Genomic DNA, 57,671 nt, shown 5'->3' on the forward strand with positions numbered 1-57,671 from the left:
CGCAATGCCGTAGGGCAGCTGGGCGATGCCATAGCCGGCGATGGCGGCGGCGACGACGGCCTGCATCTCGTTGGCGGCGAAGCGCCCGGAGACCGTGACCGTCTCCTGGCCTTGCGGTCCGTCCAGCACCCAGTGGGCGCCGGCCGCCGAGGCGCCGGCAATGACGCATTGATGGTGTGCCAAGTCCGCCGGCGCTTCCGGCGCTCCATGGCGCGCGAGATAGTCAGGGCTGGCGCAGAGCTGCCTGTGCGTCGAGCCGAGCTTGCGGGCGATCAGCGTTGAATCCTGAAGCACTCCGGTGCGGAAGGCTAGATCGATCCCGTCCTCGATCAGGTTGAGCTTGTCGTCGGTCAGGCGGAGCTCGACCTTGGTCTTCGGATAGATCTCGAGAAAGTCGACCACAGCACGATTGAGAAAATAGGCGCCGAAACCGACGGGCGCCGATATGCGGATCGTGCCCGATGGCTCCGCGCTCGCCTCGGCAAGGCGCTGATTGGCCTGCTCGATCGCCCGCAGCGCCTGGCTGCTCTGCTCGTAATAGAGGCGCCCGGCATCCGTCATGTTGAGGCTGCGCGTCGTGCGCTGCAGCAGGCGGACGCCGACCTCGCGCTCCAACGCGGCAATGCGGCGGCTGACCGTGGTCTTGGGCATGGCGAGCAGGCGCGCAGCGGCGGTGAAACTGCCGGCTTCCACAACGCGGGCAAAGACCACGATGTCGTTGAGGTCGATCATTGTATCCGAAAGTGGGACAAAGTTTTCCAATTATAGGCGATTATGCATCAATGGTGCAAACCCTAACTTTGTTCCATGGAAACAAGGAGCAAACAGATGACCACCAAAAGAGACATTCTGGTGACCGGCGCCACCGGCCAGCAAGGCGGCGCGGTCGCGCGCGCCCTTCTTGCCAAGGGCCATGGCGTCAAGGCGTTGACGCGCTCGCCGGACGGCAAGGCCGCGCGGCAGCTGGCGGCGGCCGGCGCCGAAATCGTGGCCGGCGATCTCTCCGATGCTGCGTCCATCATCAAGGCGGCGAGCGGCGTCGACACCATGTTCCTGATGGGCAACAGCTACGAGGCCGGAATGGAGGAGGAAACCCGCCAGGGCATCCTTGCCGCCGATGCGGCGAAGGCTGCCGGCGTCGGGCATCTGATCTATTCGTCCGTCGCCGACGCCGACAAGAAAACCGGCATCCCGCATTTCGAAAGCAAATATCTGGTCGAGCAGCACGTTGTCCGGCTCGGCATCCCCTACACGATCAGCGCCCCGGTCGCCTTCATGGAGAATGTCGTCGCACCGTGGTCGGTCGGCGCGCTCAGCCAGGGCACGTATGCCTTCGCCATGCCTCCCAGGCGACCCCTGCAGTTGGTCGCCCTGTCCGACATCGGCGGCTTCGTCGCCGCGCTCGCCGAGCGGCGCGAGCGCGTGTTCGGTAAGCGCTTCGATTTCGCTGGTGACGAACTGTCCGGCGAGGAGCAGGCGAAAGTGCTGTCGCAGGTGATCGGCCGCACGATCGGCTACCAGGAAATCCCGATCGCCGTCGCCCGCCAGCAGAGTGAGGATGCGGCCCTCATGTTCGAGTGGTTCGACCGCGTCGGCTACGATGTCGACATCCCTGCCCTGCACAAGGAGTTCCGGGAGGTCCGCTGGCACAGCTTCGCCGACTGGGCGCGTGCTTTCGACTGGAGCGAGCTCGATCGGTCGGCGGCCTGAATACACCGGGCTTCGCCAAGCGGATCAGCCAATCCCTGGCGCTGGTCCGCTTGCCCAATTGGTGTTGTGGACTGCCGAGCCAGCCTGAAGATTTCAACAGCCTGCGGCGAATGTGACGAAATGCGACAGAGGCGCTGCCATTGGCGCTTGCAGTATCGAAAAGCGGCGGCTATAAGCCCGCGGTCTGGTCACGGAGTGTAGCGCAGTCTGGTAGCGCACATCGTTCGGGACGATGGGGTCGCAGGTTCAAATCCTGCCACTCCGACCAGAAAAACAAGCACTTAGATGTTTGTTGCCTCCCGCTCCCGAAATCACCCATCCACGCCGCACATCGAGCTGGCCTTCCATTGTGCTCGACAACAGGCTCTCGCTTTGACCTAAATGGCGTCCTACCCTAGTTCGACAGGCGTGCGGGACTGAGGAACGGCGAGGCAGGTGAGAGTATGAAGTTCACGCCGACGGCAGCACTCCCGCTCACTTTGATCACTGTGCTGCTCGTTGCAGTTGGCTGCTCCTCCACCGTTGCATCGATCGATCCAGGTAAATACGACAGAATGACCTGCCCGGAACTCAACGTCGCGCTCGGCGACACCGCCACTGAGATCTCGCAAACCGCCATCGCACGCGGCAAGGTCGCCAACACCAGCGTGCCGAACTGGCTGCTGGGCGGCGAGCGTGTGAAAACGGTAGTGGCCAATCGCGAAACGGCCAAAATCGAACGGCTGCAGCAACAGCAGCAGGCGATGATCGCGACGCGAAAGCGTCAGTGCGCGTCCACGCAGTGATTTGCCGCTGACAGGTGGCCTTTCAGCTCACGCGCTCAGCCTGAACCGCGCCGTGTCGATCGCCGCGTTCATCAGCGTCTGCGTGTAGGCGGCTTGCGGATCGCTGAAGATCGCCTCCGTCGGCCCTTCCTCGACGATTTTGCCCTGCTTCATGACGATGATGTAGTCGGCCATGGCGCGCACCACGGCAAGGTCGTGGCTGATGAAGAGGTAGGACAGTTCGTGGTCGGCCTGCAGCTTGCGCAGCAATTCCACGATCTGCTTCTGCACCGAGCGGTCGAGCGCGGAGGTCGGCTCGTCCAGCACCACCAGCTTCGGCTTCAGGATCATGGCGCGGGCAATGGCGATGCGCTGGCGCTGGCCGCCGGAGAATTCGTGCGGATAGCGGTTGCGCGAATTGGGATCGAGCCCGACCTCACGCAGCGCCTCGATGGCGCGCTGGTCGCGCTGCTTGCCGGAAAGGTTCGGCTCATGCACCAGCAATCCTTCGGTGATGACCTGGCCGACGGTCATGCGCGGCGACAGCGAGCCGAACGGGTCCTGGAAGACGAGTTGCATCTCGCGCCTGAGTGGCCGCATGGCCTGGCGGTCGGCCGTGGAGATGTCGCGATCGCCGAAGCGGATAAGGCCATCGCTGGGCAGCAGCCTGAGCAGCGCGCGGCCGAGCGTCGATTTGCCGGAGCCGGATTCACCGACGATGCCGATCGTCTGGTTGCGCTTCAACCGGACCGAGATGCGATCGACGGCGCGCAGCATCAACGGCTCGCCGGCGAGGAAGCCGCCGCCGATCTTGAACACCACTTCGACGTTGCGCCCCTCCAGAAGCACCGGGGCACTGGCCGGCGGCGGCGCCTTGGAACCGGTCGGCTCGGCGGCCAGCAGCATCTTGGTGTAAGCGTGCTGCGGGTTGGCGAACAGCGTCTCCGCCTCGCCCTCCTCCACCACCTCGCCCTGGCGCATGACATAGACGCGGTCGGCGAAGCGCCGCACGATGCCTAGGTCGTGGGTGATGAAGACGATGGCCATGCCGAGCTTGCGCTGCAGCTCGGCGAGCAGCATCAGGATCTGCGCCTGGATGGTGACGTCGAGCGCCGTCGTCGGCTCGTCGGCGATCAATATGTCGGGATCGTTGGCGAGCGCCATGGCGATCATGACGCGCTGGCGCTGGCCGCCCGACATTTCGTGCGGATAGGATTTCATGCGCCGCTCGGGATCGGGAATGTGCACCAGCCGCAGGAGCTTCAGCGCCTCTTCGCGGGCCTCCGCAACACCCAGCCCGCGATGCCTGCGGATCGGCTCGATCAGCTGGTTGCCGATCGAATAGAGCGGATCGAGCGAGGTCATCGGCTCCTGGAAGATCATGCTGATCTTGCGGCCGCGCACCTTGTTGAGCTCGCTCTTCGTCATGGTGAGCAGATTGCGGCCGCGATAGTCGACGGCGCCGGTCGCTTCGCCATTGGAGGCGAGCAGGCTCATCGCCGCCATCATCGTCTGGCTCTTGCCCGAACCGGATTCGCCGACCACGGCGACGGTCTCGCCAGCCCTGACGTTGATGTTGATGCCCTTAACCGCTTCGACCGCACCGTCGAGGGTGCGGAAGCGGACGCGAAGGTCCTTGACGTCGAGGATCGTTTCGGCAGCGGCCATCTCAGCGGTCCTTGGGGTCGAGCGCATCGCGCAGGCCGTCGCCGACGAAGTTCAGCGCGAACAATGTCGAGACGAGGAAGAAAGCGGGGAACAGAAGCAGCCAGTTGGCGCTGCCGATGTTCTTAGCGCCGACCGAGATCAGCACGCCCCAGCTCGTCATCGGTTCCTGCACGCCGAGGCCGAGGAAGGACAGGAAGCTCTCCAGGATGATGACCTGCGGCACCAGCAGCGTCATGTAGATCACCACCGGGCCGAGCAGGTTGGGAATGACGTGGCGCATCAGGATGCCGCGCTGGCCGACGCCCATGGCTTCGGCCGCCTGGACATATTCCTGGCGGCGGATCGACAGCGCCTGGCCGCGCACGATGCGGGCCATGTCGAGCCACAGCACGGCGCCCACGGCCAGGAACATCAGCACGAAGTTCCGGCCGAAGAACACCACCAGCATGATGACGAAGAAGATGAAGGGCAGCGAATAGAGCACGTCGACGATGCGCATCATCACCTCGTCGACCCTGCCGCCGGCGAAGCCGGCCGCGGCGCCATAGAGCACGCCGATCACCACCGCCACGACGCCGGCAAGCAGGCCGATGGCGAGCGAAATGCGCCCGGCCATCAGCGTGCGCGACAGCAGATCGCGGCCGGTGTTGTCGGTGCCGAACAGGAAATACTGCTGCTTGATCGACGCGCTCATCGTCGCTTCGAGACCGTCGGGCGACTTGCTCTCGATCTTGGTGTCGTCGAAAGCGTCTGAACGGTCGAGATAGCGGACGTTGCGGTCGTCGATCGGCTTGGTCGAGGTTACGGTGACGATGACGCGGTTGCCCTCCTGATGCCACTCCTTAACGTCGACGCGCATCCGCTTGATGGCATCGGTAAGCGCGGTCTGGATCATGTCAGGCTTGGGATAGGCGGAAAGGCTCGGCGGCGTGCGCACATAGTCGCCATAGATCGTGGTGTATTCGTGCGGCACCAGGGATGGGCCAAACACGCTGATGAGCGCGATGAGGGCAAGATAGTAGAGGCTGAACATGGCGGCGCGGTTGGCCTTGAGGCGCGACCAGGCGTCGCCCCAGAGCGAGCGGCCAACGACGGCGGGGGCTGCGGCTGCGATATCAGTCATAGCGAACCCTCGGGTCGACGACCGCGTACATGACATCGACGATCAGGTTGAAGACGATGGTGAAGATGGCGATCACCACCACCGTTCCCATCACCAGCGTGTAGTCGCGGTTCAAGGCGGCATCGACGAAGTAGCGGCCGACGCCCGGAATGGAAAAGATGGTCTCGACAATGACCGAGCCGGTCAGCAGCGCCGCCGCCGCCGGGCCGGTGAAGGAGACGATCGGCAGGATCGCGCCGCGCAGCGCATGCTTGACCACCACCGACCAGTCGGACAGGCCGAGCGCGCGGGCGGTGCGGATGTGATGGGACCGCAAGCTCTCGATCATCGAGCCGCGCATCAGCCGGGCGACGATCGCAATCTGCGGCAGCGCCAGCGTCAGCACCGGGCCGACCTTGTTGATCAGGGCGCCGTCGCCCCAGCCGCCGATCGGCAAGAGCTTCCAGGTCAGGCCGAACAGGAGCTGAATCACCGGCGCGATGACGAAAGTGGGAATTGTGCTGCCGGCCGTCGCCAGCGCGATCACCGCAAAGTCACCTAGCTTGTTCTGGTTGAGCGCAGCGACGGTGCCGAGCACGCTGCCGAGCAGCAGGGCCAGCAGCAGCGCCGAGGCGCCGAGCTGCACCGAGATGGGCAGCCCCTTGGCAAACAATTCGGTGACGGTGAAATCCGGCATGTTGTAGCTCGGGCCGAAATTGCCGCGCAGCAGATTGCCGAGATAGTGGGCATATTGCAGCCAGAGCGGATCGCCCAGACCGAATTGCGCCTCCAGATTTGCCCTGATCTCGGGGCTCAGCCCTCGCTCCTGATTGAACGGTCCGCCCGGCGCGACACGTATCAGGAAAAACGCCATGGTCACGATGACGAATAGCGTCGGGATGGCGGTCAGAAGCCGCCGGAAGACATAACGCAGCATCGGCGCCCCGCTTCAGCCAGGGTGACAGCTCTCCAAACGAAGACCCGTAACGCTGGCATCTCTGATCTTCGCACCGGCATCCCCGAAAATCCAACCCGACTTTCGGCCCGGTACGACGACAGACCGCGGCCGCCGCTGCCCAAAATGGGAGCGGCGGCACGGCCAAGGTTTCTTGTCAGTCCTTGGAGATGAAGCGGGACGGATGGACATCCATCACATTGTCGTCGAAGCCATGCAGCTTCGAGGAAACGATGTCGTGGTAGCTGTAATAGAGGAGCGGGATCTGGCCGACGTCGTCGACGAGGATGCGCTCGGCCTCGGCGAGGTCCTTCATGCGCTCCTCAGGCTTGCCGCCGGCGGCGGCCGCCTTGTCCATAGCCGCTTCGTATGCCGGGCTGTTGTAGTCCGAATAGTTGTTGCCGCTCGCCTTGCGCGAGATGCCGAGGAAGGTCTCCGGATCCTTGTAGTCGGCGATCCAGGCGGCGCGGGCGACGTCGTAGTCGCCCTTCTGCTCCAGGAAGGAGTAGTGGGTCTTGGTGTCGGTGTTGAGCAGCGTGACCTCTACGCCGAGCGGCTTCAGCTGCTCCTGGATGGCGACCGCCGTGTTCTTGTGGTTCTCCGAGGTGTTGTAGCGGATCTCCATCTTCAACGGATGCTCGGGTGTATAACCGAGTTTCTCGAGGATCTTCTTGGCAGCGTCCTCGCGGTCGATCTGCGGCATATCGGCGTATTTGGCCAGTGCCGGCGTGTAGCCCTCGACGCCCGGAGGCACCATCGAATAGCCGGGCAGCATCGAGTTCTGCCAGACCTTCTCGGCGAGGAAGTCACGATCGATCGCCATCGAGATGGCGTTGCGCAGCTCGACATTGTCCCACGGCGCCTTGTCGGTCTTGATCGCATAATAATAGGTGCCGAGATATGGCCCGACACGGACCTGGTCACCGAATTTGGTCTTGAGATCGGCGAGCTGTTCGGTCGGCAGGTCACCATAACTGTCGAGTTCGCCGGCCTCGAAGCGCTTCATCGCCGACGAGCGATCCTCGGTCGGGATGTAGTTGACGACGTCGAGTTTGACGCTCGCGGCGTCCCAGAATTTCGGATTCTTGGCCAGCTTCATATGGTCGTTCGGAACCCACTCGGCCAGCGTATAGGCGCCGTTGGAAACCAGCTTGCCCGGCTTGATCCAGTCGGCGCCGAGCTTGTCGATGGAGGCCTTGTTGACCGGATAGGTCGCCTGGTGGGTCAGCATCTCCAGGAAATAAGGCGTCGGCGCCTTCAGCGTCACTTCCAGCGTGTTGGCGTCCACCGCCTTCACGCCCATGTCCTCGGCCTTGCCCTTCTTGGTGTTGAAGTCCTCAGCGCCCTTCACCGGATAGAGCATCGAGGCGTATTCGGCAGCGGTGGCCGGATCTTCCAGCCGATGGAACGAATAGACGAAGTCGTCCGCCGTCACCGGGCTGCCATCCGACCAGAGGCCGTCCTTGCGCAGCTTGAAGGTATAGACAGTGCCGTCGTCGGACACCGTCCAGCTTTCGGCGGCGCCCGGAATGAGGTTCGTCTTCTGGTCATGCATGACGAGGCCTTGGAACAGGTCGCGTATGATATCGGCTTCGTAGACAGTCGACGTCTTGTGCGGATCGACCGTCTCCGCCTCGGCGGCGGCTCCGCGGTTGTAAACGGTCTCGGCGAAAGCCGGCGTGTAGAAGGTGCCCGCGGCCAATGCCATGGTCGTGGCGAACACCGTCGCCTTCAGCACATTTTTCAGCATGAAGTTCTCCCTGTCGGCGCGGCCCCTCAGCCACACCTTTTACGTGTTGACGCCCCTGAACCAATTCTGGTCGCTTTTGGGCGTGCCACCGATCCCTTCCGGCGGCTGGTGGCAGGACACTAGACAGACAGATATCCGATTTCAACCGAGTCTTGCTTCGCGCACGCTTGACGCTAAGTGAGCACGCAATCGCTAAAACAGCGGCAACTTAAGCAAAAACACGACTTTCAACTTGCTGCACCTAGCGGTTGCTCGAACCGTTTTCGGTTTTTGTAGTGCGGGTTTGGCATGCTCCGCCCCATGCAGCAGAACCCCAAAAACCGTGTTTCGTGGTCTCGTTTCCGGGCTGACGCCGGGGGAACGACGGCGGTCGAATTCGCGATGCTGGCGCCGCTTTTCATCCTGCTTCTGCTCGGCATGGTTGCATATGGGATCTATTTCGGCGCCAGCCATTCCGTCCAGCAGATCGCGGCCGACGCGGCGCGAACGGCGATAGCCGGGCTGAACCAGACCGAGCGGCAGGCCCTGGTCACCGATTTCATCAATCACGACGTCGCCGGCTACCCGTTCGTCGACCCGCACAAGCTGACGGTCGACGCCAAGGACAGCACCATCGACGGCAGCCAGTTCGTGGTTTCGGTGAGCTACGACGCACGCGACCTGCCGATCTGGAACCTGCTGGACAACCTGCCGATGCCATCGATGACGATCAAGCGCCAATCGACGATTCGGGTCGGGGGCATATGATGCGCACCGCTGCTGCCGCGATGCTGCGGTCAAGCCGCAGGCTGATCGCTGATCGTCGCGCCAATTTCGCCGTCATGGCAGCGCTGAGCGCGCCGGTCGCGCTGGCGCTGACTGCCTTCGCGGTCGATGAAGGCGCGCTGTTCAACGAACGGCGCGCTGCGCAGTCGATCGTCGATCTCGCGGCGATCACCGCGGCGGCCAACATCAACAATGCCGAGAAGGCTGTGCTGACGACGCTGAAGGACAACGGGTTCAACTCGGTCGCCGTCCAGAAGCAGGGGACGGCCATCGAGCCGACGGAGAGCAAGGCGGTCGTCGAGGTCGTGCCCGGCCGCTATTCCGGCGTCAGCTCGATTGCGACCGGCAGCCGCTTCGAGGCGGGCAAGCTGCCTTACAACGCCGTCCAAGTGTCGCTGAAGAAGAAAGGCACGCTCTATTTCGGCGCGATGATGATGAAGCCGCCGGTGATCGGCACGACGGCCACCGCCAGCGCCCAGGCCGAGGCCGCGTTTTCGGTCGGATCGAGGCTCGCCAGCCTCAATGGCGGCGTCCTCAACGCGCTGCTCGGCGCGCTGCTCGGCACCAACATCTCGCTCAGCGTGATGGATTACAACGCCCTGGTATCGGCCGATATCGACGTGCTTTCCTTCACCGACGCGCTGGCGACGCAACTGCGGCTGACGGGCGTGAGCTATTCGGACGTGCTGGCCTCGAAGGCCACCGTCGGCCAGATCGCCACCGCCATGGCCAACGTTCCAGGGCTCGACCGCACCTCCAAGCTGGCACTGCAGACAATGGCCACTGGTGCCACCAACACAGTCAAGATCCCGCTCAGCCAGCTGATCGATCTCGGCTCGGTCGGCAGCCTCGGCGTCGGACAGAAACCGGCAGGGCTGACCGTCGCGGCGAGCGCCATGAGCATGGTGACGGCGGCGGCGGCACTTGCCAACGGCACCAACCAGGTCCAGGTCAATCTCGGCGCCACCATACCGGGCTTGACGTCCACCACGCTCAGCATCGCCATCGGTGAGCCGCCGCAATCCTCGCCGTGGCTGAGGATCGGCGAGGCCGGCACCGTGGTGCGCACCGCGCAGACCCGCATCAAGCTCAATGCCAGCGTCGGCCTCGGCAACGGGAACAACGGCAACGGCTTTGGCAATGGCAATGGCAGCGGCAACGCCGGCCAGAATTTGGGTGGCGGCATCAAGCTGCTCGCCGTCAACCTGCCGCTCAATGTCGAAGTGGCGTATGCCGAGGCGAAGCTCACCGACGTGAGCTGCCCGACCGGGCGTCCCGACAGCCTGAAGGTCACGATCGCGGCACAGCCCGGCGTCGTCGCCGCGCATCTCGCCAACAGCAGTGCCAGCGGCTTTGCCGACTTCACCAAGCCGCAATCGTTCAGCGACGCCGAGATCGCCGATGTCAGCGTCAAGCTTTTGCTGGTCAACCTCAGCCTGCTGCAGATCAATGGGTCCTCGGCATTCTCGATCACCAACATGGCGCCGACGAACCTGACCTTCAACGCCACCGAGATCGCCGCCAAGACGATCAAGACGGTGTCAACGAAGAACCTGACGCAGTCGCTGACCACATCGCTGGTCAACAACCTGTCGCTGTCGGTCAAGGCGCTCGGCCTCGGCCTCGACGTCACCGCCCTGCTCGGCACGGTGAAACCGGCGGTGGTGACGGCGCTCAACGGCGTGACCGCACCTGTCGACAGCCTCGTCTACAACGTGCTTGGCGCGCTCGGTGTGCATGTCGGCGAGGCCGATATCCGGGTCACCGGCGGCACCTGCGGACGTTCCGTGCTGGTGCAGTAACGATCAGCCTGCGCGTCCGATCAGAAAACCCAGCGGCGGCAAGGACAGCCCATCCTCCTGAATCGCCGCGCTGGCACCGACGTCGATTGCTTCAATTGGCCCCAGATCCGGCGGCAAGGGCAAAACAGCCAGCTCGTCGGCGAAGTTGAAGGCGCAGACCAGCCTTTCGCCGTCAGCCTCGCGGATGAAGGCAAGGACATCGCCTTCGGTGTCCAGAAAGCGGATCGACCCTTTGACCAGCCCGGGGTGCCGCTTGCGCAAGGCGAGCATTGACCGGTAGGCGGCAAGCACCGATCCTTCCTCGCCGTTCTGGACGTCCACGGCTCGGGCGCGGTGGCTTGCCGGCACTGGCAGCCAGGGCTTGCCCGTCGTGAAGCCGCCATTGCCGGCGCCCGCTTCCCAGGCCATCGGCGTGCGACAGCCGTCCCTGCCCTTGACGCCCGGCCAGAAGCGGATGCCGAGCGGATCGCGCAGATCCTCGAAGGTGAGTTCAGCTTCCTCCAGGCCGAGTTCCTCGCCCTGGTAGAGGCAGATCGAGCCGCGCAGGCACGACAACAGCGCGATCGAGAATTTCGCCACCGCGTCCGGGTCGCCGCCCGGCCGCGTCCAGCGGCTGACGTGGCGTACCACATCGTGGTTGGAGAACGCCCAGCAGACCCAGCCGTCGGCGACGGTGCTTTCGAATGCCTCGACGCAGCCGCGTATGTGCGCCGCCGAGAATTGCGGCCCGAGCAGGTCGAATGTGTAGCACATCTGCAGCCTGTCGCCGCCGGAGGTGTAGGCGGCGAGCGTTCGCAGCGAGCGGTCCTCGTCGCCGACCTCGCCGACCGCGGCGCGGTCCTGGTATTCGTCGAGCAGCGCGCGGAAGCGGCGGAGGAAGTCGAGGTTCTCCGGCCGCGTCTTGTCGAACAGGTGCTCCTGGAAGGCATAAGTGGTGGTGGCGCCGTTGGTGCCGGCGACACTTTCAGCCAGAGGCGGGTTGTCGCGCAGCCAGCGGTCATGGAAATAGTAGTTGACCGTATCCAGGCGGAAGCCGTCGACGCCGCGCTCGAGCCAGAAGCGCACCGTGTCCAACACCGCGTCCTGAACCTCCGCATTGTGGAAGTTGAGGTCCGGCTGGGCGGCGAGAAAATTGTGCATGTAGTACTGCCGGCGGGTGGCGTCCCATTCCCAGGCCGGCCCGCCAAACAGCGAGAGCCAATTGTTAGGCGCGTTGCCGTCCGGCCTGGCATCTGCCCAGACGTACCAGTCGGCCTTCGGGTTGTCGCGGCCGGCGCGGCTCTCGACGAACCATTCGTGCTTGTCGGACGAGTGGGAGATCACCTGGTCGATGACGACCTTCAGGTCGAGCCGGTGCGCCTCGGCGACCAGCGCGTCGAAGTCCTCCAGCGTGCCGAACATCGGATCGACGTCGCGATAATCCGAGACGTCGTAGCCCATGTCGGCCATCGGCGATTTGAAGAAGGGCGACAGCCAGATGGCGTCGACGCCGAGCGAGGCGACATGGGCGAGCCTGGCGGTGATGCCTTTGATATCGCCGCTGCCGTCGCCGGTCGTGTCCTGGAAGGAGCGCGGATAGATCTGGTAGATGACGCAGCCGCGCCACCATTCGGCCCCGCGCCCCGCAGTGTCGTCAGCCATTATTTCTCCTTCCGGATGCGCGCCCTGCCGCCGGCCTTGCGCTCGATCATGAATACCACCGTCCGTCCCGGCACCGGTCGCGACAGGTCGACGCCGCCATCCGCTGCCTCGATGGCGGGATGCCAGCGGAAGCCCGCACGTTCCGGCAGGGTGAAGACGCATTGGCGACGGTCGCCATTGACGATGACCGCGAGGCGGTCATCGCCGGCGCCGCCAAGCACCATGGTGAGGCGGTGCCGCCGCGCATCGTTCCAGTCCGTCTCACCGAGTGTCGCGCCGGATTCGGTCAACCAGTCGACGTCCGGGATGTCCCGACCACCTGCCGGCATCCCGATCAGGAACCGAGTGTCCGATAGTGCAGGGAAGGCACGGCGCAGTGCCGAGAGCGACGAGGCGTACCGTTCCAGCGACCGGTCGCGGCCGGCCCAGTCGAGCCAGGTTGTGGCGTTGTCCTGCGCATAGGCGTTGTTGTTGCCCTTCTGCGTGCGGCCGAATTCGTCGCCCGCCGTCAGCATGATGGTGCCGCGCGAGGCGAACAGCGTGGCGAGCAGCGCGCGCTGATCACCGAACCGCGCCTCGGCGATAGCGGCATCCAAAGTCTCGCCTTCGACGCCATTGTTCCAGGACAGGTTGTCGCTATGGCCGTCGCGGTTCTGCTCGCCATTGGCCTCGTTGTGCTTTTCCTCATAGGCGACGAGATCTGCCAGTGTCATGCCGTCATGCGCGGCGATGAAATTGACCGTACGGCTCGTCCCCTGCCCGGCCTTGGCGAAGACATCGGACGAGCCGGCAAGCCGGGTGGCCAGCGCGCCGACCATGCCGGCATCGCCGCGCCAGAAGCGCCTGACATCGTCGCGGTAGCGGTCGTTCCATTCGAGGAAGGGCGGGGTAAAATTGCCGAGCTGGTAGCCGTCCGGTCCGATATCCCAGGGTTCGGCGATCAGCACCCGGTCGGCCAGCACCGGATCGCCGGCGATGGCCTGAAGCAACGGCGCCGCGGGGTCGAACGCGCCGTCCGCCCGGCCGAGAACCGTAGCGAGGTCGAAGCGGAAACCGTCGACGCCGGCATGGCGGACAAAGTGGCGGAGAGTGTCGAGCACCATTTCCCGGACGACCGGATGATCGCAAGCGATCGTGTTACCGGTCCCGGTGTCGTTCACCAGCCTGCCGTCCGGTTCGTGCCGGTAGTAGGCTTGGCTGTCGAGGCCGCGCAGCGACAGTGTCGGGCCGAAGCGGTCGCTCTCGCCGGTGTGGTTGAAGACGAGGTCGAGGATGGTGCCGATGCCGGCCTTGCGCAAGGCGGCGACCGTGTCGCGCAATTCGGTCAGGCCGCCCGGCGCCAGGCGCGGGTCCAGCGCCATGAAGGTGACGGGATTGTAGCCCCAGGCATTGTGGAGCCCGAGCGGCGGCAGATGCCGCTCGTCGATCGACGCCGTTATCGGCATCAGTTCGACGGCGGAGACGCCGAGCTTTTGCAGGTGCTCGATGACGGCCGGATGGGCAAGTGCCACAATCGTGCCGCGCTGCGCTTCGGGAACGTTTGGATGCAGCCTGGTGAAGGAGCGGACGTTGAGCTCATAGATCAGGCCGCCGGGCTGGAACACCGGTGGTTGGGCTGGCAGCGGCGGCGGCAAGGCGCGCGCCACTGTCTTCAGCATCAGCGGGGCTGTATCGGTGCCTTCGTTGCGTTTGGCGGCTAGTCGCCAGTGGTACTGGTACGGCCTGTCGATCTCGATGGCATAGGGATCGGCAAGCAGCTTGTCCGGGTCGAACCAGAGACCGCGCTCGGGTGCGTAATCGCCATCGGCGCGAAAGCCGTAGCGCGTGCCGGCGGCAAGGCCGGCAACGAACAGCGCATGCACCCCCTCGCCTTCAGGCAGGAGTTCGAGCCGGTCGATCTCGCGGGAGCCTGTGGCGTCGAAGATCGAGACCCAGAGGCGCCGCGCCGACGACGACCAGGCGGCGAAGCGGATGCCATCGGGGGTTATGGTTGCGCCGAGTTGGGTCATGCGCGCGCCTCCCCTTCTCCCCTTGTGGGAGAAGGTGGATCGGCGCGCAGCGCCGAGACGGATGAGGGGTGGGTGACGGAGTGAGGCGTCCATGATCTGGACGTGGGTTCGCGCCAAGCTGGAGCACCCCTCATCCGACCGAGCTTCGCTCGGCCACCTTCTCCCACAAGGGGAGAAGGGAGAACTGCGCTCACCGCCAGCCTCAAGTAATCACGCTCGGCTTGTCGCGGCCGGTGTGGCTCTTGATCCCGGCGATGTCATCGGCGGCGGCGATGAGGTCGGCCAGCGCCTCCTGCGTGTCGAGATCGTGCCTTGCCTTGTCCGGCTCGTAGCGCTCGATGTAGACGCGTAGCGTCGCACCTGACGTGCCGGTGCCGGAAAGGCGGAAGACGACGCGCGAGCCGCCTTCGAACAGGATCCTGATGCCCTGGTTCTTGCTCACCGAGCCGTCGACCGGATCGAGGTAGGCGAAGTCATCGGCGTTGGCGATCTTCAGGCCGCGCACGCTGGTGCCGGGCAGCGAAGCGAGCTTGGCGCGCAGCTCGTCGACCAGTCTATTGGCGCGCTCGGTCTCGACTTCCTCATAGTCGTGGCGGGAATAGTAGTTGCGGCCGTAAGTCGCCCAGTGCTCGGTGACGATCTGCTTGGCGCTCTCGCCGCGCACGGCGAGGATGTTGAGCCACAACAGCACCGCCCACAGACCATCCTTCTCACGCACATGGTTGGAGCCGGTGCCGGCACTTTCCTCGCCGCAGATCGTCGCCATGCCGGCATCGAGCAGATTGCCGAAGAACTTCCAGCCGGTCGGCGTCTCGTAGATGCCGATGCCGAGCTTTTCGGCGACGCGGTCGGCCGCGCCGCTGGTCGGCATCGAGCGGGCGATACCCTTCAGGCCGTCCTTGTAGCCCGGCGCCAGATGCGCGTTGGCGGCGAGCATCGCCACCGAGTCCGACGGTGTGACGAAAATGCCCTTGCCGATGATCAGATTGCGGTCGCCGTCGCCGTCGGAGGCGGCGCCGAAGTCCGGCGCGTCCGGCCCCATCATCTCGTCGTAGAGATGCTTGGCATGCACCAGGTTCGGATCGGGATGATGGCCGCCGAAGTCCGGCAGCGGCTTGAAATTGCGGCAGGTGCCGCTGGGCGCACCGAGCCGGCGCTCGAGAATTTCCTTGGCATAGGGGCCAGTCACCGCATGCATGGCGTCGAAGCGCATGCGGAAGCCATATTTGAAATTGGCGCGGATGGCGTCGAAGTCGAACAGGCTTTCCATCAGCTCGGCATAGTCGGTGACCGGGTCGATCACCTCGACCGCCATGCCGCTGGCCTTGACGGTGCCGATCGTGTCGATGTCGATCGCGCCGATGTCGGCGATCTTGAAGCTCGAAATCGTCTTGGTCTTCTCGAAGATGGCGTCGGTGATCTTCTCCGGCGCCGGGCCGCCATTGCCGGCGTTGTACTTGATGCCGAAATCCTCGTGCGGGCCGCCCGGATTGTGGCTGGCCGACAGGATGATGCCGCCGAAGGTCTTGTATTTGCGGATGACGTTGGAGGCGGCCGGCGTCGACAGGATGCCGCCCTGCCCGACCATGACCTTGCCGAAGCCGTTGGCGGCGGCCATGGCGATGGCCGTCTGGATGACCTCGCGGTTGTAGAAGCGGCCATCGCCGCCGATCACCAGCGTCTTTCCTTCAAAACCTTCAAGCGCGTCGAAGATCGACTGGATGAAGTTCTCGGCATAGTGCTCCTGCTGGAACACCGGCACCTTCTTGCGCAGGCCTGAGGTGCCGGGCTTCTGGTCAAGATAGGGTTTGGTGGGGACGGTCCGTATCATGCTTCAGGCAACCCTTTTCGAAAGCAGCAGGCGATAGAGTTCTACATATTTCTCGGCGCTCTTGTCCCAGGAGACATCGGCCTTCATGCCCTGGCGCTGGATCGACGCCCACGCGGTGGGGTTGGCATGCGCGCTGACCAATCGGTGTATGGCATGGACGAGCGCGCCGCCATTGTTCGGCGCGAACTGGAAGCCGGTCGCCACACCGGCCGACATCGCCGCCTCGTTGGCATCGATGATGGTGTCGGCAAGGCCGCCGGTGCGGGCGACGACCGGCACGCAGCCATAGCGCAGGCCATAGAGCTGGGTCAGTCCGCAGGGCTCGAAGCGCGATGGGATGACGATTGCGTCGCAGCCGCCCTGCATGATGTGGGAGAGCGCCTCGTCATAGCCGACGACGACGCCGATGCGGCCGCGATGGCGGGCGGCGGCGGCAAGCAGTGCGCCTTCGAGGCCGGCATCGCCGGAGCCCAGGATGGCGAGGCGCGCGCCGGCCGCGACGATGCCGTCGACGACGGCCGCCAGTATGTCCATGCCCTTCTGCCAGGTCAGGCGGCTGACGACGCAGACGATCGGGCTGTCGTCGTGCTCGAGGCTGAAGCGTTCCTCGACCGCAAGCCGGTTCGGCTGCCGCGCATCGAGCGTCGCGGCCGAATAGCGGGACGCCAGGAGCTTGTCAGTCTCGGGATTCCAGATGTCGACATCGATGCCGTTGACGATGCCATGGAGATCGATGGCGCGCATGTTGATCAGGCCGTCGAGACCCATGCCGAATTCCGGCGAGCGTATCTCCTGCGCATAGGTCGGGCTCACCGTGGTGATCGCCCAGGCAGCCTGCAGGCCGGCCTTGAGGAAGCCGACGCCGCCGTAATATTCGACGCCGTCGAGCGCCATCGCCACCGCCGGCAGGCCGAGCTCGCCGAAGATGCCGGCGCCGAACTGGCCCTGGAAGGCGAGGTTGTGCACGGTGATCAGCGACGGCACGCCGACCGCCTTGCCGTAGCGCATATAGGCGAGCGCCATCGCCGACTGCCAGTCATGGGCGTGCACGATGTCGGGCTGGTAGCCGGAGATGGCGCCGCCGGCGATGTCGCCGCCGACCTGGCTGAGCGCCGCGAAGCGCCGCCAATTGTCCGGCCAGTCGGCGCCAGTGGCATTGCCGTAGGGGCCGCCCGGGCGATCGAACAGATGCGGCGCGTCGAGCACGAAGAGGTCGAGCCCGGCGATCTGGACGGCATGGACGGAGGCCTTGCCGCCCTGCAGCAGCGGATACTGGTAGACGGCCTTCTTTTTCTTGAAGGCCGCCATCACCTGGGGATAGCCGGGGATGAGCGTGCGCATGGCGACGCCCTTGCCAGCCAGCGCGATCGGCAAGGCGCCGGTCACGTCGGCGAGCCCACCGGTCTTGATCAGCGGGAAGATCTCGGGCGTGACCGACAGAACCTGCATGCGCTTAACCGATCCAATCCTGCCTATAGCTTCAGCTTGTCGATCATGTCCTGCGTGACGAGGCAGATGCCCTTCTCCGAGACGCGGAAGCGCTTGGCGTCGAGGACGGGATCCTCGCCGACAACCAGCCCTTCCGGTATGCGCACGCCATGGTCGATGACGACACGCTTGAGACGCGCGTTGCGGCCGACATGCACGTCCGGCAGCATGACGACTTCTTCCAGCGTCGAATAGGAATTGATGCGCGCACCGGTGAAGATCAGGCTTCGCTTCAGCGAAGCGCCGGAGACGATGCAGTCGCCCGAGACCAGCGAGGAGACGGCAGAGCCGCGCCGACCATCCTCGTCATGCACGAACTTGGCCGGCGGCTTCAATTCGGCATAGGTCCAGATCGGCCAGTCGCGGTCGTAGAGGTCGAGTTCGGGGGTGATGTCGGTCAGGTCGATATTGGCTTCCCAATAGGCGTCGACGGTGCCGACGTCGCGCCAATAGGCCTCGTTCTCGGCCGTCGAGCGCACGCAGGATTTGGCGAAGCGGTGGGCGATCGCCTTACCGTGCTGGACGATATGGGGGATGATGTCCTTGCCGAAGTCGCGGCTTGAGCCGGGCTCGGCGGCGTCGCGGCGCAGCTGCTCCATCAGGAACTTGGTCTTGAACACATAGATGCCCATCGAGGCCAGCGCGAAGTCCGGCTTGTCGGGGATGCCGGGCGGGTCGGCGGGCTTTTCGATGAAGGAGATGATGGTGTCCTTGGCATCGACATGCATGACGCCGAAGCCGGTCGCTTCCATGCGCGGTACTTCGAGGCAGCCGACGGTGACGTCGGCATTGGCGTCGACATGCTGGCGCAGCATCAGCTCGTAATCCATCTTGTAGATGTGATCGCCGGCGAGGATGACCATGTATTCCGGGCCATAGGCCTCGATGATGTCGATGTTCTGGTAGACGGCGTCGGCCGTGCCTTCATACCACTGCGTTTCCGAGACGCGCTGGCTGGCCGGCAGGATGTCGAAGCTCTCGTTTCGCTCGGGCCGCAGGAAGTTCCAGCCGCGCTGCAGGTGCCGAATCAGCGAATGCGCCTTGTACTGGGTGGCGACGCCGAGGCGGCGAATGCCAGAGTTCAGCGCATTGGACAGCGCGAAATCGATGATGCGCGTCTTGCCGCCGAAATAGACCGCGGGCTTGGCGCGCCGGTCGGTCAATTCCTTGAGTCGACTGCCGCGTCCGCCGGCAAGCACATAGGCCATGGCATCGCGCGCCAGAGGCTGGGTTCTTCTCGTGTCTGCCATATTTTACCCTCCCAAATGTCTGGTGCGGACCATGGCTCAGTCCGCGACAAGTTCGAGCATGATCGTCGACAGCGGCGGCAAAAGCATCGTCGCCGAGACGCCTCCACCTTCCTCCCGCGCCTCGACAAGGCCACCGTTACCCTTGCCCGAGCCACCATAGTCGGCAGCGTCGGTGTTGATGATCTCGCGCCACTTGCCGGCCTTCGGCAGCGGCACGCGGTAATTGTCCCGCGGCACCGGCGTGAAGTTGGAGATGACGGCGATCGGATTGCCATCGGGCGCGCTGCGCAGCCAGGCGAACACCGAATTCTCGCTGTCGTCGACGATCAGCCAGGAGAAACCCTCCGGCTCGCAGTCGCGCCCATGCAGCGCCGGACGCGAGCGATAGAGGTAGTTGAGATCGCGCACCACCTGCCAGACGCCACGATGCGGAGCGTAATCGAGCAAGTCCCAGTCGAGCGCGCGCGCCTCGCTCCACTCGCGGCGCTGAGCGAATTCCTGGCCCATGAACAAGAGCTTCTTGCCGGGATAGCCCCACATGAAGGCGTAATAGGCGCGCAAGGTCGCGAATTTCTGCCAGTCGTCGCCTGCCATCTTGCCCAGCAGCGTGCCCTTGCCGTGCACGACCTCGTCATGGGACAGCGGCAGCACGAAATTCTCGGAGAAGGCGTAGACCAGGCCGAAGGTGATGTCGTTGTGGTGGTGCTTGCGATAGATCGGCTCCTTGGAGAAATACTCCAGCGTGTCGTGCATGAAGCCCATGTTCCACTTGAAGCCGAAGCCCAGCCCGCCCTCATGCACCGGTCGCGACACTTTCGGCCATGAGGTCGATTCCTCGGCAATGGTCACCACGCCGGGATGGTGGCCGTAGACCTCCTTGTTCATCTTCTGCAGGAAGGCGACCGCCTCGAGGTTCTCGCGCCCGCCCTTCTCGTTGGGGATCCATTCGCCGGCCTTGCGCGAATAATCGAGGTAGAGCATCGAGGCCACCGCGTCGACGCGCAGGCCATCGACATGGTATTTCTCGGCCCAGAACAGCGCATTGTTGACCAGGAACGACACCACCTCGCGGCGGCCGAAATTGTAGATCGCGGTGTTCCAGTCCGGATGAAAACCCTGGCGCGGATCGGCATGCTCGTAGAGCGCGGTGCCGTCGAATTTCACCAGGCCGTGCTCGTCGACCGGGAAATGCGCCGGCACCCAGTCGAGGATGACGCCGACGCCGGCGCGATGCGCGCCGTCGACGAAACGGGCAAAGCCGTCGGGATCGCCGAAGCGGGCCGACGGCGCATAGAGGCCGGTGGTCTGGTAGCCCCAGGACGGGTCGTAGGGGTGCTCCGAGATCGGCAGGAACTCGATATGGGTGAAGCCGATTTCGGCGACATAAGGGATCAGCCGTGCGGCGAGTTCGTCCCAGCTCAGGAAGGTGCCGTCATCGCGAAGCTGCCAGGAGCCGGCATGGACCTCGTAGATCGAGATCGCCTCGCGCCTCGGATCGGCATTGCGCCAGAACGCGCGGTGCGCGTCGTCGCCCCACTCATGCGCTATCGGCGGCGCCGTCACCGATGCGGTGGCCGGGCGCAGCTCCGACTCGAAGGCGAACGGATCGGCCTTGAGTGGTAGCCGCACGCCGTCGGGGGCGATGATCTCGAATTTGTAAGGCCGGCCGGCGCCGATATCGGGGATGAACAGCTCCCAGATGCCGGTGTCGCGGCGGTCGCGCATGGTGTGGCGGCGGCCATCCCATTCGTTGAAAGCGCCGACCACAGAGACGCGCTTCGCATTGGGCGCCCAGACGGCGAAATGCACGCCGGTGGCGCCCTCATGGTCGATGACATGGGCGCCAAGCTTGTCGAAGAGCCTGAGATGCGAGCCCTCGGCGATATAGTAGTCGTCCAGCGGACCGAGCACCGGGCCGAAGGAATAGGGATCGGTCAGCCACCAGTCGCCCCCGGCGTTCCTGGCATGATAGCGCAGCGGCTGGCGCTTCCTGAGCGTGAGCTTGCCCTCGAAGAACCCGGCATCATTGCTGCGCGACAGCTCGCCGGCTTTCTTGCCGGTCAGCGTGTAGGCGGTGACGAACTCGGCGTTCGGCACGAAGCAGCGGGCGACAAAACCCTTGCCGGCCTCATGCACGCCCAGAACGGCGAAGGGATCGCCATGCGTGCCGGCGACGATCGCCGCGACATCGCCGGCTGGCGCCAGTCCGTCCGGCCCGCTCGTCGCAGCGGTCGCGCGCGGCTTCCTCATCAGGCGGTCGCCCTCCCTGGGCACTCGTACTCAAATTCCAGCGGAGGTCCGAATTTGACATCTGCATTGCCGCCTGGTCCTGGATCGGTCGCAGATGTCAAACTCACTCCACTAGGGGCCACGTTGTTCGTGGCCTCATGCAATCATATCAGACGGGCACGTTCCAGATTTCTTTCGCATATTGGCGGATCGTGCGATCGGAAGAGAACCAGCCGACGCGGGCAACGTTGCGGATTGCGCGGGCGTACCAGTCGGGACTGTTGCGCCAGACGGTGTCGACGTCGCGCTGGGTGGCGGCGTAGGTGTCGAAGTCGGCCGCCACCATGAACCAGTCGGTGCTGTAGAGCCCGTCGATCAGGGCACGGTAGCGCCCGGGATCGTCAGGCGAGAAGACGCCCGAGGAGACGGCGGCGAGCGCCTGCGAAAGTTCCGGCGAGGATTCGATCACCGCGCGCGGATTGTAGCCATTGTTGCGCCGCTCGGCGACCTCGGCGGTCGTAAGGCCGAAGATGAAGATGTTGTCGTCGCCGACGCACTCCTTGATCTCGACATTGGCGCCGTCCAGCGTACCGATGGTCAGCGCGCCGTTGAGCGCGAACTTCATGTTACCGGTGCCGGATGCTTCCATGCCGGCGGTCGAAATCTGCTCCGACAGATCGGCGGCCGGCATCAGCACCTCGGCCAGACTGACATTGTAGTTCGGCACAAACACGACCTTCAGCAGGCCGCGCACCGCCGGGTCGCGGTTGATGACCCTGGCGACGTCGTTGGCGAGTTTGATGATCAGCTTGGCGTTGTGGTAGCTGGGCGCGGCCTTGCCGCCGAAGAACTTCACGCGCGGCATCCAGTCACGCTCGGGATGCGAGCGGATCTGGTCGTAGAGCGCGACGGCTTCCAGGATGTTGAGCAGCTGGCGCTTGTATTCGTGGATGCGCTTGACCTGGATGTCGAACAGCGCCGAGGGGTCGAGCTTGATGCCGAGCCGGTCGGCGACCAGATTGGCGAGCCTGGCCTTGTTCGACCGTTTCACCGCCGCGAACTTCTCGCGGAAGGTGGCGTCGCCGGCAAGCGGATCGAGCCCCTTGATGGCATCGATATCGTCCAGGAAGCGGTCGCCGATCGCCTCGCGGGCTAGCGCGGTGAGGCCGGGATTGCACTGGATCAGCCAGCGCCGCGGCGTGATGCCGTTGGTCTTGTTGTTGATGCGGCCGGGATAGAGCTTATGGAGATCGGCGAACACCGTCTCCTTCATCAGCTCGGTGTGCAGCGCCGACACGCCGTTGATCGAATGCGAGCCGACAAAGGCAAGATTGCCCATGCGCACGCGGCGATCGCCGTTCTCCTGGATCAGCGAGATGCGGCTGATCTGCTCGCCAGAGAACTTGTTGGTGGCGCGCGCCTCGAGCAGCACTTCCGCGTTGATGGCGTAGACGATCTGCATGTGGCGCGGCAAAAGCCGCTCGAACAGCGGCACCGGCCAGCTTTCCAGCGCCTCGGGCAGCAGCGTGTGGTTGGTGTAGCCAAAGGTGCGCTTGGTGATGTCCCAGGCCTGGTCGAAATCCATGCCGTGGACGTCCATCATGAGCCGCATCAGCTCGGGCACGGCGATCGCCGGATGGGTGTCGTTGAGATGGATCGCCGCCTTGTCCGGCAGCGACTGCAGGTCGCCATATTGGCTGAGATGCCGCTGGAGGATGTCCTGCAGCGAGGCGGTGGAGAAGAAATACTCCTGGCGCAGCCTGAGCTCCTGCCCGGCCATGTGGGAATCGGCGGGATAGAGCACGCGCGACAAGGCATCGGCCTTGTTGCTTTCGGCGAGCGCGCCGATGTGGTCGCCGGCGTTGAACTTGTCGAGCAGGATCGGGTCGATCGGCATGCCGGACCACAGTCGCAGCGTGTTGACGCGGTTTGCCCGCCAGCCGGCCACCGGCGTATCGTAGGCGACGGCCAGGACATGCTCGGTCGGCTTCCAGACGTGCCGCTCCAGCCTTCCGTCCTTGGAGGTGATCGATTCCACCGAGCCGCCGAAGCCGACCTCGAAGGAGCGCTCGCGCCGCTCGAACTCCCAGGGGTTGCCGTGGTCGAGCCAGGTTTCCGGCAACTCCACCTGCCAGCCGTCATGGACCTCCTGCCGGAACATGCCGTTGGCGTAACGGATGCCGTAGCCGTGCGCCGGAATGCCGACGGTGGCCATGCTCTCCATGAAGCAAGCGGCAAGCCGGCCGAGGCCGCCATTGCCGAGCGCGGCATCGGGCTCCAGCCCGGCGATGAGGTCGAGATCGACGCCAAGCGTGCGCAGCGCCTCGCGCATGTTCTCCATCAGGCCGAGATTGGAGAAGGCATCGCGCATCAGGCGGCCGATCAGGAATTCAAGCGACAGGTAGTAAACGCGCTTTTCCTGCTGGGCGTAGGCCTCCTGGGTGGCCTGCATCCATTGATCGACGACGCGGTCGCGCACGACCTTGATCGAGGCTGTCAGCCAGTCGTACTGGGTGGCGACGTTGGTGCCCTTGCCGACCCTGTATTTCAGGGCCAGCAAGACCTCGTCGGCGAGCGTCTTGGGATCGGGGATTTCTAGGGTGGGAGCTTCGGATGTCATCGCGCTTGTCATGTCGCCTCTCGTGCGGTTGCCATGATCATACCGGCTTTCACCGTTCCTCCCAGCCCATCCTACTGCATTGCAGCATATATTCAATCGATTTAGATCGACAAGCCACCCGGCTCCCCTGCGGCAATTTACCGTCGAGGCGGATCAGGCGGCCAGCGCTTCCTCCGGCGGCTTCTTCGCGCCGGTCATCAGGGCGACCGCGTCCGACATGGAAATCTGCTTCGGATCGACGACGCAAAGGCGACGTCCAAGCCGGTGGATGTGGATGCGGTCCGCGACCTCGAACACATGCGGCATGTTGTGCGAGATGAGCACGATCGGCAGGCCGCGTTTCTTGACGTCGAGGATCAGCTCCAACACGCGGCGGCTTTCCTTGACGCCGAGTGCGGCGGTCGGCTCGTCCATGATCACGACTTTGGAGCCAAAGGCGGCGGCACGCGCCACCGCGACGCCCTGGCGCTGGCCGCCAGACAGCGTTTCCACCGCCTGGCTGATGTTCTGGATGGTCATCAGGCCAAGTTCGGTGAGCTTGTCACGGGCGCGCTTTTCCATCGCCGGACGGTCGAGCATGCGAAACCAGCTGCCGAGCGGGCCGGGTTTGCGGATCTCGCGGCCGAGGAACATGTTGTCGGCGATCGACAGCGCCGGCGACAGAGCGAGGTTCTGGTAGACGGTCTCGATGCCGGCTTCCCGAGCCTCCATCGGCGACTTGAAGGCAACGGGCTTGCCTTCAAGCCGGATTTCACCTTCGTCAGGCGCGGCCGCGCCTGAAATCGCCTTGATGAGCGATGACTTGCCGGCGCCGTTGTCGCCGATCACCGCCAGGATTTCGCCCGGATAGAGGTCGAAATCGGCGTTGTCGAGGGCGGTGACACGGCCATAGCGCTTGGTAAGTCCGCGCGCGGTGAGGATGGGTTCCTGGGTCATGACTATGCCGAAACCTTTCTGATCCATTGATCGACCGCCACGGCGCCGATGATGAGCACGCCGGTGAGGAGCACTTTCCATTGCGGATCGGCGCCAAGCATGTTGAGGCCCATCGAGACGACGCCGACGATCATGGCGCCGAACAGCGTGCCGAGGATCGAGCCGCGGCCGCCGAAGAGCGAGATGCCGCCGATCACCGTCGCGGTGATGGCCTGCAGATTGTAATCGGTGACGGCGGCCGACGGTGAGATCGAGCCGTTGCGGCCGATCGAGACCCAGGCGGCGAAAGCGGCGATCAGCCCGGCAAGGGCGTAGACCGTAATCAGCACCTTCTTGGTCTGGATGCCCGACAGTTTCGCAGCCTCCTGATCGTCGCCGACGGCATAGACATGGCGGCCCCAGGCGGTGTGGTTGAGCACATACCAAAGCACCGCCACCAGCACGACCGTGGCGATGACGCCGGCCGTCAGCACGGCGGAGCCGACCCTGAAGCTCAGGGCGAAGAGGTGGAGAAGCGGTGCCTGCGCATCGACATCGGCATCGCGGATCGTCTCGTTGGCCGAATAGATGAAATTCGTCGCCATGACGATGTTCCAGGTGCCGAGCGTGACGATGAACGGCGGCAGCTTCATGTAGGCGACCAGCAGGCCGTTGAGCAGGCCGCAGGCGCCGCCGGCGGCAAGACCTACCAATACGGCGAGAATGGTCGGCATACCGTAGGTGATGGCGCAGTTGCCCATGATGACGGCAGAAATCACCATGATCACGCCGATCGACAGGTCGATGCCGGCGGTCAGTATGACCAGCGTCTGGGCGGCGCCGAGAATACCGACGATGGCGATCTGCTGCAGGATCAGCGTCAGCGTGTAGGACGAGAAGAAGCGTCCGCCGATGGCGATACCGAAGATGACGACCGACAAGACCAGCACGATCAGCGGCACCGCCGCCGGCGTCGAATGCAGGAAATGCTGGGCGCGCTTGACGAACGACTTGCCGTGCTCATCGAAGGCGGCGACGCTGGTGTCGCTGCTCGAAAGCACCTTCTCGAATTCCTGAATCTGAGACATATCTCCTCCCGTCTGCGCGGAGCTTCTCACGGCTCCCCGTCCCGTTCACGCATTCCGGTCTATCGCCTGGATTGTCCGCGCTTACGAAAGCGCATCGTCCACCCGATGCGGCCGGGGATCAAGCCCCCAGCCGCAAGGTTTATGTGCCGGTCAGCCCAGCATCAGCCCCAGCACTTGGCGAGGCCTTCCTTGGTGTCGATGGACTTCACACCGTTGGCCGGCTTGTCGGTGACGAGATTGACGCCGGTGTCGAAGAAGTTCTTGCCTTCGGTCGGCTTCGGCTTGGTGCCGTCCTTGGCGAAAGCGGCGATCGCCTCGATGCCGAGCGCCGCCATCTGCAGCGGATATTGCTGCGAGGTGGCGCCGATGACGCCTTCGGTGACCGACTTCACGCCGGGGCAGCCGCCGTCGACCGAGACGATCAGCACCTGCTTCTCGAGACCGACGGCCTTGAGCGCCTGGTAGGCGCCGACAGCGGCGGGCTCGTTGATGGTGTGGATGACGTTGATGGTATTGTCCTTCTGCAGGAGGTTCTCCATCGCCTTGCGGCCGCCTTCTTCGTTGCCGTTGGTCACGTCATGGCCAACGATGCGCGGATCGTCCTCGTCACCGATCTTGTTGGGGTCCTTCACGTCGATGCCGTAGCCCATCATGAAGCCCTGGTCGCGCAGCACGTCCACGGTCGGCTGCGACGGTGTCAGGTCGAGGAAGCCGATCTTAGCGTCCTTGGCCTTGTCGCCGAGCGTCGCGGCGGCCCAGGCGCCGATCAGCTTGCCGGCTTCCAGATTGTCCGTCGCGAAGGTCGCGTCGGCCGCATCGATCGGATCGAGCGGGGTGTCGAGCGCGATCACCAGTAGGCCGGCGTCACGCGCCTTCTTCACCGTCGGGACGATGCCCTTGGTGTCTGAAGCGGTGATCAGGATACCCTTGGCGCCGTCGGCGATGCAGCTTTCGATCGCCGCCACCTGGCTCTCGCTGTCGCCGTCGATCTTGCCGGCATAGGTCTTGAGGTCGACGCCAAGCTCCTTGGCCTTGGCGGTAGCGCCCTCCTTCATCTTGACGAAGAAGGGATTGGTGTCGGTCTTGGTGATCAGGCAGGCGCCGACGCCGGCGGCCGATGCCGTCGAGGCGAACGCCATCAGGCCCAACCCGGCCGCCGCGAACACGGTGGACTTCAGCAGTGCTTTTTTGGTCACGATTTTCCTCCCAGTGGAACCATAGCGGACGCCGGGCCACCCGGCGTCTCAAGCGCATCCAACCATTTCTCCCAGCGTGGACGCCATCTCAAAAGACACCAGTCCGAGGCGGCTGTCAATAATTAAATCACTCTTATTTATTATTGACAGCCTTGCATCGTTCACTCATTCTGCACGAAAAGCATTGAGGGGAAACGACGGGAGGAACAAGGGTGGAGACCGGCATTGCGAAGCACGGTTCGCCCGATGCGGCAGAGAGCCGCCTGCACCGCGGCACCAACCAGAGCGGCATGCGCGACCACAACGAGCGGCTTGTGCTGTCCTTGGTGCGCCAGCATGGCAGCCTGGCCAAATCCGACATAGCGCGCATGACCGGACTCTCGGCGCAGACCGTTTCGGTCATCATGCGTGAACTGGAGGAAGACAGGCTGCTGGTGCGCCAGGCGCCGTTGCGCGGCCGGATTGGTCAGCCCTCCATTCCCATGGCGCTCAACCCCGAAGGCGCCTTCTTCATCGGCCTCAAGATCGGCCGCCGCAGCGCCGAGCTGGTGCTGATCGACTTCCTCGGCAACGTGCGCTCGATGCTGCAGCACTCCTATCGCTATCCGGCGCCGCGCGAGACGGTGGAGTTCGCGCTCTCCGGCATGACCAAGATGCGCGGCGAACTCACCCAGGCGCAGGACAAGCGCATTGCCGGTCTCGGCATCGCCATGCCGTTCGAATTGTGGAACTGGGCCGACACCGCCGGCGCGCCGCGCGAGATCATGGATGAATGGCGCCACCGCGACATCCGGTCCGACATCCAGGCGCAGTGCGACTTCCCGGTCTACCTGCAGAACGATGCCACCTCGGCCTGCGGCGCCGAGCTGGTCTTCGGCCAGGCGGGTGCAGCGCGTGACTTCGTCTATTTCTACATCGGCGCCTTCGCCGGCGGCGGCATCGTGCTGAACGGCCGGCTGTTCGGCGGGCCGACCGGCAATGCCGGCGCGCTGGGCTCGATGCCGGTGCCGGGGCCGGACGGCAAGCCGACCCAGCTCATCGACGTGGCCTCGATCGCCATTCTGGAGAAGGCGCTCAACGCGCGCGGGGTCGAGGCCTCGCATCTGTGGACGTCGCCGCAGGACTGGGGCGAGATCGGCCCTGAGCTCGACACATGGATCGCCAGTGCCGCGCAGGCGCTTGCCTATGCCATCGTCGCGGCGTCCTCGGTCATCGATTTCGAGGCGGCGGTGATCGACGGCTGGATGCCGCTCTCGGTGCGCGGCCGCCTCGTCGATGCTGTGACAGAGGCCATCGGCACGATCGACGGCGAAGGCCTGAAGCTGCCGGTGGTGCGCGAGGGAACCGTGGGCATCCATGCGCGGGCGCTGGGCGGCGCCAGCCTGCCGCTGTCGGAGCGCTTCCTGATTGGCTCGACCACAATTTCCAGGAGCACTTGAGCATGCTGATCGGCATCCCGTCGCTGCTCGGCCCGGAGCTTCTGGCGACGCTGCGCGCCATGGGCCATGGCGATGAGATCGCGCTGGTCGACGGCAACTACCCGGCCGCGGAGCAGGCGCACCGGCTGATCCGCGCCGACGGCCATCATCTGGTTCCCGTGCTCGACGCCATATTGAGCGTGCTGCCGGTGGACGACGCCGTGCCGGAAGCGCTGTTTCGCGCCTCGGTCAAGGGCGATCCCGCGCTTGCCGATCCGGTCCATCATGAGATGGAAGCGGTCTGCGCCAGGCGCGCGCCCGGCCATAAGGTGGTTGCGCTGGCCGGCGCCGACTTCTATGCACGGGTCAAGGCCGCGCACGCCATCGTCGCCACCAGCGAGCCGCGGCTCTATGCCAACATCATCATCCGCAAGGGCGTGATCTATCCGCCGGAGACCGAGAAACAATGATCCTCTGCTGCGGCGAAGCCCTAATCGACATGCTGCCGCGTACGACGACGGAGGGTGAGGCCGCCTTCGCGCCTTATGTCGGCGGCGCGGTGTTCAACACGGCGATCGCGCTTGGGCGGCTCGGCGCGCCGGCCGGCTTCTTCTCAGGCCTGTCCTCGGACCTGTTCGGCGGCCAGTTCCGCGAGGCGCTCGGCGCGAGCAAGGTCAGCTCGACCTACGCGCACACCTCCCCTCGCCCGACGACGCTCGCCTTCGTGCGGCTCACCAACGGCCAGGCGACCTACACTTTCTACGACGAGAACACCGCCGGACGCATGCTGACCATCGAGGATCTGCCGAACCTCGGCGCCGAGATCGAAGCGATGCTGTTCGGCGCCATCAGCCTGATCTCGGAACCGGCGGGGTCGGCGTATGAGGAGTTCATGCGGCGCGAGCACAACAGCCGCGTCATGATGCTCGATCCCAACATCCGGCCGAACTTCATCCCCGACAAGGCAAAGCATCTCAGGCGCATCCGCGAGATGATGGCGATGGCCGACATCGTGAAACTGTCGGACGAGGACCTCAACTGGTTCGACGAGGCCGGCTCACATGAGGACGTCATCCGCAACTGGCTGGATCGCGGCCCCAAGCTGATCGTCGTCACCCATGGCAGCGAGGGTGCGATTGGGTACAGCAAGAACCACAGGGTCACGGTGATGCCGCAGAAGGTAACGGTGGTCGACACGGTCGGTGCCGGCGACACGTTCAATGCCGGCATCCTCGCCTCGCTGCACGAGCAGGGCCTGCTCACCAAGGCGGCGATCGGCGACCTGTCGGAAGACGCGATCCGCCAGGCGTTGGCGCTCGGCGCCAAGGCGGCGGCGGTGACGGTGTCGCGCGCCGGCGCCAATCCGCCCTGGCGTCACGAAATCGCCTGACCAACCGTCCATCCGGCGGCAAGGCTGCTCAGCCGGCTGATCACTTTATGTTTCCACCGGCTGAAAAGGCGCGAGAAAAGGTGCCGATTGCGCCTTGCAAAGGCCGGATTTCCGGCATCTTGGGGCAAAGCGGTGGAGATAGGCGGTAACAGGCTGCGACATCCGCGCAGCCCCCCGCCCCGCGGGGCCGGCTTTCTCGGATTGCCCAAGTCTGGTACCAGCGGCCAGTTAAGTTGTTGTTTCTGTGCGCGTCATTGCCCCGCCGCTTGCCCTGGCGACACGCACCAACCCTTGTTGAGGCAAACATGCAGTTCATCGATCTTGGCGCGCAGCGCGAACGTATCCGCGACCGGCTGAAAGCCGCTATCGACCGCGTCGTCGATGAAGGGCGCTATATCCTCGGACCTCAGGTCACCGAATTCGAGAACAAGCTCGCGGCTTACGTCGGCACCAAGCATGTCGTGGCCTGCGCCAACGGCACCGACGCGCTGCTCCTGCCGCTGTTCGCGGCCGGCATCGGCCCGGGCGACGCGGTGTTCGTGCCGAGCTTCACCTTTGCCGCCACGGCGGAAGTGGTGGCGCTGGCCAAGGCCGAGCCGGTTTTCGTCGACGTCGATCCCGACACCTACAACATCGACATCGCCAGCCTCGAGGCGGCGATCCAGATGATCAAGAAGGAAGGCCGGCTGAAGCCGAAGGCGATCATTCCGGTCGACCTGTTCGGGCTCGCCGCCGACTATGAGGCGATCATGGCGATCGCCAGCCGCGAAGAGTTGCTGGTGATCGAGGATGCGGCCCAATCGATCGGCGGTTCCGCCGACGCCAAGATGTGCGGCGCCTTCGGCCATGTCGGCTCGACCAGCTTCTATCCGGCGAAGCCGCTCGGCTGCTACGGCGACGGCGGCGCGATGTTCACCAATGACGATGCGATGGCCGACAAGCTCAGATCCTTCGCCTTCCATGGCAAGGGCGAGACCCAGTACGACAATATCCGCGTCGGCATCAATTCGCGCCTCGACACGCTGCAGGCGGCGATCCTGATCGAGAAACTCGCCATCCTGGAAGACGAGATGGTTGCCCGGCAGGTGGTGGCGCGGCGCTACGCCGAAGGCCTCGGCGACATCGTCACCGCCGCCCGCAATCTCGACGGCAGCCGCTCGGCCTGGGCGCAATACGCCATCGAGACGCCGAAGCGCGACGGGCTGAAGGCGCATCTCACGGAAAAGGGCATTCCTTCGGTCATCTACTACGTGAAGCCGCTGCACGTGCAGCTTGCCTATCGCGACTATCCGCGCACGCCGACCGGCCTTGCCGTCTCGGAAGAGCTGCCGAAGCGGATCCTCTGCCTGCCGATGCACCCCTATCTCAGCGAAGCCGACCAGGACCGCATCATCGAGACGATCCGCAACTACATCGGCTCGAACTCGGCGCACGTCGCGGCGGCCTGAGGCCTTTCAAGCGGCGCTGGCGCTCTTGCCCGTCGCAATGAAATGCGGATTGGCGAAATCCGCGTCATCAACCTGGTTGCGCTTGCCGTAGGCGAGCGGCTCACCGTCCAGCGTGCGCGTCATGCCGCCGGCGGCCCTGAGCACGGCGTCGCCTGCCGCCGTATCCCATTCCATGGTGCGGCCGAAGCGCGGATAGACATCGGCCTCGGCGGCGGCGACGAGGCAGAATTTCAGCGACGAGCCGACCGAGACGATCTCGGCAGCCCCAAGGTCGCGGATGAAGGCGTCGGTTTCCGGCGTGTTGTGCGAGCGGCTGGCGACCACGGCGAGCGGCGTGCCCCCTGTCCGTACGGCGATCGGACGGCGTCCGGTGATGCGAAAGTCGCCGTCGACCTCGAGCGCTTCCGCCCTGCCCGGCCGGCCCGAAAAGAAACGCCCGGTGCAAGGCGCGAAGACGACGCCGACCGCCGGCACGCCGTGGCGGACGAGCGCGATGTTGACGGTGAAATCGGTGCGGCGGTTGACGAATTCCTTGGTGCCGTCGAGCGGATCGATCAGGAAGAAGGCGCCATCGAGATCGGGCGTCGCAATGCCCGCCGCGACCTCTTCCTCGGCCACGCAAGGGATGTCAGGATAGGCGGCGCGCAGACCGGCGAGGATGATCTTCTCGCTCTCGCGGTCGGCTTCCGTCACCGGCGAGTTGTCGGACTTGCTGTCGACGGCGCAGCCTTCGTGGAAGACGCGCATCACCTCGCGCCCGGCATCCAGCGCCAGGCGCTCGAACACGCCGAGCATGGCCTCGTCGTCAGATGCCGCCGCCGCTGTCGTATTGGTCTTCGGCAATGTCGCGCTCGTTCAGCCAGAGTTCCAGGGCCTCTACCATCTCCTCGGCCGTCTTGCCGAGCGTCTTGAGATGGATTTCGGGGTTCTCCGGAGCTTCATAGGGTGAATCGACGCCGGTGAAATTCTTGATCTCGCCGCTCAGCGCGCGCGCATAGAGGCCCTTCGGGTCGCGCCTGGCGCATTCCTCGAACGGCGTGTCGACGAACACCTCGACGAACTCGCCATCCGCCATCAGCTCGCGCGCCACGCGCCGCTCGGCGGCGAAGGGCGAGATGAAGGAGACGATGACGATCAGCCCGGCGTCGGCCATCAGGCGGGCGACTTCGGCGACACGGCGGATGTTCTCGACGCGATCGGCATCGGTGAAGCCGAGGTCGCGGTTGAGGCCGTGGCGGACATTGTCGCCGTCGAGGATGTAGGTGTGGCGCCCGGAGGCGAACAGCTTCTTCTCGAACAGATTGGCGATGGTCGACTTGCCGGAGCCGGAGAGCCCGGTGAACCAGAACACGGCCGGGCGCTGGTTCTTCAGGTCGGAACGGCCGCGCTTGCCGACATCGAGCGACTGCCAGTGGATGTTTTCGGCGCGGCGCAGCGAATGCAGGATCATGCCGGCGCCGACGGTCGCATTGCTGATCCGGTCGATCAGGATGAAGGCGCCAGTGGTGCGGTTTTCGGCGAAATTGTCGAAGGCGATCGGCGAACGCGTCGACAAGTTGCAGATGCCGACTTCGTTCATCTCCAGCGACTTCGCCGCCTCATGCGCGAAATCGTTGACGTTGACGCGGTACTTCAGCTCGGTGACGGTAGCGCTGACCTGGTCGGTTTCGGTGCGCAGGATGTACGAGCGGCCGGGCAGCAGCGCATGCTCGTCGAACCAGACGATGTTGGCGGCGAACTGGTCGGCGACCTGCGGTCGGGCCGACGGCGCGACCAGCATGTTGCCGCGCGAGACCTCGACCTCGTCGTCGAGGACGAGCGTGATCGCCTGGCCGGCGACCGCCTGGCTGAGGTCGCCGCCGTGGGCGACGATGCGCTTGACGCGGGACGACTTGCCGGACTTGGCGACGACGACCTCGTCGCCCTGCGAAACCGACCCGGAAGCGATGGTGCCGGCGAAGCCGCGGAAATCGAGATTGGGGCGATTCACATACTGCACCGGGAAGCGGAACGGCAATTCGACCGCCGCCTCGTCGACCGATACGCTTTCCAGATGCTCGATCAGCGTCGGCCCCGAATACCACGGCATGTTGCCGGAACGGCTGGAGACATTGTCGCCATAGCGGGCCGACATCGGGATCGGCACGATCGTCTGGAAGCCGAGGCTTTGCGAAAACTGGCTGTAGTCCTCGACGATCCTGTCGAACACCGCCTGGTCGAAACCGACGAGGTCGATCTTGTTGACGGCCAGCACGATGTGGCGGATGCCGAGCAGCGAGGCGATGATCGAATGGCGCCTCGTCTGGCGCAGCACGCCCTGGCGCGCGTCGATCAGCACGATGGCGAGATCGGCGGTCGAGGCGCCGGTCGCCATGTTGCGCGTGTACTGTTCATGGCCGGGCGTGTCGGCGACGATGAACTTACGCTTCGGCGTGGCGAAGAAGCGGTAGGCGACGTCGATGGTGATGCCCTGCTCACGCTCGGCCTCGAGGCCGTCGACCAAAAGCGCGAAATCGATGTCGTCGCCGGTCGTGCCGTGCTTGCGCGAATCGCGCTCCAGCGCGGCGAGCTGGTCCTCGAAGATCTGCTTGGTGTCCGACAGGAGGCGGCCGATCAGCGTCGACTTGCCGTCGTCGACCGAGCCGCAGGTGAGGAAGCGCAGAAGCGACTTCTTCTCCTGCGCGGCCATGTATTCGCGGATACCGTCGGTGGGGGCGAGGCTCTTGGCCAAGATGTGGCGCATGCTCAGAAATACCCCTCGCGCTTCTTCTTTTCCATGGAGCCCGCCTCGTCGCGGTCGATGAGGCGGCCCTGGCGCTCCGAGGTGCGCGCCGTCAGCATCTCGCCGACGATGGCCTCCAGCGAGTCGGCATCGGACTCGATGGCGCCGGTCAGCGGATAGCAGCCAAGCGTGCGGAAGCGCACCATCCGGTTCTCGATCGCCTCGCCCGGACGCAATTGCATGCGATCGTCGTCCTTGAGGATCAGCATGCCGTCGCGTTCGACGACCGGCCGTTCCTTGGCGAAGTAGAGCGGCACGATCGGGATGTCTTCCTGTAGGATGTACTGCCAGATATCGAGCTCGGTCCAGTTGGACAGCGGAAAGACGCGGATCGACTCACCGGTGGCGATGCGGGTGTTGAATATCTTCCACATTTCCGGCCGCTGGTTCTTCGGGTCCCAGGCGTGCTGGGCGTTGCGGAAGGAAAAGATACGCTCCTTGGCGCGCGACTTCTCCTCGTCGCGACGGGCGCCGCCGAAGGCGGCGTCGAAGCCGTATTTGTCGAGCGCCTGGCGCAACGCCACCGTCTTCATCACATGGGTATGGGTGTTCGAGCCATGGTCGAACGGGTTGATGTTGTCGCGCACGCCATCTTCGTTGACATGAACCAGGAGGTCGAAGCCGAGCTTCTGCGCCATCTGATCGCGGAAGGCGATCATCTCGCGGAACTTCCAGGTGGTGTCGACATGCAGGAAGGGAAAGGGCGGCTTGGCCGGATAGAAGGCCTTCATCGCCAGATGCATCAGCACGGAAGAATCCTTGCCGACCGAGTAGAGCATGACAGGCTTGGAGAAGGAGGCCGCAACCTCGCGGAAGATGTGGATGGATTCGGCCTCAAGCCGCTGCAGGTGCGTAAGCGCGATATTCATGGACTGTGAGCGTTCTCTCGTGCCATCCAGACCTTGCATCAACGGATCAGGCACCTGTTCCTAAAAAACAGCCCGGTTCAAGCTTTGCTTCTGGACATTCGTGCCGGCGTTCTAGCAGATCGCGATTGCCGGGAACAATGCCAGACGCGCCCGCCAAACGGCCAATCAGGAATGAATTTTCCACGATCGGCGCATATATGGGAAAATCCTGCCCAGCCGCCAGATGCATCCGAAAGGACGGAGAAACTATTGCCTTTCGGGGTGACGGCGACCAGCCTGCCGCTGGGGCTTGCGGTCACGCGGATGCGAGCCAGGCTGCCGATTTGTGATGAGCGCTCGAGCGGCCGCACTATCGGGAATCGGACCCAGCCGCTATACCGCCACCAATGCCACCCGGCGCGTCACGGCATCAAAATGACTTTCAAAGGTGAGCGGGCCCGCCGCCGGCGCCCCACAGACCCCAGACATTGCGAAACAGAGCATTGAACCGGCTTTTATCCATCAAACGGCACCTCACGCCGGCGCAGATCAACATCTACTTCTCCGTCCTTTGCTTCTTTTGTCCGCCGGTTCTGGGTTCGGCCGTGAGCTTCGTGTTCAACGGCGGCGGCCTTTGGTCGGTGGTGCTGCTCGCCCTGAAGCGGCGACGCTTCAATTTCGACCCGCCGATGCTCGCCATGACCGTGGCGATCTATGCCTATTGCGCGGCATACGTGCTGGCGTCGGCCGTCAACAACGCGCTCGGGGCCGATGCGCCGCATCTCCTGGCGCTGGTCACCTTCCTGCTATTCCCGATCTCCTATTCGACCTGGAGCATCACCGCGAAGGCAACCCTTGCCCGCATCGTCGTGGTCGCCAGCATGGCGGCATGTTTTGGCGCCCTTGTGCTGGCCGTGGTGCAATATTACTGGCTCGGCATGCGGGCCGAAGGCGGGGCCGGAAACGCCATTCCGTTCGCCACGGTCACCTGTCTCGGCGTCATGATGTGCGTGGCCGGGGCGCTGTCGGGCATTGAAAGGGCCAAAGGCCTTCTGATCCCGGCGGTGGTGGCAGGCATCATCGCCATCCTCTATTCGGGCACCCGCATCATCTGGCTAGCCATACCTGTGTCGGGCATCGCCGTGCTCTTGATCAACCGGCGCCGACTGCAGCAGGCAAGTCTAGCACGCCTGCTGCTGATCGCCGTCGCAATGTCGCTGGTGATCGCCATCGTCGGGTTCCAAATTGTATCGGAACGCGCGGATTTCCTGTTCAGCGACTGGGACGCGCTTGCCAAGGGCGACCACGCGACCGCGACTGGGTTGCGCGTGGCGCTGTGGCAGATCGGGCTGGGTGCATTCCGGGACGCTCCCATCTTCGGACATGGCATCGCCGCCAGTCAGGCGCTGATGAAGCAAGGCTTCCATGACCAGTTCGGCATGACCATGGGCTTCAGCCATTTCCACAACGGCTTTCTGACCGCGCTGGTGCAGGCCGGGTTGCCCGGGGCCATCACGCTCGCGGCGATCTTCGTGGTCGCCGCGCTGAACGCCGCAAAGGTTCTGCGCCTCAGCGCCGATCCGCTCGAGCGCTTCGGCGCGACGATGGTCGTCGTCACGGTGATCGTCTACCTGATCGGCGGACTGACCGGCATCCTGCTCGGCCACGATATCCTCGATTCGACCTTCATGGTCTTCATGGTATCCGGGACCTACCTTGCGTCGGGACGCCAGCAGAGGCTGCCGCAGGAGCCGGCGACGGCCACAGCGCCGGCTGCCTGACCAAGGCCATGCGCAAAGCCGGGACAACGCCATGAAAGTGCTGGTCACAGGCGCGACGGGATTCATCGGACGCCAGATCGTGAGCCACCTCAACGATGCCGGGTTCGAGGTGCGGATCGCCTCGCGCCGCCCGGTACGGCCTGAGCGGGCGGACGATGTGGTCCAGCTGCCCGGCATCGACGCCCCTGCCGACGCCTTCCTGGCAATGATGGACGGCGTGACACACGTCGTCCACTGCGCGGCGTTGAACAACGACCACGGCGCAAGCGAGGCGGACTATATGGCGGTGAACGGAGTGCTGACCGGCCGGCTCGCGCATGCGGCGGCGGCGCGGGCAAGCGGGCGCTTCCTCTATCTGTCGTCGATCCGGGCGGTCGTCGGCTCGGATTTCAGCGGCGCGATCGACGAGGCAACGGTTCCTGCCCCGCAAGACGCCTATGGCCGCTCGAAGCGCGATGGCGAGATCAGGACACTCGACGCCTATCGATCGGCGGGCCGTTCCGACGCCGCAGTGCTGCGCCTGCCGCCTGTTCATGGTGAGGGCATGAAAGGGAACCTGGCAACGCTGATGCGGCTTGCCGACAGCGCCCTGCCGCTGCCGACAGCGGCCCTGACCGGAACCCGCTCGCTGATTTCGGCCAGCGCCGTGGCCGCCGCGGTGCTGCGGTTGTTGACCAAACCGACGCCGCTCCGGCCCATTTATCTCGCCGGCGACCGGCGGCCTGCCGCAATCTCCGAGATCATCGCCGCCTTCCGGCGCGGTTTTGGACGGCCGCCGCGACGGGTTGCCGTGCCGGCCGCCCCGATGCGGATGGCGGCAACGTTGTTCGGCAAGGGCCGTGCATGGCAAGCCCTGACGGCAACGCAGATTTGCGATCCGTCGCTGCTCGCCTCGGAGGGCTGGGCGCCGGAAACCGATACGCTGGAACAGCTCGCTGAACTGGCGCGGCGGAGCCGTTCGCGCGCCGCTCAAGCGCGATAGATGGTTCCCAGCAGTATCCTCAGATCGAGGCCGAGCGAGGCAGTCTGCAGATAGGCGGCATCGGTTTCGGCGCAAAGCCTCGGGTCCGACATGTCGATACCCCGGATCTGCGCGAGGCCGGTGATGCCGGGAAGCGCCGACAGCACGCCCAGTTCCCGCCGCCGCTCGATCAGCTCCGTCTGCGTGGGCAGGCATGGGCGCGGGCCGACCAGGCTCATCTCACCCTTCAGAACGTTCCAAAGCTGCGGCAACTCGTCGATCTTGGTCCCGCGCAACGCCTTGCCGACGGCGGTAACGGCGTGCGAGGGCGCCTCATGCGTGGGTAGCGACGGCGTTCCCCGGTACATGGTCCGCAGCTTGTGGCAGCGAAACGGCACACCGCCCTGCCCGACCCTGGCCTGGGAAAACAGAACTGGCCCGGGTGACGACACCCTGATGGCCAGCATGGCAACAAGCAGCACGGGCGACGCCACCACCAGCATCGCCGCCGCCGCCACAAGATCGAAGGTTCGCTTCGGCCCTTTCGGGGTCATCCAATGTTGCTCCGCCGTCGACGATCCAGGTCCGGCGCAACCGAATGCCAGTCCGCGAGGTTACCGGGTTGGCTTCAATAGCCAATCATCGTCGCGCGGGACAGGCCTAACCTGCCTGTCCAACCGCTTTCGGGCTGGCTGCCCGCAGTGCCCCGGTCGGAATCTTTTCGGCCTCGTGCAGGCCCGCCAGGACGGAAAGGGCGGCCGCCTTGTCCTGGTCCCGCATCGCCGCCTGCAGCGCCGTCAGCGCGACCTGAATCCTCGGCCACTCCACCACATCGGCCCGCAGGCCGAAAATCTTGGCGATATCCAGCGCGACGACCTCTTCATTCTCGCCCTGAAGCGTCTCATGCAGCTTCTCGCCCGGCCTGATGCCGGTGAAGCGGATCGGAATGTCGGTATAGGGGCTCTTACCCGCCATACGGATCATGGTTTCGGCGACTTCGAGGATCGGCACGGGCTTGCCCATGTCCAGCATATAGATGGCGTAGTCGTCCATGCCCTCACGCTGCTCGGCATCGGCGGCCGACATGATGACGAGATCGACGGCCTCCGCCACCGTCATGAAATAGCGGGTCATGCGCCGGTCGGTGATGGTGACGGGGCCGCCGGCCTCGATCTGCGCCTGGAAGATGGTGGCCACCGAACCGTTGGAGCCGAACACGTTGCCGAAGCGCACGGCGATGAACTTGGTGCCGGAACGGCGTCCGCCCTGCCCGACGGCCTGCGTTTCGTGGAGCGAGCTCACGATCTGCTCGGCCGCCCTCTTGGTGATGCCGAGCACCGAGGTCGGGTCGACCGCCTTGTCGCTCGATATCAAAAGGAACTGCGGAACCCCGCATTTGGCGGCAACCTCGGCGCAGGCGAGCGTACCGAAGATATTGGTCTGGATCGCCGATTCCCAGTTCTCCTCGAGCAACGGCACGTGTTTCAGCGCCGCCGCGTGGAAGATGATGCACGGCTTGAATTCGCCGACGACGCGGGTCATCTGGCGCCGGTCGGTGACGTCGACGATACGGCTCTTGAGGCGATCGTGGTCCTTTTCGCCGATGGACTGGTCGAGCTGGAAGATGCCGAATTCCGAAATGTCGGCGACCAGAACGGCCTCCGCGCCGAGTTCCAGCGAGCGCTTGACCAGGATGCGGCCGATGGACCCGGCGCCCCCGGTGACCAGTACGCGCTTGCCGCGGACGAAGGCGCCGATGCGTTCGATGTCGGACGGCACGGTCGAGCGGCGCAGGATGGTTTCCATCTCGACGGCGTCGAGCACAAGCTTGCCGCCTTGCCCAAGTTCCGAGAAGCCCGAGAACTGGACGACGGCGATGCCGCTGTGGCGGGCGACGCGAACCAGCTCCGAATACTCCTCGATCTCGCGTTCGGCGCCATTGCCAAAGATAAGCAGGTCGATATTTTCCGTGCCCCTGGCGTATTCCTCGAGCACTTCGACCAGCCGCGGGCGGGCGGCCACCACCGGAACGCCCTGGATCTGCGTGCCCAGCGGCGCCCCGCCTTCGATCGCCATGATGCCGGCGATGGCATACTCGGCGGGCTGCGCGGTGCGCGTAAAACGGATGATCACGTCGGCCTCGCTCAACCTGCCGATGAACAGCGCCTGCTTGGTCCGCGCGTCGCCTGCGTCCTTCCCGCGGCCGAGAATGCGCCAGCTCGCACCGTCGCGCAGGAACCGGTAGTAGAGCCTAGGCGCGGAAATGATGGTGAAGGAGACGAGGAAAAAGACGATGAATTGGCGCTCGTTGAGGCCGGTGACGGGCTGGAAGAAACGGAAGGCGAGCGAGGACAAATAGAGGGCTAGTGTCAGGATCCCGCAGCCCTTGAGGATGTTGAAGAAATCGGGCGTCGAGGCGAATCGCCAAACGGTGTTGTAAAGGCCGCAATATCTGAACAGCAGATGGGCAATCAGCACGATGACCGCCCAGCAGGCCAGGCCGCCATAAGAGAACGCGTCGAACGACAGCCTCGACTGCGACAAAACCAGGCTGAGCGCCACCGCGATCAGGACCATGACGATGTCCTGAAGCATGATGATAGCACGCCGCATCTTCGGTCGAAGTCCGGACACGGCTTCTACATAGGATGTCATTGGGTAGTACTGAACTCCAGGCACGAAGACATTGCCGCTAGACTGGCGCCGGACAGATCATCATCCTTGCACCGATCCAGAGCGCCATTCCCCAGCCCCTTCACCCCGTTATCGCATAGCGTGGAGTTGAGATCATCGCCATATATTTTTTTGGAAGCACGCAGGATTGAAGGCCTGCATACTTCTCGTCTGCAAATTGATCTGCTTGCGCGGACTGCGCCGGACTGGACAGTTGGGGTGCAACATTGGAGATCGCTACAGCCGATCCGAGCCGGCGAAGGATCCGCCCGCATCGCCTTTTCCCTTTCCCAGCAAACGAGACACCACCCTTTGCGCGGACAGCCGCCAGTCCGGCGCCTGCCAGGCGAACGTGCTCCCGAACCTCGCCGTCGACAGGCGCGAATTGCCGGGGCGTCTAGCCCTGGTCGGATAGTCGCTGGTGGCGATATCGCGAACCCGCGCATGCGGACCGCCATGCGCACGGCTCATCTCCAGGACCTGGCGGGCAAAACCGCTCCAGTTGACCTCGCCGCTTCCCGCCAGATGGTAGATGCCAAAGGCATCGAAATCGCCGTCGCCATCGAGCCTCGCCGCCACCTGCAGGATAGCGGCGGCGACATCGAATGCGGAGGTAGGGTTTCCCCATTGATCGGCCACCACCGCGATCTCGTCGCGGTCGCAGGCCAACCTCATCATGGTCTCAACGAAGTTCCTGCCGAAAGGACTGTAGAGCCACGCGGTGCGCAGGATCAGATGACGCGGATTGGCCGCCGCCACCGCCTGTTCGCCGGCAAGCTTCGAGGCGCCATAGACGTTGAGCGGAGCGGTGGCGTCGGTTTCGACATAGGCCCCGTCCTTGGTGCCGTCAAAGACGTAGTCGGTCGAAAGATGGATGACGGGAACGCCGAGCCGCGCCGCTGCCTGGGCGACGGCGCCGGCGCCGGCGGCGTTGACCGCAAAGGCCATATCCTTCTCGTCTTCGGCCTGGTCGACAGCGGTGTAGGCGGCAGCGGAAACGACGATATCCGGCCTTGACGCCGCCAGTGCGTCGAACACCGTATCGGGCCGAGCCAGGTCAAGTTCCGGTCGGCCAACGGCGACGACCCGCACCCCCTCCAGCCCTTGCCCGGCCTCAAGCAGGCTGGCAACCACCTGGCCCGCGCGCCCGGTCACGACAAGTCTCACGCCGCGCCCTTCCCGCCCGCGGCCCGGCCCAACCGCTCGCCGGAATAGCGCTGGTCACGGATCGGCCCCCACCACCATTCGTTGTCGAGGTACCAGTCGACGGTCGTTGCCAGACCCGTGTCGAAGTCCTCCCTCGGTGACCAGCCGAGATCGCGGCCGATCTTGGAGGCATCGATGGCGTAGCGGCGGTCATGCCCCGGGCGATCGGTGACGAAAGTGATCAGGTCGCGATAGCTGCCGCCGCTGGCGCGCGGCCGTCGACGGTCAAGAAGATCGCAGATCGCCTCGACGACGCCGAGATTGCTGCGTTCCGAATTGCCGCCGACATTGTAGCTTTCGCCCGGCCGCCCCTTCGTGGCGACAAGCTCCAGCGCCCTGGCATGGTCTTCCACATAGAGCCAGTCGCGCACATTGGCGCCGGCGCCATAGATCGGCAGCGGTTTCTCGTCGAGTGCGTTGAGGATGACCAGTGGGATGAGCTTTTCGGGGAAATGATAGGGCCCATAATTGTTCGAGCAGTTGGAAAGCACCACCGGCAGGCCATAGGTCTCGTGCCAGGCCCGCACCAGATGATCGGAGGCGGCCTTCGAGGCGGAGTAGGGCGAGGATGGCGCATAGGGCGTCTCCTCGACGAACATGCCGCCGTCGAACGGCAGAGCGCCGAACACCTCGTCGGTCGAGATCTGATGGAAACGGAAGCGGCCTTTGCGCCCTTGCGGCAGGTCGCGCCAGTATTCCAGGGCCGCACTCAGCATGCGGTACGTGCCGACGATGTTGGTCTCGATGAAGGTGTCGGGTCCGTCGATCGAGCGGTCGACATGGCTCTCGGCGGCGAGATTCATGACGATGTCGATGGCGTCGCGGTGCAAGATCTCCAGCACCGCCCTCTCGTCGCAAATATCGGCGTGAGCGAATTTGTAATTGCGCGCGTTCTCGACCGACCGCAGCGACTCAAGATTTCCGGCGTAGGTGAGCTTGTCGAGATTGGTTACGCGATAGGCCGGATTGGCGCACAGGTGCCTGCACACGGCCGAACCGATGAAACCGGCGCCGCCGGTCACCAGGAAATTCATGCCGCTCCTCTCCTCACGCAAACACCTCCGCGGCGGCAAGCACCGGCGCCTCGAGGTCCTTGTCCGAAAGCTGGAACCCGCCCGCCATTGCCGGCCATTCGATGCCGATGGCGGGGTCGTCGAACCGGATCGACCGCTGATCGGCAGGCGAATAAATGTCGGTCACCTTATACAGAACCTCGGTATCCGGCACGAGCGTGACGAACCCATGCGCGAAACCTTTCGGCACCAGGACTTGATTGCCTTTCTCGCTCGACAGTTCGACGGCGGCCCATTTGCCAAAGCTCTTCGAGCCGCGGCGGATGTCGACGGTGACGTCGAGGATCCTGCCTCTGCCGACGCGCACCAGCTTCTCCTGGGCGCGCGGCGGCAGCTGGTAGTGAAGCCCCCGCATCACACCGGCGGCGGCGGAATAGGAGCGGTTGTCCTGCACGAAACGGAGATCGATGCCGGCCTCGGCGAAGCGCTTGGCGTTCCAGTCCTCGACGAAATAGCCGCGAGCGTCGTGAAAACGCTTCGGGACGATCTCCAGCACGCCGTCGAGGCCGAGTGGGATGATCTCCAGCACCCTAGTTCTCCGACAACTCGCTGACGCGCCTGCGCAAATAGGCGGCGTATTCGTTCTGGCCAAGGCGGGCGGCGCGTTCAAGAACCTTGTCGGCCGTCAGCCAACCCTGCTCGAAGGCGATCTCCTCCGGGCAAGCCACCTTGATGCCCTGGCGATGCTCGATGGTGCGCACGAAGGACGCCGCCTCATGCAGGCTGTCATGTGTGCCGGTATCGAGCCAGGCATAGCCGCGGCCGAGCTGATGCACCTGCAACTGGCCGCGTTCGAGATAGACATTGTTGACCGCCGTGATCTCGAGTTCGCCGCGCTTCGACGGACGGATGGTCGACGCGATGTCGACGACGTCGTTGTCGTAGAAATAGAGGCCGGTAATGGCCCAACTGGACTTGGGCAGTTGCGGCTTTTCCTCGATCGTCAGAGCCTTGCCGCTGGCCTTGTCGAACGAGACCACGCCATAGCGCTCCGGATCCTCGACACGGTAGGCGAACACCGAGGCGCCACGTTCGCGCTTCGCCGCCATGCGGCAGAGCTGCGACAGGCCTTCGCCGAAGTAGAGGTTGTCGCCAAGAATCATCGACACGTTGTCCTTGCCGATGAAGTCGCGACCGATGATGAAGGCTTCGGCAAGTCCATTGGGGTGGGGCTGCTGGGCATAGGAAACGTCGAGCCCGAACTCCGAGCCATCGCCCAGCAACTGCTGGAATGCCGGCAGGTCACGCGGGGTTGAGATGATGAGGACCTGGCGGATTCCCGCGAGCATCAGCACGCTCAGCGGATAGTAGATCATCGGCTTGTTGTATATCGGGAGTATCTGCTTGGACACGGCCAGCGTCAGCGGATAGAGACGGACCCCGTTGCCTCCCGCAAGGATAATTCCCTTCAACAGATCCTCCTTGCCTCGCCGAACCCCCTTCGGCACCACCGTGCTAAGGTTTCGCACGATGGCTTGTCAATCTCGATGGCCGTCGGCGCCAGGCTGCCATTCCTCCGACCGACCCGGCCCGTGGACACCCGGTCGCGCGCGCCACGACAATCAGACCGGCGGCGCGAGGTTTGTCGGTTGGCAAATCGCAATCCGGTGCTAAACAGCAACGGACCGGCCGCGAAAACGGAAATCCCATGGCCAGACTTCTCGTCACCGGCGGCGCCGGCTTTCTCGGATCGCATCTGTGCGGCAGGCTTGTCGAGCTTGGACATCAAGTGGTCTGCGCCGACAATTTCAGCACCGGATCCAGGGACAATATCCGTCAGCTTCTGGCAGTTCCGGCTTTCGAGCTGATCGAGCATGACGTGACGCTGCCGCTCGACCTGGACGTCGACGGCATCTACCATCTTGCTTCACCGGCAGCGCCCATCCACTATCAGAACGACCCGATCCGTACGACGAGGACCAACGTACTCGGCGCCATCAATATGCTCGATCTCGCCAGATCTCGAGGCACGCGGATCCTGCAGGCCTCCACTTCGGAGGTCTATGGCGACCCAGAAGTCCATCCACAGCCGGAAACCTATTGGGGGCGGGTAAACCCGATCGGCACGCGCAGTTGCTACAATGAAGGCAAGCGCTGCGCCGAAACGCTGTTCTTCGACTACTGGCGCGAGGCCCGCACCGAGATCAAGGTGGCGCGCATCTTCAACACCTATGGCCCGAACATGCACCCGGACGATGGGCGCGTCGTCAGCAATTTCATCGTCCAGGCGATCCGTGGCGAGCCGTTGACAATCTACGGCACCGGCAGCCAGACACGCAGTTTCTGCTATGTCGACGATCTCGTCGATGGCCTGCTGAGGCTCATGGCATCGCCCGCCGATTTCACGGGCCCGGCCAATATCGGCAACCCGCATGAGGTGACGATGATCGAACTGGCCGAACATGTGCTTCGGCTTGTCGGCGGCGGCTCCAAGCTGGAGTTCCGGCCCTTGCCTTCGGACGACCCCAGACAAAGATGCCCGGACATTTCGCTCATGCGGGCGGCGCTCGGATGGCGGCCGCGGATCAGTCTGGAAGACGGCCTGAGGCAAACGGTCGCCTATTTCCAGCGTCGTTTGGCGACGGCATGAAAAAGCCGGCGGGCAGCGACTGCCAGCCGGCTCGTTTCACCTTGATTGGTGTCAGGCGCGCTTGAGCAGCGACCAGGCCGCAGGCACCAGGGTCGCGGCGAGCGCCACCTTGATCAGGTCGCCGACGATGAACGGCAAAACGCCGAACTGCCAGGACTTTTCCGGGCCGATCAGCATTGCCAGCCAGGCAAAGCCCATGGCCATCATGATGACTTCGGCGACCAGCATGGCATTGAAGAGCTTGACCGGATGACGGTCCCAGCCGCGATCGGCGGCCCAGCCTACGATCGCGGCCATGACGACGAAGCCGGCAAGATAGCCGCCGGTGGAGCCGAGCATATAGGCGATACCGATGCCTTTTTCGGGCGTGCCCTGGAAGACCGGGAAGCCCATGGCGCCCTCGGCCATGTAGAGAAGCAAGGTGGCGACGCCGAGGCGCAGGCCGTACGCCGACGCGATCAGTAGCACAGCGAGCGTCTGCAGCGAGATGTCGACCGGCCCAAGCACCACCTTCGTCTTTGCCGACAAGGTGAGCAGCAGCGTTCCGGCGATCGCCAGCAGGATCTGCGTCGCCAGCCGCGCCGCGCCCTTTTCAGGCAGTGCCAGAGAAACAAGCGGACGCATCGTTGCTGCAAGTGCCATGGTGATCCCCATTTAAGCTGCCGCCGACACGCGGCCTCGCGTTTTCCTATATTGGCTTCCGTGTTATGCGGCAATTGCTTTTGCCGTCTCACGGAACGGAGCTTCGCGCCCCTCATGGCCCTCAAGTTCGACACGCGTTTCGATGCCGCCTACGGCAAGGCGGTGAGCGTCGCACCGGACGTGCAACGCCTTACCGCCAGAAACCCCAGTCCGTTCACCTTTCACGGAACCAACAGCTACCTGGTAGGCCGCGAGACGCTGGCGGTGATCGATCCGGGACCGGATGACAACGCCCATCTCCAGGCCCTGATCGAGGCGATCGGCGGCAGGCCGGTCAGCCATATCTTCGTCAGCCATACGCATCGCGACCATTCCCCGCTGGCGGCGCGGCTGAAAGAGCGCACTGGGGCGGCCGTGCTTGCCGAAGGCCCGCACCGCCCGGCGCGGCCCTTGCGAATCGGCGAGGTCAATCCGCTCGATGCCAGCGCCGACACGGCTTTCGTTCCGGATACCGCGCTCGCCGACGGTGCGCTGGTCCAGGGCGACGGCTGGGGCATCAGGACGGTATTGACGCCGGGGCATGCCGCCAACCACGCGGCGTTCGCGCTCGAGGGGACCGGCATTCTGTTTTCCGCCGACCATGTCATGGCCTGGGCGACCTCCATCGTGGCGCCGCCCGACGGCGCCATGGCCGACTATATGGGCTCGCTCGACAAGTTGATCGCGCGCGACGACCACGTGCTGCTGCCCGGCCATGGTGGGCCGGTGACCAGGCCGCGCAGCTTCATGCGCGGACTGAAGACGCATCGCAGGATGCGCGAGCGGGCGATCCTGGAGCGCATCCGCGGCGGCGACCGTACGATCAAGGAGATGGTGGCGGCGATCTATCGCGACACTGACCCGCGCCTGCACGGCGCCGCCGGCCTGTCGGTGCTGGCGCATCTGGAGGATCTGGTGGCGCGAGGCCTCGTCGCCACCGACGGCGACCCGGCCATCGACGGCGTCTTCAGGCCGGCGGCCTGAAGCTCACTCGGCCGGCGCAGGCCCTACCTGCCCGGCCACCTCCTGGTCGAGTTCGCCGAGGAAATCGACGATACGGGCGGCATTGTCGCCGAGGTCGTAGCGGCCGTAACGGGAGGCCGAACGCATGTCGACGATGACAGTGTCACCGTCATCGGCGATGCGGATCGCGACATCGGCCGGCAAGCTCAGCACGAAACTCCTGGCCAGCGCGTTGATCGTCACCTCGCTTTGGCCGTCGGTTTCGGGATACGGCCCCTTAAGCTGCCAGTCGCGCCGGTCGAGCACGGTTTCCACGGCATCGACTACAGTTTCGAACGGCAGATTGTAGCTGCGGCCGGTGACCAGCGGATAGGCATCGCCTTGCAGCCGCTGCTCGCCAGGCGTGGGCGGCGAAAGCATATTCATGTCCGCCGTCCGGTCCGACGTGTCGAGCACCGGTGGATCGTCGAGATCGGTCGAAATGTCCCTGAGCGGCGGCGAGGTCGTCGCCCAGTAGGCGGCGACGCCGAAGGGAGCAAGCACCAGAAGCGCCAGCAGCGCGCCGACCGAGAGATCGCGCCCGCCGCGATCGCCGAAGTTCCACAGCCTCGACAAGGCGAATCCGGCAAACAGCAGCGCGAAGGCGGCGAGCAGCGCGACGATCGCCAGAACCCAAAGGAATACAGGCGTTTCGACGAGGTCGAGACGATGGCCGACAAGCACCGTCAGGAGCAGGACGACCGAAAAAGCCGCAGTCCGCCGCGACCAGCCGGCGGCGCTCGACGTCTGCCGTTCAGCAACAACAACCATTATCCGCCGCACCAACCCGAACGGTACCTAGAGTTTTTTGACGGCTGCCAGAAGCCTCAAAAACGCACATCCCGTCAATCCGTCGGCAAGCGATAGTCCCTGAATTGCTCGCGCAAGGTGATTTTCTGGATCTTGCCGGTGGCGGTATGGGGGATTTCGCCGACGAAGGCGACGTCGTCGGGCATCCACCACTTGGCCACCTTGCCGTCCATGAAGGTCAAGATGTCGCTCTTGCTCGGCTCCTTGCCCGGCTTGCGCACGATGACCAGCAGGGGCCGCTCGCCCCATTTCGAGTGCGGAACGCCGATTGCCGCCGCCTCGGCGACATCGGGATGGCCGACAGCGAGGTTTTCGAGATCGATGGTCGAGATCCATTCGCCGCCGGACTTGATGACGTCCTTGGCGCGGTCGGTGATCTGCATGTAGCCGCCGGCATCGATATGGGCGACGTCGCCGGTGTCGAACCAGCCTTCGGCGTCGAACTGCTCGGCACCGACGCCGCCATAGTAGGCGCGGGCAATGGCCGGGCCGCGCACCTTCAGCCGGCCGAAGGTCTTGCCGTCCCAGGGCAGCGCATTGTTGTCGTCGTCCGTTATCTTCATTTCGACACCGAAGGGCGGATAGCCCTGTTTGCCCTGGATATCGAGCCTGGCGTCGCCCTTCAGCGCGGCATATTCCGGCTTCATGGTGCACAGCGTGCCGAGCGGCGACATCTCGGTCATGCCCCAGGCGTGGATGACCTGGACATCGTAATTGTCCTGGAATTTCTGGGTGATGGCGCGCGGGCAGGACGAGCCGCCGATGACGACCTTCTGCAGATGGGGAAGTTTGCTGCCGGTCTCCTCCAGATATTGCAGCAGCATCATCCACACCGTCGGCACGGCGGCGCTGAAGGTCACCTTCTCGGTATCGAGCAGTTCATAGATCGAGGCGCCGTCCATCTTGCAGCCGGGCATGACCAGCTTGGCGCCGATCATCGGCGCGCTCTGGCCAAGGCCCCAGGCATTGGCATGGAACATCGGCACGACCGGCAGGATGACGTCGCGGGCTGAAATGCCCATGGCGTCGGGCATCGCGGCGATCATGGCGTGCAGCACGTTGGAACGGTGACTGTAGAGCACGCCCTTGGGATCACCCGTGGTGCCCGAGGTGTAGCACATGCCGGCGGCGGTGTTCTCGTCGAAGGTCTTCCAGGCGAAGGCGCCGTCGGCTTCGGCCAGCCATTCCTCATAGGCAACCGCGTTCGGCAGCGCCGTCTCCGGCATATGCGCCCTGTCGGTCAGTACGATGATTTTTTTCAGCGATTTGACCGCGCCGGCCATCTTTTCCAGCAGCGGCACGAAGGTCAGGTCGACGAAGATCGCCCTGTCTTCGGCGTTGTTCATGATCCAGGCGATCTGTTCGGGAAAGAGACGCGGATTGAGCGTGTGATAGATCGCGCCGATGCCCATGATGCCGTACCAGGCCTCGATGTGGCGCGCCGTGTTCCAGGCGAGCGTGGCGATGCGGTCGCCGAGCTTGAAGCCGTCCCGCTCCAGCCGCTGCGCGACTTTCAACGCACGAAGGTGGATGTCGGCATAGGTGGTGCGCACGATCGGCCCCTCGATCGAGCGCGACACGATCTCGCGTCCGCCATGCTGCCGCTCGGCGTTGTCGATCAGCTTGTGGCAAAGCAGCGGCCATTCCTGCATCAGTCCAAGCATTTGTTCCTCCCCTGCGCTTCCGGCGATCTTTTTGCGCCATTGTGGGACGAACCGGCGGATTGTCCAGCCGTTAGCGCTGAAAGCGGTGCATTCCTTGAAGCCCCTGCGGAAACCGCCACAATCCGGCCATCGTCGGCGTTAAGTTTCGTTAACGGGCTGTGGGTGCGATTGGCGAATGAAAGAGGTTCGCATGGACACGCAGCTCGATGACAAGGCTCCCGAAGACCTGGCTCTCGAAGACTTGGCCCTCGAAAATACGCTTGCCGAAAGTCTGACCGATTTGGTGCCGGACGCCAAAACCGTTTCCGAAGATGAATTCGTCGAAGTTGTCGGTGGCGCCCTGGAGGCGGTCGGCGGCACGCTGCTGTTCAAGATGTGCGTCCAGAACGGCGATGAAGCCCAGCATGTCGCGGCCGCTTGCGTCGGCGACGGCGGCAATCGCCAGTTCCTGCTGCTCACCTTGCCGACCGTCGGCGGCGCGCTGAAGGTCGAGACCGCGTCAAGGAGCACCAATCCGGTGGCCGGCATCGCCGCCGCCTATGCCGGACTGATGGACGTGTTCCAGACGGCTGCCTGACAATTCCGGCGAAAGGGTCGGTTTGAACGCCGCCAAGGCATGGGCTCGGCCTTGCGCCAGCCGTCTGTCCGACACACCTATTGCGGGCGACCTCTCAACCGGACAAGGAAAACCCGCCAATGGACCAGATCGCCAACCCAGCTCCCGGCTTCCTGCGCAATCCTGACAAGGTCATCACCATCGAGCCTTATCGCGGTACCGTCACCGTGCGCGCCGGCGAAACGGTCATCGCCTCGTCGACAAGAGCGAAGCTTCTGTCGGAGCCGCCCTATCCTGCGGTCTTCTACATTCCGTTTGCTGACATCGATTTCGGCCAGTTGGCCAAGACCGGTCACTCGACGCACTGTCCCTACAAAGGCGATGCCAGCTATTGGAGCGTTCTGCCGGCCGAAGAGACCGGCAAGGACGCAATGTGGGCCTATGAGCAGCCCTTCGACGAGATGACGGAGATTCTCGATCACGCCGCCTTCTACTCCAGCAAGGTGACGATCGAAGCCACGCCGGCCTGAGGATCCCAGCGAAGGTCGCTTCGTCTCCGCGACGGAGCTTCGCACCGGCTGGGATGACGGTGTTGGCTAGCTAATCCGTGGTGCCGTCGTTGCCTATGCCGTCGGCATCGTCGAGCCGCACGAAGGTCAGGCCCTTTTGCTTGAGCGCCAGCAGCCCCTGCACCACGCCCTCGCCGGCGGCATGGGTCGGCTGGTTGATATGGGCAATGATGACGTCGCCATCCTTGGCGGCACCGATGCGCCGGGCGGTTTCCCTGGCGCCCAGCAGCGAACCGCCGTCGCCGTTGATCGAGAAGCCGGCGACCTTGAAGCCGAGCTTGCGGATCATGGCGATGGCCGAGGGGCTGTATTCGGCGGTGGCGCCGCGAAACCATTTCGGCGCCGGTTCGCCGGTCCCTGCGAGCGCCGCGGCACCCGATTCGACCTCCGCCAGCACGGCATCCGGGCTGCCGGCGCTGCGGATGCCGTAGATCTTCCGCGGCGTGTCGACCGCCGGGATATGGCGGCCGCCATGGTTCTCCAGTTCGAACAGGTCCGGATGAGCGCGCATGATCTCAACGGCGGCCGCGTTGCGCTTCAGCCAGATGCCGGTGACGAAAATCGTGGCCGGGATCCTGTTGTCGACAAGCGCCGAGAGGATGCGCGTGTCGGTCTGGCCTCCGCAGGCGTCGAGCGTCAGCGCGACGCGGCCGCTGCCGGCGGCCTGCGGCTTCAGATGCAGCGTCGGCTCGACCAGCGGCGCGGCGTGCCCTGCGGACACAGCGCAGACCGAGAGCGCGATCGCGCAAAGATGTTTCCGCAGCAGACGCATGGTCGATTATTCCAAAGCTGGGTGGTTGCAATACCATCCAGAAGACCCGCATCAAGGCAAAAATCGGGACGGCGCCTACGCGAAGAACGGTGTCGCGACAATTTGTCTGCTGCTTCAGGCGTAGCGCGAAAGCGTGTGTTCGGTCTGCTTTTCGGTCAGAGCGAGGATCTCGCGCACAGCCTCGGCGACAGGCCCAACCTCCAGGCGCCAGACGCAGCATGCCTTGCTCGGATCCGTCCGCTTGCAGAAGTCGCTCGCCACGCATTCGCACGGCATGGAGGGCTGCAGCGAGATGCTCGGCACGCCGACCGGGCCCCAGCGGATCGGGTTGGTCAGCCCGTAGAGACCGACGACCGGAGTTCCCGCTGCGGCGGCCATGTGCATGGGGCCGCTTTCATTGCCAAGGAAAAGCCGCGCCTCCTTCAGCAGCGCCAGCAGGGTTTCGAGCGAAAGCGCCCCGACAAAATTGACGACCGGCGAGGCGGTCCGCGCGGCAATCTCGTCGGCGGGCTTGTGCTCGTCCGGGCCGCCGACCAGCACGAAGTCCAGGCCGGTCTCGTGCGCGATCTCGTCGATGACGGCGGCAAAACGTTCCGGCTGCCAGCGCCGGCCAAGGAAGCTCGCTCCGGCATGCACCGCGACAAAGCCGTTTCGCCTCAGCTGGTACTTGTCCAGCAACGCAAGCGCGCGCGCCGTCTCCAAAGGCAGCGGGCGGATGGACGGCGCTCTCACGCGCAGATCGACGCCAAGCGCCTCGAGCGGTGAAAGATAGCGGTAGAGATAGTGCTGTTCGCCGAAGCCGAACGGCTTGGCGCGAACGTTGGCGGGCTGACGCTCGTGCCAGCGCAAGGGCCTCTCGGACGGATGGTAGCCGACCCGGATCGAGGCGTTGACGAGGTTGCTGACGATCCGCGAGGTCTTCGAATCGCTCAGGTCGATCGTCATGTCGAAGCGGTACCGGCGCAGCCTGCGCACCATCGATAACAGCTCACGCCCCCGCTGCATCGGCGACCCGCGCATCATGGCGCGCCGGAACGTGACGACGTCGGACGCGATGCCGTGAGCCGTAAGGAAGCTGGCGAAACGCGCCTCGCAAAGGAATACGATCCTGACGCCCGGATATCCGAGCTGGAGGTTCCTGGCCAGCGCGGAGGCGAGAACGAGGTCGCCGATGAACTTGGTCTGGAGGATGAGGATCGAGCGGAAGGGGGCGGGGGAAATCTGCAACATCTGTCTCGGGCACCGGGGGGGATCGGAGACCCTGGAGACTGGGCGGAAACGATGTCGAGATTGGGAGCCGCCACGCGCACGTTCGCGTGAGTTTGCTTACAAAACCGTAAGGCGGAGGGCCCATCGGCGGGCACCGATCGGCTAAGCAGGGCATTCCTTGGCAAGCCAGCGAATGCTCCGCTTAGGCCTCTGTTTTGTCGCGGATCCTCGTCGGAAAACCGTAGGACAATTTTCCGGAGTCTGCTTGGCCGCGACCGAAAAGGATCAGCCGCGCGATGCTGCTGCCTTTGCCACCTGCACCGCGGCCTGCGCCGCTGCCAGCCTGGCAATCGGTACGCGGTAGGGCGAGCACGACACATAGTCGAGGCCGACCTCTTCGCAGAAGCGGATTGACGAGGGATCGCCACCATGCTCGCCGCAGATGCCGAGCTTGATCCCGGGCCGCGTCGCCCGGCCCTTTTCGGCCGCCATGCGCACCAATTCGCCGACGCCCTCTATGTCGAGCGACACGAACGGATCCTGCTCGATGATGCCCTTCTGCCGGTAGGTCTCCAGGAAGGAGGCCGCGTCGTCGCGCGAGATGCCGAATGTGGTCTGGGTGAGATCGTTGGTGCCGAAGGAGAAGAATTCGGCCGCCTCGGCGATGGCATGGGCGCGGATGGCCGCGCGGGGGAGCTCAATCATCGTCCCGGTCAGATAGTCGATCTTGATGCCGCTCTCTTCCATGACGCTTGCCGCGACGGCGTCGATGCGCGCCTTGACGTAGTCGAGTTCCTTCACGATGCCGACCAGCGGCACCATGATCTCAGGCACCACCAGGGCGCCGGCCTTCTGGCCCGCCTGGACGGCCGCCTCGAAAATGGCTCGGGCCTGCATTTCGGCGATCTCGGGATAGGAGACGGCCAGGCGGCAGCCGCGATGGCCGAGCATCGGGTTGAACTCGTGCAGGGCCTCGGTGCGCTGCCTGAGCTTGTCGGGCGAGACCTTCATGGCAGCGGCGACTTCGGCGAGCTCCGCTTCCGTCTTCGGCAGGAACTCGTGCAGCGGCGGATCGAGCAGGCGGATCGTCACCGGCAGGCCGGCCATGATCTCGAACAGTTCGAGGAAATCCGAGCGCTGCATCGGCAACAGCTTGGCAAGGGCGACGCGACGGTCCTTTTCCGTGTCGGCCAGGATCATCTCGCGCATGGCGACGATACGGTCGCCGTCGAAGAACATGTGCTCAGTGCGACAGAGCCCGATGCCTTCGGCGCCGAAGGAGCGCGCCATGCGCGCATCGAGCGGCGTTTCGGCATTGGTGCGCACCTTCATGCGGCGCGTGGCGTCGGCCCATTCCATGATGGCGGCGAAATCGCCCGACAGTTCCGGCTGCAGCATCGGCACGACGCCCTTCAGCACCTGGCCGTTGGCACCGTCAATGGTGATGATGTCGCCCTTGCGGAAGGTCTGGCCCATCGCCATCAGCGTGCCGGCCTTGTAGTCGACGCGCAGCGAGCCGGCGCCCGACACGCAGGGCTTGCCCATGCCGCGCGCCACAACGGCGGCATGGCTGGTCATGCCGCCGCGCGTGGTGAGGATGCCTTCGGCCGCATGCATGCCGTGGATGTCTTCCGGGCTGGTCTCGATGCGCACCAGGATCGCCTTGCGGCCTTGCGCCTTGGCATCCTCCGCATCGCCCGAGGAAAAGACGATCTCGCCGGTGGCCGCACCCGGCGAGGCCGGCAGGCCGACGCCGATGACGTCGCGCGCGGCCTTGGGGTCGATGGTCGGGTGCAGGAGCTGGTCGAGCGAGGCGGGATCGATGCGGGCGACCGCTTCTTCCCTGGTGATCAGCTTGTCCTTCGCCATCTCGACGGCAATCCTGAGCGCTGCCTTGGCCGTGCGCTTGCCGGACCTGGTCTGCAGCATCCAAAGCTTGCCGCGCTCGATGGTGAATTCGAGATCCTGCATGTCGCGGTAGTGCTTCTCCAGGCGGTCGGAGATGTCGACGAAAGCCTGGAAGGCATCCGGCATCAGCTTCTGCAGCGATGGCTTGTCGGAACCGGCGGCGATGCGCGCCGCCTCGGTGATGTTCTGCGGCGTGCGGATGCCAGCGACGACATCCTCGCCCTGGGCGTTGACCAGGAACTCGCCGTAGAGCTGCTTTTCGCCGGTCGACGGATTGCGGGTGAAGGCGACGCCGGTGGCGGACGTATCGCCCATATTGCCGAACACCATGGCCTGGACATTGACCGCCGTGCCCCAGCTCTCGGGAATGTCGTGCAAGCGGCGGTAGGTGATGGCACGGTTGTTCATCCAGCTGGAGAACACAGCGCCGATAGCGCCCCAGAGCTGCTCGTGCGGGTCCTGCGGAAACGGCTTGCCGAGTTCCTCCTCGACCTTGGCCTTGTAGTGCGCGATCACGCCCTGCCATTCGAGCGCCGTCAGCTCGGTGTCGAGCTCATGGCCGAGGTTTGCCTTCTCATCCTCCAGGATTTCCTCGAAAACCTCGTGGTCGAGCCCCATGACGACGTCCGAATACATCTGGATGAAGCGGCGGTAGCTGTCATAAGCGAAGCGGGCATCGCCGGAATCGCCGGCGAGCGCCTCGACCGTCTCGTCGTTGAGGCCGAGATTGAGGACGGTGTCCATCATGCCTGGCATGGAGGCGCGGGCGCCGGAGCGCACCGACACCAGGAGCAGTTTCGACGGATCGCCGAAGCGGCGGCCGGTCAGCCGGCCGATATGGTCGAGCGCAACCGCAACATCCGCCTCCAGCTTCGACGGATAGGTGCGGCCGTTGGCGTAAAAGGCATTGCACACCTCGGTGGTGATGGTGAAGCCCGGTGGCACCGGCAGGCCGAGGCTGCACATCTCGGCCAGGTTGGCGCCCTTGCCGCCGAGAAGATTGCGGTCGCCGGCACGGCCCTCAGCGGCGCCATCGCCGAAGGTGTAAACCCACTTGGTCATGCTCGCCCTCCAACGGTCGCAGATTGCAGGCCGGCGAAGCCCATGGCCTCGGCTCCGCCCGTTCCGGTTCGAGCGATATGATGCTGCACTGCGAAAGGCAAGGCGTGCGCAAAGCCGGCCGGTGGCTACAATCGATTAAGGAAAACCCCTAAAATCGATTAAGCAAAAGCTGCGTCAAAAAGACCGGACGCTCAAACGTTGATCGAGATAGACGCAAAGCGAGTATCCGGAGCCCGCCATGCAGCCGGTGATAGGTCTCATCGTCCGGAATACATTGCAAAATGCGGAGCCGCTAAAATTCCGGCGATACATCCAGGCCGCTCACGAAATCGAGCCGGTTCGATTCCGTTCAACTGCGCCCGAGGGCGCGCCGGTATGATTTTTTGTTGACAGCGAACCCCACTCCAATATTACCGGCCTGATCTTCCAAACAGCAAAAGCGGAATGATGAAATTCGGGTCGAGCGGCGTCCGAGGTCTGGCTTCGGAATTGGTTGGGAAGCCCAGTGGACTCTATACTGCGGCGTTCGCCTGGCGTTTGACCTCGAGCGGACTTCAATCGAGCGGCCCGATCTTTGTGGGCCGCGACCTGCGCGACAGCAGCCCGGCGATTGCCGGCCATTGCATGGCGGCCTTGGCCGTGAGCGGATTCCAGCCGATGGATTGCGGCGTCATCCCTACCCCCGCCCTCGCCCTTTACGCCCAAAAGCACGGCGCGGCCGCCCTGATGGTCACCGGCTCCCATATTCCCGCCGACCGCAACGGCATCAAATTCTATCGCCCGAATGGCGAGATCGATAAGGCGGACGAGGCTGCGATAACGCAATATGTCGCCGACAAGTCGAACGTGTACGAGTCACCAAGCCTTGCGGGGACGGCCTGGCCAAATCGCCATGACGAAGCGATTGCCGGCTACCAGGAACGCGCCAACGATATCCTGGGACCGGATTCGCTGTCAGGCATGAGGTTCGGCGTTTACCAGCACAGTTCGGTCGCGGCGGAATTGCTGGTGCGGGTCCTTCGATCGTTCGGAGCAGAGGTGGTCCCGGTCGGCAAAAGCGAAACCTTCGTGCCGGTCGACACCGAAGCCGTGGATGCAGCGACGCTTGCGAAGTTCAAGGCGTGGAGCGGCGAGTTCCAACTCGACGCCATCGTGTCCACGGACGCCGACGCCGATCGCCCGCTTGTCGCCGACGAAAATGGCGATCTGTTCCGGGGCGACCTGATCGGGCTCGTCACCGCGCTTTTCGTGGCCGCGGACACCGTCGTGACACCCGTGACCTCCAATTCGGGCATTTCGGATACTCTGGGTTTCGAGGTGAAGAGAACCAAGGTTGGATCTCCCTTCGTCATCGCCGGCATGGAAGCATCGTACCGTGGCGGCAACATTGTCATCGGCTTCGAAGCCAATGGCGGCGTTCTCCTGGGGTCGGATTGCCTGCTGAATGGAAAGACGCTGGCGGCCCTGCCGACACGGGACTCGCTGCTGCCGATCCTGGCCGTGCTCGGCACCATGGCATCGACGAAAAGACCGCTGTCGCGTTTGCGCGAGCTTTGGGACCTTCCGTTTTGCGCGAGCGAGCGACTCGAAAACTTCCCCCTGGAGAGCTCACGCCGGTTGATGGCCCAACTCGCCAAACCCGATGCGCTCCAGCAATTCCTGGCTCCGTTTGGCATCGTTGCCGAAATCGATGAAACCGATGGCCTCAGGGCACGGATGGACAGTGGCGAGATCATACATTTGCGGCCGTCCGGAAATGCGCCGGAATTGCGCTGCTATTCGGAGGCCGCGAGCCACGCCAGGGCGACGGCGATCGTGGCACTGACACTGGAAAAGGCGCGGGCATTCGCATCCACGGGCACAGAGGGCATTTGATGAAGGTTGTTCCGGTGATCATCAGCGGTGGAGCCGGCTCGCGCCTGTGGCCTGCCTCGCGGCAGTCGCATCCCAAGCCCTTCCTCAAGGTGGCGGACGGACATTCGCTGATCCAGCATACTGCATTGCGCGCCGCCTCGATCAAGGACGTCGTCGAGCTCGTCACGGTGACGTCCAGGGAACACCTCTTCCTCACGACGGACGACTTCGACGCGCTGGAGTCCGTCGTTCCGCAGCGGACCTTCCTGCTCGAGCCTGAGGGCCGCGATACGGCTGCAGCCGTGGCCGCGGCTGCGATCTACGCCAAGGCAATGCATGGCCCCGACGCCGTTCTGTGCATTTTTCCCGCCGACCACATGATCGGAAACTTGCCGGCATTCCTGGGCGCCATGGCCAAGGCGATCGAGCATGCCGGGCAAGGACGCATCGCGACGCTGGGGATAAACCCGACCAGACCGGACACGGCCTTCGGCTATATCGAGGCGGATGGCGAAAACGTCGTCCGTTTCGTCGAGAAGCCGGATCTGGAGACGGCCAAGGCCTATGTCGCCTCCAAGCGGTTCTTCTGGAACGCCGGCATCTTCTGTTTCCGCGCGCAGGTCATGCTCGA

Annotated in this window: 46 protein-coding genes and 1 tRNA gene (2 of these 47 only partly in view); 17 read left to right on the plus strand and 30 right to left on the minus strand. The window is 64.4% G+C overall.

Annotated features, from left to right (window positions below):
- Positions 1–732, minus strand: partial view of a LysR family transcriptional regulator gene (locus JG743_RS24710; RefSeq protein WP_202293433.1) — the 5' portion only. Its footprint begins 168 nt before the window's first position; the window shows 732 of its 900 coding nt (coding positions 1–732); it begins with the start codon at positions 730–732; its stop codon lies beyond the left edge, outside the window.
- 96 nt (positions 733–828) lie between these two features.
- On the opposite strand from JG743_RS24710, the gene JG743_RS24715 reads away from it, so the two are divergent.
- From JG743_RS24715 to JG743_RS24725, 3 genes are all read left to right on the plus strand, one after another.
- Complete coding sequence (locus tag JG743_RS24715; protein ID WP_202293435.1) at positions 829–1,710, plus strand: NmrA/HSCARG family protein; 882 nt, start codon at positions 829–831, stop codon at positions 1,708–1,710.
- 191 nt (positions 1,711–1,901) lie between these two features.
- Positions 1,902–1,978, plus strand: a tRNA-Pro gene (locus tag JG743_RS24720).
- A 175-nt stretch (positions 1,979–2,153) separates the two neighbouring features.
- Positions 2,154–2,495, plus strand: coding sequence for a hypothetical protein (locus JG743_RS24725; RefSeq protein WP_202293437.1), 342 nt, complete (start codon positions 2,154–2,156; stop codon positions 2,493–2,495).
- A gap of 27 nt (positions 2,496–2,522) precedes the next feature.
- Here the strand turns inward: JG743_RS24725 and JG743_RS24730 are convergent, their stop codons facing one another.
- The 4 genes from JG743_RS24730 to JG743_RS24745 all read right to left on the minus strand — a co-directional run bounded on the left by JG743_RS24730 (position 2,523) and on the right by JG743_RS24745 (position 7,949).
- A complete protein-coding gene (locus JG743_RS24730; RefSeq protein WP_202293439.1) occupies positions 2,523–4,142 on the minus strand; it encodes an ABC transporter ATP-binding protein in 1,620 nt (539 codons plus the stop codon).
- A gap of 1 nt (position 4,143) precedes the next feature.
- Positions 4,144–5,265, minus strand: a complete 1,122-nt coding sequence (locus tag JG743_RS24735) for an ABC transporter permease subunit (protein ID WP_202293441.1) — start codon at positions 5,263–5,265, stop codon at positions 4,144–4,146.
- Complete coding sequence (locus JG743_RS24740; RefSeq protein WP_202293443.1) at positions 5,258–6,181, minus strand: ABC transporter permease subunit; 924 nt, start codon at positions 6,179–6,181, stop codon at positions 5,258–5,260. The genes JG743_RS24735 and JG743_RS24740 overlap by 8 nt, the downstream gene beginning before the upstream one ends.
- A 175-nt stretch (positions 6,182–6,356) precedes the next feature.
- Positions 6,357–7,949: a peptide ABC transporter substrate-binding protein gene (locus JG743_RS24745; protein WP_202293445.1), complete on the minus strand. Its 1,593-nt coding sequence runs from the start codon at positions 7,947–7,949 to the stop codon at positions 6,357–6,359.
- Positions 7,950–8,330: 381 nt separating this feature from the next.
- Between JG743_RS24745 and JG743_RS24750 the strand changes: the two genes are divergently transcribed.
- Entirely contained in the window at positions 8,331–8,696 is a 366-nt protein-coding gene (locus tag JG743_RS24750) for a TadE/TadG family type IV pilus assembly protein (RefSeq protein WP_244672901.1), read from the plus strand.
- A complete protein-coding gene (locus JG743_RS24755; protein WP_202293447.1) occupies positions 8,693–10,516 on the plus strand; it encodes a TadG family pilus assembly protein in 1,824 nt (607 codons plus the stop codon). Before JG743_RS24750 ends, JG743_RS24755 begins: the two co-directional genes overlap by 4 nt.
- 3 nt (positions 10,517–10,519) lie before the next feature.
- Here the strand turns inward: JG743_RS24755 and bglA are convergent, their stop codons facing one another.
- From bglA to JG743_RS24805, 10 genes are all read right to left on the minus strand, one after another.
- Positions 10,520–12,157 carry a beta-galactosidase BglA gene (bglA, locus tag JG743_RS24760; protein ID WP_202293449.1) on the minus strand — a complete coding sequence of 546 codons (1,638 nt, stop codon included), beginning with the start codon at positions 12,155–12,157 and terminating at the stop codon, positions 10,520–10,522.
- Complete coding sequence (gene glgX / locus JG743_RS24765) at positions 12,157–14,166, minus strand: glycogen debranching protein GlgX (protein WP_202293451.1); 2,010 nt, start codon at positions 14,164–14,166, stop codon at positions 12,157–12,159. The genes bglA and glgX overlap by 1 nt, the downstream gene beginning before the upstream one ends.
- A 202-nt stretch (positions 14,167–14,368) precedes the next feature.
- Positions 14,369–15,997, minus strand: a complete 1,629-nt coding sequence (locus tag JG743_RS24770) for an alpha-D-glucose phosphate-specific phosphoglucomutase (RefSeq protein ID WP_202293453.1) — start codon at positions 15,995–15,997, stop codon at positions 14,369–14,371.
- A 3-nt stretch (positions 15,998–16,000) separates the two neighbouring features.
- Entirely contained in the window at positions 16,001–17,446 is a 1,446-nt protein-coding gene (gene glgA / locus JG743_RS24775; RefSeq protein WP_202293455.1) for a glycogen synthase GlgA, read from the minus strand.
- Positions 17,447–17,469: 23 nt separating this feature from the next.
- Positions 17,470–18,735 (minus strand): glucose-1-phosphate adenylyltransferase, encoded by a 1,266-nt coding sequence (glgC, locus tag JG743_RS24780; protein WP_202293457.1) that lies wholly within the window; start codon positions 18,733–18,735, stop codon positions 17,470–17,472.
- Between the two features lie 36 nt (positions 18,736–18,771).
- Entirely contained in the window at positions 18,772–20,985 is a 2,214-nt protein-coding gene (gene glgB, locus JG743_RS24785; RefSeq protein WP_202293459.1) for a 1,4-alpha-glucan branching protein GlgB, read from the minus strand.
- A gap of 148 nt (positions 20,986–21,133) precedes the next feature.
- On the minus strand, positions 21,134–23,596 hold the full coding sequence (locus JG743_RS24790; RefSeq protein ID WP_202293461.1) for a glycogen/starch/alpha-glucan phosphorylase: 2,463 nt from the start codon (positions 23,594–23,596) through the stop codon (positions 21,134–21,136).
- A gap of 141 nt (positions 23,597–23,737) precedes the next feature.
- Positions 23,738–24,520 carry an ATP-binding cassette domain-containing protein gene (locus tag JG743_RS24795; RefSeq protein WP_202293463.1) on the minus strand — a complete coding sequence of 261 codons (783 nt, stop codon included), beginning with the start codon at positions 24,518–24,520 and terminating at the stop codon, positions 23,738–23,740.
- Between the two features lie 2 nt (positions 24,521–24,522).
- Positions 24,523–25,587 (minus strand): ABC transporter permease, encoded by a 1,065-nt coding sequence (locus JG743_RS24800; protein WP_202293465.1) that lies wholly within the window; start codon positions 25,585–25,587, stop codon positions 24,523–24,525.
- A 161-nt stretch (positions 25,588–25,748) separates the two neighbouring features.
- Positions 25,749–26,726 carry a sugar ABC transporter substrate-binding protein gene (locus tag JG743_RS24805; protein WP_407046035.1) on the minus strand — a complete coding sequence of 326 codons (978 nt, stop codon included), beginning with the start codon at positions 26,724–26,726 and terminating at the stop codon, positions 25,749–25,751.
- 269 nt (positions 26,727–26,995) lie between these two features.
- Here JG743_RS24805 and JG743_RS24810 point away from each other — a divergent pair, with 269 nt between their 5' ends.
- From JG743_RS24810 to JG743_RS24825, 4 genes are all read left to right on the plus strand, one after another.
- Positions 26,996–28,222, plus strand: coding sequence for an ROK family transcriptional regulator (locus tag JG743_RS24810; protein WP_202293467.1), 1,227 nt, complete (start codon positions 26,996–26,998; stop codon positions 28,220–28,222).
- A gap of 2 nt (positions 28,223–28,224) precedes the next feature.
- Positions 28,225–28,671 carry an RbsD/FucU family protein gene (locus JG743_RS24815; RefSeq protein ID WP_202293469.1) on the plus strand — a complete coding sequence of 149 codons (447 nt, stop codon included), beginning with the start codon at positions 28,225–28,227 and terminating at the stop codon, positions 28,669–28,671.
- Positions 28,668–29,591 (plus strand): carbohydrate kinase family protein, encoded by a 924-nt coding sequence (locus JG743_RS24820; protein WP_202293471.1) that lies wholly within the window; start codon positions 28,668–28,670, stop codon positions 29,589–29,591. The genes JG743_RS24815 and JG743_RS24820 overlap by 4 nt, the downstream gene beginning before the upstream one ends.
- Before the next feature lie 305 nt (positions 29,592–29,896).
- On the plus strand, positions 29,897–31,039 hold the full coding sequence (locus JG743_RS24825) for a DegT/DnrJ/EryC1/StrS family aminotransferase (protein ID WP_202293473.1): 1,143 nt from the start codon (positions 29,897–29,899) through the stop codon (positions 31,037–31,039).
- Positions 31,040–31,045: 6 nt separating this feature from the next.
- Here the strand turns inward: JG743_RS24825 and cysQ are convergent, their stop codons facing one another.
- From cysQ to cysD, 3 genes are read right to left on the minus strand one after another with little or no spacing between them, the layout of a single operon-like run.
- A complete protein-coding gene (gene cysQ / locus JG743_RS24830; RefSeq protein ID WP_202302941.1) occupies positions 31,046–31,834 on the minus strand; it encodes a 3'(2'),5'-bisphosphate nucleotidase CysQ in 789 nt (262 codons plus the stop codon).
- Positions 31,835–31,844: 10 nt separating this feature from the next.
- Positions 31,845–33,782, minus strand: a complete 1,938-nt coding sequence (gene cysN / locus JG743_RS24835; RefSeq protein ID WP_202293475.1) for a sulfate adenylyltransferase subunit CysN — start codon at positions 33,780–33,782, stop codon at positions 31,845–31,847.
- 2 nt (positions 33,783–33,784) lie between these two features.
- Positions 33,785–34,690 (minus strand): sulfate adenylyltransferase subunit CysD, encoded by a 906-nt coding sequence (gene cysD / locus JG743_RS24840; protein WP_202293477.1) that lies wholly within the window; start codon positions 34,688–34,690, stop codon positions 33,785–33,787.
- 482 nt (positions 34,691–35,172) lie between these two features.
- Between cysD and JG743_RS24845 the strand changes: the two genes are divergently transcribed.
- Complete coding sequence (locus tag JG743_RS24845; RefSeq protein ID WP_202293479.1) at positions 35,173–36,450, plus strand: O-antigen ligase family protein; 1,278 nt, start codon at positions 35,173–35,175, stop codon at positions 36,448–36,450.
- Positions 36,451–36,481: 31 nt separating this feature from the next.
- Positions 36,482–37,432: an NAD-dependent epimerase/dehydratase family protein gene (locus JG743_RS24850; RefSeq protein WP_202293481.1), complete on the plus strand. Its 951-nt coding sequence runs from the start codon at positions 36,482–36,484 to the stop codon at positions 37,430–37,432.
- Here JG743_RS24850 and JG743_RS24855 read toward each other — a convergent pair.
- From JG743_RS24855 to rfbA, 6 genes are all read right to left on the minus strand, one after another.
- Entirely contained in the window at positions 37,420–37,965 is a 546-nt protein-coding gene (locus JG743_RS24855; RefSeq protein WP_202293483.1) for a sugar transferase, read from the minus strand. The two genes, JG743_RS24850 and JG743_RS24855, sit on opposite strands and share 13 nt — an antisense overlap.
- A 106-nt stretch (positions 37,966–38,071) precedes the next feature.
- Positions 38,072–40,024, minus strand: coding sequence for an SDR family NAD(P)-dependent oxidoreductase (locus tag JG743_RS24860; RefSeq protein WP_446720873.1), 1,953 nt, complete (start codon positions 40,022–40,024; stop codon positions 38,072–38,074).
- Between the two features lie 297 nt (positions 40,025–40,321).
- Entirely contained in the window at positions 40,322–41,251 is a 930-nt protein-coding gene (gene rfbD / locus JG743_RS24865) for a dTDP-4-dehydrorhamnose reductase (RefSeq protein ID WP_202293487.1), read from the minus strand.
- A complete protein-coding gene (gene rfbB / locus JG743_RS24870; RefSeq protein ID WP_202293489.1) occupies positions 41,248–42,324 on the minus strand; it encodes a dTDP-glucose 4,6-dehydratase in 1,077 nt (358 codons plus the stop codon). Before rfbB ends, rfbD begins: the two co-directional genes overlap by 4 nt.
- A gap of 13 nt (positions 42,325–42,337) precedes the next feature.
- A complete protein-coding gene (gene rfbC / locus JG743_RS24875) occupies positions 42,338–42,892 on the minus strand; it encodes a dTDP-4-dehydrorhamnose 3,5-epimerase (protein ID WP_202293491.1) in 555 nt (184 codons plus the stop codon).
- Position 42,893: 1 nt separating this feature from the next.
- A complete protein-coding gene (gene rfbA / locus JG743_RS24880; RefSeq protein WP_202293493.1) occupies positions 42,894–43,775 on the minus strand; it encodes a glucose-1-phosphate thymidylyltransferase RfbA in 882 nt (293 codons plus the stop codon).
- 236 nt (positions 43,776–44,011) lie between these two features.
- Between rfbA and JG743_RS24885 the strand changes: the two genes are divergently transcribed.
- A complete protein-coding gene (locus JG743_RS24885; protein WP_202293495.1) occupies positions 44,012–44,953 on the plus strand; it encodes a UDP-glucuronic acid decarboxylase family protein in 942 nt (313 codons plus the stop codon).
- A 51-nt stretch (positions 44,954–45,004) separates the two neighbouring features.
- On the opposite strand, the gene JG743_RS24890 is transcribed toward JG743_RS24885, so the two are convergent.
- On the minus strand, positions 45,005–45,595 hold the full coding sequence (locus JG743_RS24890; protein WP_202293497.1) for a biotin transporter BioY: 591 nt from the start codon (positions 45,593–45,595) through the stop codon (positions 45,005–45,007).
- A 114-nt stretch (positions 45,596–45,709) separates the two neighbouring features.
- Between JG743_RS24890 and JG743_RS24895 the strand changes: the two genes are divergently transcribed.
- Positions 45,710–46,618, plus strand: a complete 909-nt coding sequence (locus tag JG743_RS24895; protein ID WP_202293499.1) for an MBL fold metallo-hydrolase — start codon at positions 45,710–45,712, stop codon at positions 46,616–46,618.
- A gap of 3 nt (positions 46,619–46,621) precedes the next feature.
- Here JG743_RS24895 and JG743_RS24900 read toward each other — a convergent pair whose 3' ends face one another.
- Entirely contained in the window at positions 46,622–47,407 is a 786-nt protein-coding gene (locus tag JG743_RS24900; RefSeq protein WP_202293501.1) for a DUF1499 domain-containing protein, read from the minus strand.
- Positions 47,408–47,481: 74 nt separating this feature from the next.
- Positions 47,482–49,110, minus strand: coding sequence for a fatty-acid--CoA ligase (locus JG743_RS24905; protein ID WP_202293503.1), 1,629 nt, complete (start codon positions 49,108–49,110; stop codon positions 47,482–47,484).
- 190 nt (positions 49,111–49,300) lie between these two features.
- On the opposite strand from JG743_RS24905, the gene JG743_RS24910 reads away from it, so the two are divergent.
- Complete coding sequence (locus tag JG743_RS24910) at positions 49,301–49,687, plus strand: hypothetical protein (RefSeq protein ID WP_202293505.1); 387 nt, start codon at positions 49,301–49,303, stop codon at positions 49,685–49,687.
- Between the two features lie 119 nt (positions 49,688–49,806).
- The gene (locus tag JG743_RS24915; protein WP_202293506.1) at positions 49,807–50,196 is read left to right on the plus strand and encodes a DUF427 domain-containing protein; all 390 of its coding nucleotides are present in this window, start codon (positions 49,807–49,809) and stop codon (positions 50,194–50,196) included.
- 70 nt (positions 50,197–50,266) lie between these two features.
- On the opposite strand, the gene JG743_RS24920 is transcribed toward JG743_RS24915, so the two are convergent.
- The 3 genes from JG743_RS24920 to ppdK all read right to left on the minus strand — a co-directional run bounded on the left by JG743_RS24920 (position 50,267) and on the right by ppdK (position 55,186).
- Complete coding sequence (locus JG743_RS24920; protein ID WP_202293508.1) at positions 50,267–51,007, minus strand: polysaccharide deacetylase family protein; 741 nt, start codon at positions 51,005–51,007, stop codon at positions 50,267–50,269.
- Between the two features lie 114 nt (positions 51,008–51,121).
- Positions 51,122–52,237, minus strand: a complete 1,116-nt coding sequence (locus JG743_RS24925; protein WP_202293510.1) for a glycosyltransferase family 9 protein — start codon at positions 52,235–52,237, stop codon at positions 51,122–51,124.
- A 264-nt stretch (positions 52,238–52,501) separates the two neighbouring features.
- Complete coding sequence (gene ppdK, locus JG743_RS24930) at positions 52,502–55,186, minus strand: pyruvate, phosphate dikinase (RefSeq protein ID WP_202293512.1); 2,685 nt, start codon at positions 55,184–55,186, stop codon at positions 52,502–52,504.
- Between the two features lie 447 nt (positions 55,187–55,633).
- On the opposite strand from ppdK, the gene JG743_RS24935 reads away from it, so the two are divergent.
- Together JG743_RS24935 and JG743_RS24940 are read left to right on the plus strand one after the other, a co-directional pair.
- Entirely contained in the window at positions 55,634–57,061 is a 1,428-nt protein-coding gene (locus tag JG743_RS24935; protein ID WP_202302943.1) for a phosphomannomutase, read from the plus strand.
- Positions 57,061–57,671: the start of a mannose-1-phosphate guanylyltransferase/mannose-6-phosphate isomerase gene (locus JG743_RS24940; RefSeq protein ID WP_202293515.1), read on the plus strand. The gene runs 805 nt beyond the window's last position; 611 of the gene's 1,416 nt are visible here — the first part of the coding sequence; it begins with the start codon at positions 57,061–57,063; its stop codon lies off the right edge, out of view. The genes JG743_RS24935 and JG743_RS24940 overlap by 1 nt, the downstream gene beginning before the upstream one ends.

The sequence above is a fragment of the Mesorhizobium sp. 131-2-1 genome, assembly GCF_016756535.1.
GTDB lineage: Bacteria > Pseudomonadota > Alphaproteobacteria > Rhizobiales > Rhizobiaceae > Mesorhizobium.

Coding starts and splice junctions, on each gene's coding strand:
- JG743_RS24890 (WP_202293497.1), bottom strand. CDS start 45,595: ATGGCACTTGCAGCAACGATGCGTCCGCTTGTTTCTCTGGCACTGCCT.
- JG743_RS24895 (WP_202293499.1), top strand. CDS start 45,710: ATGGCCCTCAAGTTCGACACGCGTTTCGATGCCGCCTACGGCAAGGCG.
- JG743_RS24725 (WP_202293437.1), top strand. CDS start 2,154: ATGAAGTTCACGCCGACGGCAGCACTCCCGCTCACTTTGATCACTGTG.
- JG743_RS24740 (WP_202293443.1), bottom strand. CDS start 6,181: ATGCTGCGTTATGTCTTCCGGCGGCTTCTGACCGCCATCCCGACGCTA.
- cysD (WP_202293477.1), bottom strand. CDS start 34,690: ATGAATATCGCGCTTACGCACCTGCAGCGGCTTGAGGCCGAATCCATC.
- JG743_RS24795 (WP_202293463.1), bottom strand. CDS start 24,520: ATGACCCAGGAACCCATCCTCACCGCGCGCGGACTTACCAAGCGCTAT.
- JG743_RS24815 (WP_202293469.1), top strand. CDS start 28,225: ATGCTGATCGGCATCCCGTCGCTGCTCGGCCCGGAGCTTCTGGCGACG.
- JG743_RS24745 (WP_202293445.1), bottom strand. CDS start 7,949: ATGCTGAAAAATGTGCTGAAGGCGACGGTGTTCGCCACGACCATGGCA.
- bglA (WP_202293449.1), bottom strand. CDS start 12,157: ATGGCTGACGACACTGCGGGGCGCGGGGCCGAATGGTGGCGCGGCTGC.
- JG743_RS24925 (WP_202293510.1), bottom strand. CDS start 52,237: ATGTTGCAGATTTCCCCCGCCCCCTTCCGCTCGATCCTCATCCTCCAG.
- glgC (WP_202293457.1), bottom strand. CDS start 18,735: ATGGCAGACACGAGAAGAACCCAGCCTCTGGCGCGCGATGCCATGGCC.
- JG743_RS24715 (WP_202293435.1), top strand. CDS start 829: ATGACCACCAAAAGAGACATTCTGGTGACCGGCGCCACCGGCCAGCAA.
- JG743_RS24850 (WP_202293481.1), top strand. CDS start 36,482: ATGAAAGTGCTGGTCACAGGCGCGACGGGATTCATCGGACGCCAGATC.
- JG743_RS24800 (WP_202293465.1), bottom strand. CDS start 25,587: ATGTCTCAGATTCAGGAATTCGAGAAGGTGCTTTCGAGCAGCGACACC.
- rfbB (WP_202293489.1), bottom strand. CDS start 42,324: ATGAATTTCCTGGTGACCGGCGGCGCCGGTTTCATCGGTTCGGCCGTG.
- JG743_RS24755 (WP_202293447.1), top strand. CDS start 8,693: ATGATGCGCACCGCTGCTGCCGCGATGCTGCGGTCAAGCCGCAGGCTG.
- JG743_RS24885 (WP_202293495.1), top strand. CDS start 44,012: ATGGCCAGACTTCTCGTCACCGGCGGCGCCGGCTTTCTCGGATCGCAT.
- JG743_RS24790 (WP_202293461.1), bottom strand. CDS start 23,596: ATGACAAGCGCGATGACATCCGAAGCTCCCACCCTAGAAATCCCCGAT.
- JG743_RS24910 (WP_202293505.1), top strand. CDS start 49,301: ATGGACACGCAGCTCGATGACAAGGCTCCCGAAGACCTGGCTCTCGAA.
- JG743_RS24735 (WP_202293441.1), bottom strand. CDS start 5,265: ATGACTGATATCGCAGCCGCAGCCCCCGCCGTCGTTGGCCGCTCGCTC.
- JG743_RS24770 (WP_202293453.1), bottom strand. CDS start 15,997: ATGATACGGACCGTCCCCACCAAACCCTATCTTGACCAGAAGCCCGGC.
- ppdK (WP_202293512.1), bottom strand. CDS start 55,186: ATGACCAAGTGGGTTTACACCTTCGGCGATGGCGCCGCTGAGGGCCGT.
- JG743_RS24750 (WP_244672901.1), top strand. CDS start 8,331: ATGCTGGCGCCGCTTTTCATCCTGCTTCTGCTCGGCATGGTTGCATAT.
- glgA (WP_202293455.1), bottom strand. CDS start 17,446: ATGCAGGTTCTGTCGGTCACGCCCGAGATCTTCCCGCTGATCAAGACC.
- glgX (WP_202293451.1), bottom strand. CDS start 14,166: ATGACCCAACTCGGCGCAACCATAACCCCCGATGGCATCCGCTTCGCC.
- JG743_RS24820 (WP_202293471.1), top strand. CDS start 28,668: ATGATCCTCTGCTGCGGCGAAGCCCTAATCGACATGCTGCCGCGTACG.
- JG743_RS24805 (WP_407046035.1), bottom strand. CDS start 26,726: ATGGCGTTCGCCTCGACGGCATCGGCCGCCGGCGTCGGCGCCTGCCTG.
- JG743_RS24920 (WP_202293508.1), bottom strand. CDS start 51,007: ATGCGTCTGCTGCGGAAACATCTTTGCGCGATCGCGCTCTCGGTCTGC.
- cysQ (WP_202302941.1), bottom strand. CDS start 31,834: ATGCTCGGCGTGTTCGAGCGCCTGGCGCTGGATGCCGGGCGCGAGGTG.
- JG743_RS24900 (WP_202293501.1), bottom strand. CDS start 47,407: ATGGTTGTTGTTGCTGAACGGCAGACGTCGAGCGCCGCCGGCTGGTCG.
- JG743_RS24915 (WP_202293506.1), top strand. CDS start 49,807: ATGGACCAGATCGCCAACCCAGCTCCCGGCTTCCTGCGCAATCCTGAC.
- JG743_RS24855 (WP_202293483.1), bottom strand. CDS start 37,965: ATGACCCCGAAAGGGCCGAAGCGAACCTTCGATCTTGTGGCGGCGGCG.
- JG743_RS24730 (WP_202293439.1), bottom strand. CDS start 4,142: ATGGCCGCTGCCGAAACGATCCTCGACGTCAAGGACCTTCGCGTCCGC.
- glgB (WP_202293459.1), bottom strand. CDS start 20,985: ATGAGGAAGCCGCGCGCGACCGCTGCGACGAGCGGGCCGGACGGACTG.
- JG743_RS24825 (WP_202293473.1), top strand. CDS start 29,897: ATGCAGTTCATCGATCTTGGCGCGCAGCGCGAACGTATCCGCGACCGG.
- JG743_RS24905 (WP_202293503.1), bottom strand. CDS start 49,110: ATGCTTGGACTGATGCAGGAATGGCCGCTGCTTTGCCACAAGCTGATC.
- JG743_RS24860 (WP_446720873.1), bottom strand. CDS start 40,024: ATGCGGCGTGCTATCATCATGCTTCAGGACATCGTCATGGTCCTGATC.
- cysN (WP_202293475.1), bottom strand. CDS start 33,782: ATGCGCCACATCTTGGCCAAGAGCCTCGCCCCCACCGACGGTATCCGC.
- JG743_RS24935 (WP_202302943.1), top strand. CDS start 55,634: ATGAAATTCGGGTCGAGCGGCGTCCGAGGTCTGGCTTCGGAATTGGTT.